The following is a 57,671-nucleotide window of genomic DNA, read 5'->3' on the forward strand; positions in this document are numbered from 1 at the left end:
ATCGAAATATAAAGACCCCCTGCTCGGTTTAACCGCTCAAGGGCGGCGCTCGTTTTGGCCATTTGCATGAGACTGAGCATGCCTTCTTGCATACGTGCTCCCCCTGAAGCAGCAAAAATAAGCAACGGAACGTTTGTTTCAGTGGCCAATTCAATTGCCCTCGTTAGCTTTTCCCCGACCGCTGAGCCCATGCTCGCCATCCGAAAATTGGGGTCCATTACTGCAATGACAACTGGATATCCATTTACCTTTCCTTCACCAGTGACCACCGCTTCATTCAAACCGGTTTTTTTACGGTCGCTCTCGAGCTTCTCCTCATAACCTGGAAACTGGAGTGGGTTGCCTCCTTTGACAGAGGCGAATGTTTCTTTAAACGTGCCATCGTCAATGATGGAGCCAATTCGCTCTCTCGCACTCATGCGATGGTGATGCCCGCAAGTCCGGCAAACACTCAAGTTCTTTTTTAAGTCTTTTGTATACATAATCGTGCGGCACGAAGGGCATTTGGTCATAATGCCTTCTGGCACTTCCTGCTTAGCCCGTTCAGAGGGAATCGTCGCGTACCTTTTTTTCTTTGAGAACATATCTTTTAACATGATATTCGCTCCTAACTTGATGCTAAAGCCGGCTCCTTGCTTAAAATCGGCTATTTTGTAAATGAAGACGCATCGCCTTTAGCGCCTGGTCACTATCACGCTTCTTTAATGCCTCCACAATTTGCTCGTGTTCTTTTATCGATACAGGAGGACGGCCGCTCCGTTCAAGGGATTCCTTGATCGCTTCTTTATTAAAAGCAACAAGGGATTTCCAAATGTGGAACAGCAGGACGTTTTGGCATGATTTTACAATCGTTTTATGAAAACGATAGTCTTCTTCTACAGGAAAGTCTCCTTGGTTCCACTCTTTTTTGGAACGTAAAATCAACGTGTCGAGCTTCCTGATTTGCTCGTCTGTTATTCGCTCACAAGCGAGTTTTAACGCTTCCAACTCTATAATTCGCCTTGTCTCAGTCAAATCCTTCCTTGCCTGCTCGTCTTTTAGGACAAAAGACAACAAGAGGTCGACCAATTTATAGCTTGACGTCGCCTTCATAAACGTGCCTTCGCCTCTTCTCGTCTCAATAAGATCGAGGAGCTCAAGGCCGCGTAAAGCCTCGCGAATAGAGGAGCGACCGACATCAAGCCGGTCGCTGAGTTCCCGTTCAGAAGGAAGCTTATCGCCACTTTTTAAGCCATCGTTTTGAATCATTTCACTTACGGCCCGAATGATCTCTATATACCTTTTTGGCTGGTCAGCTGCCATTTTTCACTCGCCCAATCAATCAATAATCGCTAATTTCCGTGTTTTTTCCGCTACTTCTTCCGGGTCTACTTTTACGCGGGCAACTCCCGTCTCCATCGCTTTTTTAGCCACTGCCGCCGCTACTGCTGGGGCAACGCGAGAGTCAAATGGCGCTGGGATTACATAATCAACAGACAACTCTTCTTCAGAAACTAAATTGGCAATTGCATAAACAGCTGCCACTTTCATCTCTTCGTTAATATGGGTAGCACGGGCATCTAGCGCTCCGCGGAAAATCCCTGGAAAAGCTAAAACATTATTCACTTGGTTCGGGAAATCAGAACGGCCTGTACCGATAACAGAAGCGCCCGCTGACTTTGCATCTTCTGGCATAATTTCTGGAATAGGGTTAGCCATGGCAAAGATAATCGGGTTGTCATTCATGCTTTCAACCATTTCTTTTGTGACTGCCCCTTCAACAGATACACCAATAAATACGTCGGCCCCTTTAATGACATCTTCAAGCTTGCCTTCTTCTTTATTCATGTTTGTCCGTTTTGCGACCGTTTCTTTGACTGCATTCATCCCGTACGGGCGGCCTTCATAGATAGCGCCTTTTGTATCGCACATAATAATGTTGCGCACGCCCATACGGAGCATTAATTTAATGATGGCGATCCCAGCAGCTCCTGCACCATTGGCGACTACTTTGATTTCAGACAGTTTTTTGCCGCTGATTTTAAGAGCGTTGATCAAGCCTGCAAGAGTAACAATCGCTGTCCCATGCTGGTCATCATGGAAAATCGGAATATTTGTCTCCTTTTTTAACCGCTCCTCAATCACAAAGCAGTCTGGCGCCGCAATATCTTCTAAGTTGACACCGCCAAACGTCGGCTCAAGCAACTTCACCGTATTGACAATTTCATCGACATCGTTCGAACGGAGGCAAATCGGAAAAGCATCTACACCCGCAAACGACTTAAATAAGACAGCTTTCCCTTCCATAACAGGGAGGGAAGCTTCTGGTCCAATGTTGCCGAGACCGAGCACGGCTGTGCCATTGCTGACAACGGCAACCATATTCCCTTTCATCGTGTACTCATACACCGTTTCAACATCTTCAAAAATTTCTTTGCACGGTTCGGCTACACCTGGGGAATAGGCTAAGCTTAAGTCTCGGGCATCCTTAACTGGGACTTTCGCTTTTGATTCTAGTTTTCCTTGGTTTATCCGGTGCATGTGAAGCGCTTCTTCTCTCGTCGTTGGCACGTATCTCTCTCCTTTTCGTTTTGCTCACTGGTCTGACCACTCAATTCTACGCTCCCTATTATAAACAACTCCTGTCCATACGCCAATAGGTAGCGAGAGGTTTCCCGTAAAAATCTTGATTTGAATAGGCTCTCTTTACTCTTCTTCGCTTTTTAGCACAATATTCTCTTCTCCAAACATTTGTTTCAATAACTGAAGCGTCTTCCTTGTTGGGGCGACACTGTATTCATCTGCAAGGCGGGTTCGAGCCTGTTCTTTTTCTCTGTAAAGAATCACTTGTGTCGAACCGACATCTTGGCTTAGCACATATTTTAAGTCGCTCAGACGTGTCGGCTGATCTTTGTCTGCCGTTAGACGAATATAGAGCGTTTGTTTTTTCTTGTTTTTGTTTAGTTGCAAAACGTCAGCTGCTTTATGGATAATAAACTGTATTTTTCCTTGCCGTTCTTCTAATACGCCTTCTAAAAACACAAGGGCGTGGGGGGCGAACAGCCCTTCGTATACTTTCCACGCTTGGGGGAAGGCTACGCAACTACATTCGCCCGATTCGTCGCTCAGTGTCAAAAAGGCCATCGCTTCGCCTTTTTTCGTCACTATTTTTTTAACATCGATGACCATTCCGGCGATTCGAACTGCTTTTCTGGAAGGGATACATTCAACTAAAGGGATACGACCGAACCGTTCTAGCCGCTCCAGTTCATTTTCAATTGGGTGGCCAGATAAATAAAAGCCAAGTACTTCACGCTCCCCTTCTAAATCTTCCATTTTCGTAGACGGCGTCACATCCAAGTAAGCTGGAACGGCAGGCTTGATTGTAAACAGCCCCCCTGAAGATGCTTTGAACGAGCGGACTTGCTCAGCAAAAGCTTCTGCTTTATCCAAATTGCCGAGCAGCGTCGCTCGCGATTGGCCAAACTCGTCCAATGCCCCAGCTTTAATAAGAGCCTCCAGTACCCGCCGGTTGACAGCCGGTGAGGCAACACGGGCGTAAAACATAAACAAGTTGCTGTCGCTGTTTTTTCCCCGCTTGCTTATGATTTCATTGACCGCTTGGACGTTAACGCCAGCGATGGGCAAAAGCCCAAAGCGAATTTGGCCATTTTCAAGTTCAAATAGCAGACCGCTTTTGCACACAGACGGAGGCAGCACACGAATGCCTTCTTTTTTCGCCTCGTTTATATACGAATACAGTTTTTCGTGATTTTGCCAAACAGAGGAAAAGAGCGCAGCAAAAAAGGCAGCTGGAAAATGGACGCGCAAATAAGCAAGCCAGTAGCTAATAAAACTGTACGCTGTTGCGTGGCTTTTAGGAAAGCCGTAATTGGCAAAACGCTCAATTAATGAAAAAATAGACTCTGCCTCTTCTAGCAAAAATCCGTTTTCAACAGCCCGGCGAATAAATTGCTGTTTTTCTTTAACGATGACATCATGTTGCTTTTTGCTAATGGCCCTCCGGAACAAATCGGCTTCAGCTAAACTATAATTAGCCGTCGCCTGCACCACTTGCATAATTTGCTCTTGGTAAACGAGGACGCCAAATGTCGGCTCGACAATTGGCCGCAGTGATTCATGGGGGATAATAGCTTGAGTGTGCCCGTGTTTGCCACGAATGTATTCTGGAATAAATGCCATCGGTCCTGGCCGATAAAGAGCACTTGTAGCAACAATGTCTTCAAACCGACTCGGCTGCAACTGTTTCAGCACTTGCCTCATGCCTGCCGACTCAAGTTGGAAAATCCCCGTTGATTTCCCTTGTTGAAGCAGCTGGAAAGTGGCCTTATCATTGAGTGGAATGTGCTGCAAGTTTAGCGCGACACCCTTTTCTTGTTCAATCACTTTGAGCATCCGTTCAAGCAACGTCAAATTGCGCAGCCCGAGAAAGTCAAATTTCACAAGTCCTAGACGCTCCAAACTGTCCATGTCCGCTTGCGTCACCGCATGACCGTCGATTCCTAATTGCAACGCTGTTTTATCGTTGAGTGGCTTGTCGCTAATAATTACCCCAGCAGCATGGGTCGATGCGTGCCTCGGCAACCCTTCAATTTGCTTAGCAAAAAAAAGCAACTCGTCCAATTCAGGCGATTCAAGGCCTTGAAAGACGCCTTTTTTCTGTGCTTCGCTAAGGCTGAGAGAAGCAGGGGTTAAAGACTTCGCAACGCGATCCACAAAAGTATGGCGGATCGACAGTGCCTTTCCGACGTCGCGAATCGCAGCGCGTGCTGCAAATGTACCAAACGTTAACACTTGGGCAACTCGATCATGGCCAAAACGCTCTCTAACATACGCAATCACTTCATCACGGCGATAGTCTGGAAAATCGACATCGATATCGGGCAAACTTGCACGCTCAGGATTTAAAAAGCGTTCAAACAGTAAGTCATGGGCTAGCGGGTCAACGTCCGTGATGAACAACGTATAAGCGACGATGGAACTAGCCGACGAGCCCCTGCCTGGGCCTGTTAAAATGCCTGATTGTTTGGCATAGCCGACAAAGTCAGCGACAATTAAAAAATACGAGGAATAACCCCGTTCTGCAATAATGGCTAGCTCATGTTCCAATCGTCTTTCCGCCTCTATTGCCCCTGTCTTGTAGCGCGCTTTCAAGCCTTGCCTGCATAACGTTTCTAAGCGCTTATCTGCTTGCTCTACCGTAAGCCCATCGTAAGCAGGTATCCGCGGCTTTTCTTCAGGTAGATACGATTCGGCTTTTTCAGCAAGCGCCCTTGCCTGGATAAGCGCTTTTTCAGGGAAGCGTTCCTTCAGCGAGTTTGCGGTCGGCAGATGCCACCGTTGCCAGCCCTCTTCTAATTCAAGGTGAGTCGTCGTCGTCCCTGCCCCTATCGCACGCACAAGTTGGTAAACAGGTGCATCCTCTTTGCGCAAAAACCGGATCGGCGGAGCAGCCACACACGGGATTTGGTGGGCGTTCGCAAACTGTACAAACTCGTGGTCGCTTTCACCTCCTGCAAGCTCGATAAACGCTTCAAGCCCGCGAGCTAGTTGCTCCCAAAAGCGAAGCCAATTGCCTTTTGCAACAACAAAGGCTTCGCTCGGGATAAAAACAAAACAAGCCGTGCTGTTTGCTTTCCATGTTTCTAGCTCAATCGCCGCCTCTTTTGTTTGAAAGCCAAGCGATGTACTATGGGCCACAAGTTGGCGATAGCCTTCTTCATTTTTGGCAACCATCCGTACCGGTATTGTCTTCTCCTCGAGTCGGACAGTCACTTCGAGGCCAAGCAGCGGTTTGATTCCAGCTTTCTTACAGCTTTGAAAAAAAGGCACAGCCCCATATAGTACATGCCTATCTGTGAGGGAAAGCGCTGTGTAGCCAGCTTCCTTAGCAGCTTGGACAAGCTCATCCACCCGGTTTGTTGACTGGAGTAAGCTGTATTGGCTGTAAACATTCGTAATGAGGGCATCCACGAAACCACTTCCTCTTATTTTTCGCTTCAATACTTAGTAAAAATGACTTTAATGGAAAAGGGCGCCCTATGCAACTTTCTAGACTTGTCCACAATTGACCTGCATAATTCCCCGCCCTCGGCCTTATATATGAAAGTAAAGCTTTCTTGGACGAGGTGAGCAGACCTATGCTTTTGACAAAGGAAATGCTAGCGCATTTAGTCATGAACTTTTTTATTGCCTTCGGCGTGATGATTGGCGGAGCGCTAATCGGCGGCATTGGCGCTTTTTTAATCGGCAAACCGGTGTTAATTGAAATTTACAGCCTTTCCAACAGTTTAAAAATATGGGCAATTGTCGCAGCAATTGGCGGCTCTTTTGAGGCCATCACCAAGATTGAAACGGGCTTGTTCAGCGGCGTCCATGAAGACATTTACCGAACGCTAGCGATGCTGCTTGTTGCTTTTTGCGGCGCCCAATCGGGAACGATTCTTCTTCGGTGGATTGTTGGAGACCCTGTCTAATGTTTATTCCAAATTACAGAAAACACCGAGGCTGGCTTCGCTTTTTTTCAGGTATTCTTATTGGCACATTGATTGGTTGGGGCTTTTTTCTCGCTGAGTACGGTGAACGGTATGATCACTTGTATAATGAGATGGGCAAACAGAGCATTATTATCAATGAATTACGGGCAAAAAATGACCAGCTCATTAACGACATCACTTTGCATAACGAGGAAAACTTAAAGAACCTTATTGTCCAAAGCGTGACTGTCAATTTGACGAATAGCGACAAGTACCACCTTAGCCAATTGAATGTGTATGAATTAAAACAGCAAATTTTAAAGGAACTGCGCCATTTGCAAGGAACCAACATCGAAACAATCGCAAGCATTAAAGAAGTGATCCTAAGCGCAGTCGAAAATAAAACATACACGCTGAACAACAACGAATACCGAGTGAAAACGATTAGTTTCTTTGCCATGACGGAAATGGAACTCAATGTTGAAATTATTGAAGAAAAAAGCATCCGATAAACCGCCTATACGGCAAAAACAGGCGCGTGCCTGTTTTTTGCCCCTTGACTCTCTCACGAGCAAGCTTCAACAAGTTCAGCTGTAATTTCCTCTGTTTCTTCCCACGAGTAGGCAGTCGCTCCTGCTGCAACTGGATGGCCTCCGCCAGCATGCCGTTTAGCGATCTCGTTTATCGCTACTGATTTTGACCGCAGGCGGCAGCGGATCTTTGTCTCTGATTCTTCAACAAAGAATGCCCAAGCTTCTAGTCCTTCCACATCAGCAAAACAATTGACAAGCAAGGAAGACTCATTAGCTGTAACGCCAAATCCGTTTAATTGTTCCGCCGTTAGCTTGATCACGCCAACCTTTTCTTTGATTACCTCAAAATTTTGCAGTACATATCCTTCAAGACGAACCAAGTTCAATGAACGCTTGTACAAGTTCCGATAAAATTCGTTGCTGTCAAACCCTGTTTCAAGTAGCGTTGCTGTTCTCCGGAGCGTATCGGCGGTCGTGTTGCGAAAGCGGAAGCGGCCTGTGTCGCCGACGATGCCGCCATAGAGCAAGAAAGCAGCCTCTTCTGTAAGCTTGAATGCCCGCGCTACTTCTGTAAAGGCAATGACCAACTCGCTTGTGGAACTGACCGTCGTGTCAACATAAACGAGATCGCCATATGGCTCTTCATTTGGATGATGGTCAAACTTGATAACGACTTCCCCTAATTTATAGCGTTGGTCGCTAATGCGCTCTGTATTGGCGGTATCACAGACAATGACAAGTGCTCCTTTGTATACATCATCTTCAATCGTATCCATTTTCCCGAAAAAAGCCAGCGATGGTTCCTCTTCACCGACAGCATAGACCTTTTTCTCAGGAAACGCCTGTTTTATTAAGGCCTTTAGCCCAAGCTGTGAGCCGAGGGCATCAGGATCAGGCCGCACATGACGGTGTAAAACAATCGTCTCGTATTTTTGAATGTGTTCACTGATGATCGAAAACATGGTTCCTCCTTATTTGTGCGGCTGGTCAAACCTTCCCTTTCGCGATACAATAAAAGAAATCGCTTTACTTATTCATGTAAGTCGTACAGGAGGTTTATATGGGCCGTATTTTGATCATTATTGCGATTGCCGCATTTATGTTTTATGTTATCACCCGTGTCCGTGCCTTTCGTTTGCAAGATTCCCTTGAAAAAAGGATTCTCGAATCACGGGCCCGCTTGGCTCTAGGCGCCACGATGTCTGCCCTTGGCATTAACTTAGCCTTTTTTTCTTTTTACACCGCGGTCCAACTCATTGTCGGAGCCGTCTTTCTCATATTCGGCCTTGCTAACGCCATTTACGGGTTTCGCGCTCATAAACACTATGCAGCACAACTCGATTAGGCAACATCACTCAGACTGATAGAAACGCTTGTGTCTGAAGCTTGCCATACTGGCAAGCTTCGCTATTCAATCAACTGGGCAGTAAGCATAGCTTTGCCAACAAGTTCGCCTTCGTGGTAAAGGGCGACATCAAACTTGCCATGCTTTCGGCCAATTTCCAATATAGATGGCATGATGGAAATTTGGCTATCGATTTGCACAGGCTTCAAAAAATACAACGTGACGTTTTCTAGCACTAAATCCCCACGCTTGTGCTTCCGCATCGTTCGCCTTGCCGCCTCAACCATCAACGTCATGACAACACCGTAAGACACGGTTCCAACATGGTCGGTCATTTGCGGGGTAATGTCACAAGTGAAAAGCAACTCATTTCCACTTCGTTTTTCTTCCATCCGGCTCGTCACAATTTCTTCGATCGTCTCTCCCACATGAGGTTGCCTTTGTGTTGTTTGCAAGGCCTTCAATACATCTTGACGGCTAACGACGCCAATCAATTTTCGCTGTTGGTCGACAACGGGTAGCAACTCAATGCCTTGCCAGACCATCAAATGGGCGACTGCGGCTATGGAAGTACGCTCATTGACCGTAATCGGGTCGCCAGTCATCACTTTTTCAATCAGCCAATGTTTAGGCTTATCAAATACATCTTTTGCGGTAATCATTCCTTGCACCCTCATTGCCTCATCGACAACTGGGTAGCGGCTATGCCCTGTCCGCTCGTTTAACTCCTGCCATTTTCCAATCGTATTCGTCACTGTCAAATAGTACGTATCCTGCAAGGGGATTAAAATGTCATCTACTAAGACGATTTCTTTTTTAATCAATTGGTCGTAGATGGCACGGTTAATCATCGCTGCAACTGTAAAGGTGTCATAGGATGTAGAAATGATAGGGAGGTTAAGTTCGTCTGCCAGACGAACGGCATCGGCGCTCGTGCTAAACCCGCCAGTTATGAGGACTGCAGCCCCTGTTTCTAAGGCAATCTTATGCACTTGGTAGCGGTTGCCGACAATGAGCAAGTTCCCCGCTGTCACATAGCGCATCATCGCCTCCGTTTTCATTGCGCCAATCACAAAACGGTTCAGTGTTTTATGAAGGCCTGTCCGACCGCCAAGTACTTGTCCATCAACGATATTAACGACCTCTGCGAAAGTGAGCTTCTCAATATTTTCTTTTTTCTTTTTCTCGATCCGGATTGTGCCAACCCGTTCAATCGTCGAAACAAGCCCTTGCGTTTCCGCTTCCTTAATGGCGCGATATGCGGTTCCTTCACTAACATTTAAAGCTTTGGCAATGGACCGAACCGATATTTTTTCCCCTATTTGCAATTGTGTTATGTATTCAAGTATTTGTTCATGCTTTGTCGTCACCTTGGCACCACGCTTTCACCGTATCAATCTCTGTCTAGTATACGACTTGACGCAGCGCCATAGCAACTTCTTAACCAAATTCTCGCCGCTTTTCCGGTTCGGCGTTCTCCTGTTGCCTGTCTTTCTCCGCTTTTTGCCGGTATCCACCTAGCAAAGCTACCCCATTTCCAGCAATGACCAGCGCGGCGAACGCAAGCCAAGAATAGGCAAAAATTTGCCCGATTCCCTCTTCATGTATGGGCAAATAGTCAAATGCATAGACGACTAAAACGGTTGCTGCAAGCAAACAAATGAACAAACGCTGCTTCATAGGCTCCCCCCTTCTCCCTATGCCTATGCATGTTCGCTCTTAAAAAGAACAAACGCCCACATCGGTGATGTGGGCGTCAGACTGTCAATTATAAAAAATCATGCTCTTACAGTTCTATCGTTTCGCCAACTTCCAAGACACGCCCTTTGCCGTTTTGAAGGCTGCTAACAAAAGCATGAGGATCCTGTTTAATCGGCGGAAAGGTGTTGTAATGGATTGGAACGGTTAAGCTGGCGCCAATCCATTCCGTTGCTGTTTTTGCATCTTCTGGCCCCATTGTAAAGTTGTCGCCAATTGGAATGAAGGCCAAGTCGATAGGATGGCGCTCGCCAATGAGCTTCATGTCGCTGAACAAAGCTGTGTCGCCGGCATGGTAGATGGTCTTGTCTTCAGCAGTGAAGAGAATGCCACCTGGCATGCCTGTATAGACAATTTTTTGGCTGTCTTCCTCTGTGAACGAAGAGCCATGGAAGGCTTGTGTAAACTTGACGCGACCAAAGTCAAACTGGTAGGCTCCGCCAATGGACATCGGATGAACATTTTCAACTCCCTGAAAGCCCATGTATGTTGCCAATTCTGCTACAGCGACCACCAGTGCCCCTGTACGCTTGGCAATCGCGACAGTATCGCCGACATGATCATTATGGCCATGCGTTAACAAAATGACATCGGCTTTCACGTGGTCTGCATTTAAATCAGTCAATTCATTTCCCGTAATAAACGGATCGATTAAGATCGTTTTCCCGCCCGTTTCAATCTGGACAACGGAATGGCCATGGTAACTTACTTTCACTCGCAAGCGCTCCTTTCGAATGTTTGTCTCTTTTTGGTTTATAGCCGAATTTCTTTCGACTAAAACTATTTTACCGTATACTTGAAGAAAGGAGGAGGATTCATTTGAAATTGGAACGGCTGCAAACATTGCAAAGGCAACTCGGAGAAAAACAAGCTTGGTTTGCGTTTATAACCAGCAAAGAAAATGTTTTTTATTTAACTGGGTACCGCACGGACCCCCATGAACGCCTCATTGCCTTTTTTGTTTTTCAAAACAGCCATTTTCTTGTTGTTCCTAAAATGGAAGAAAGCATGGTCAGAAAAGCTGGATACGATGGAGACATTCTTTCATACAGTGATAATGAAAATGTTTGGGAAAACGTTTATGCCCGTATCCCCAAGCACGACCATCGTAGCTTGCCACTTATATGTGTTGAAGAACGCCTTGTCTCTTTTGAACGGATTCGCGCTTTGCAAGCCCTTGATAAACAGGTTTCGTTTGCTGACTGTGAAGGACTTTTAATGGAACAGCGCTTACAGAAAACGAATGCAGAGCTGCAAACATTGCGTGATGCCGCTGCCTTTGCTGATAGAGGGGTAGAGCTAGGCGTAGCCTCGTTGAAAACAGGCGTAACCGAAATGGAAGTCGTCGCAGCGATTGAATATGGCTTGAAAAAACAAGGCATCATGGAAATGTCATTCCAGACAACCGTCCTCTTTGGCGACCATGCGAGCGCACCACATGGAAAGCCTGGCAACCGCAAATTGCAAGAAGGCGAGTTTGTCCTTTTTGATCTTGGCGTCGTTTTAAATGGCTACTGCTCTGACATTACAAGAACAGTTGCCTACGGAAACGTTTCTGAACAGGAAGCTGCTATTTACCGTACCGTCCTTAAAGCGCAAGAAGCTGCGCTCGCTGCTGCGAAGCCAGGGGCGATCATTGGTACTGTTGACCAAGCCGCGCGCAATGTGATCACAGAAGCTGGCTATGGCGCGTTTTTTCCACACCGCCTTGGGCACGGGTTAGGCATTGATGTACATGAGTCTCCCTCCATGCACCAAGACAACCATGACCGTTTAAAAGAACGGATGACCTTTACAGTGGAACCTGGTATCTACATACCAGATCGTTGCGGTGTACGAATTGAAGACGATGTTGTCATTACAGCCGCTGGGTGCGACGTAATGACAAGCTACCCGAAAACGCTGGACCCTGTGCCTGTTCGCTTGTAACTGTTCTGTCCAAGAACGCAAAGTGGCCTAGCGAGGAGAAGGCCACTTTGCTTTACCATTTTTTATTTGCTTACTTTGTCCACAACCATGTAAAACGCTCGCTGTCCCTATTCATCCAACGAATTTCTAAGCGTTCCATCGTGGGGAATTTAGCAGAAAGCCGATCAGCGTATTCCGCTTCTGTCGTTTCCTCATTGATTTGGAGCAAATCGACAATTTCTTCTACATGGGTCTGGGCTTCCTCCCCTTTTATCACGTAATTGCCTTTTTCATACTCATAATGGTTTGGGTTATCGTATTCCCATTGATGTTCGACTCCTTCTGCAATGACCGTCACCCGGAGTGAAAAAGATTCCATAAGCTCCGTCCCCGATACAGCAGACACAGGCAATGGGCAAATCGCCACCAAAACTAGAGCAAACAACATCGTATACATAAGTGTGTGTTTCATTTGGACGAGCCCACCTTTTTATTACTAAGGTAGGCAAAAACATGTGTGATTATGCATTTACCGATAACGGTGAATGACGTCGACTCCACCAGTTACTTCAACCACCGTTCCTGTTACCATATCAGCATCATCTTCACATAAAAACAACACCGTTCTGGCAATATCTTCCCCTGTCCCAGAGCGTCCAATCGGCGTATCACTGTCGTTTCGCTCCCGTGCCTCTTGAATCGTCGATTCTTTCATTTCACCCATAATGTTGCCAGGGCACACCATATTGGCAGTAATGCCATGCCCTGCCTCTTCGATGGAAATCGTTTTCATAAGCGAAACAAGTCCGACTTTAGCGGCCGCATAAGCGGATCGGTAAATCCATCCAGGCGCACTATTGGCGCCTTGAAAACCGTAAAAAACAATGCGTCCAAAAGATTGTTTCCGCATGACGGGGATGACTTGCTGGAGCAAGTAAAACGCTGAATTCAAGTTGCCATCGATCATATATGCCCATTCGGCTTCGCTATAATCCATCAGCTTCTTTTTTTCAAACACGTAAGGACCGGCATTATGGATACACAAATCGATTCTGCCAGCGAAAGAAAGGGCTTGTGCTGCCGCCGTTTGCAAGTCCTCTTTCTTCGTTACATCCGCTTGGACAAGCTGCAATTTTTTATGGGCCCACTTTTGTCGGAGTGTTTCAGCCTTTTCATTGTCACTAAAATAAGTAACCGTTGCACTGTATCCCGCTTCCAGCAATCCTTCCACTACTTGTAAGCCCAACCCTTTCGTCCCGGCCGTAATCAATGCATGCCTCATTGCTGTTCACCTCTTGACTAGACGCTTTTATCCCAAAGATACATGAGTCCTATTGGAAACGCAAAACAAAACCCAGGCTGATTATTTAGCGCTGGGTTTTGTTTTGCGTTCTTGTCATCCTATCGAGATAAGGACGTCATTTGCTGCGACGCTTTTCGTCCTCTGCTGTCCCTTGGTAATAGGAATCCATAATTTGTTCATTGACAAGCTGCTCGCCTGACTGAATGTGTTCACCATTGGTTTCTTGCTTTTTTTCCACTGTCCCACTCCTCCTTTTTATTGCTCCTTAGTTTGCCTCTTGTATTTACTTTCTAACCCCTATTTACAAAAATAAAAACGAAAAAGAGGAAGCACAAATGCTCCCTCTTACATCTTTTACTCGGCTACGGGGCTTACTTAGATGACTTTAGCCTGCAAATACTAGCCTTTTATAGACTGAGACAAAAGATCGTTTGCTTTTCCAAGCGCGAGCTTAACTTGTTCAAAACCGGTGCCCCCTGCACTGTTCCGGCGGCCAACAACCGTTTCAGGCTGGAGAACTTCATAGATATCATCGGCAAACAAGCTGCTCGCCTCTTTGTAAACCTCGATAGGCAAATCGAGCAAATAAACACCCTTTTCAATTGCTGTGAGCACGAGTTTGCCCACTACTTCATGGGCGTCTCTAAAAGGCATTCCTTTTGTGGCCAAATAGTCTGCCAACTCAGTCGCATTCGAAAAGTCACTTGTGACGGCTTTTGCCATCGCATTCGTGTTTACAGTCATTGTTTCAATCATTCCTGCAAAAATCCGCAAGCTGCCTTTGACTGTTTTTACAGTGTCAAACATGCCTTCTTTGTCTTCTTGCATATCTTTGTTATAAGCTAGCGGCAAACCTTTCAACGTTGTCAGCAAGCTGAACAGACTGCCGTACACGCGTCCGGTTTTGCCACGGATCAGTTCAGCCATATCTGGGTTTTTCTTTTGTGGCATAATGCTTGATCCAGTCGCAAAGGCATCGTCCATTTCAATAAATTGAAATTCCTGTGCAGACCACAGAATCAATTCTTCACATAACCGTGACAAATGCATCATTAGCGTTGCCGAAGCAGCAAGAAATTCAACAATAAAATCGCGGTCGCTGACGGCATCAAGGCTATTTTCGTAAATGCCCTCAAAATGAAGGAGTTCCGCAGTGTAAGCACGGTCGATCGGAAATGTCGTCCCCGCCAAAGCGCCAGCCCCTAATGGAGAAATGTTCACCCGTTTTAAACTGTCTTGCAATCGGCCGTAATCACGTTCCAGCATCCAAAAGTAGGCTAGCAAATGGTGTGCAAACGAAACCGGCTGTGCCCGCTGTAAATGGGTATAGCCAGGAATCAGCGTTTCGACATGCCCTTCCGCCTGCTTGACCAGTGCTGCCTGCAATGTGCGGATTGCTTCCATGATTTCTTCGGTTTGCGTCCGCAAATAGAGGTGCATATCGGTCGCAACTTGGTCGTTCCGACTTCTTCCTGTATGCAGTTTACCGCCAACAGGGCCAATCTCATCAATGAGCAGCTTTTCTAAGTTTAAATGGATATCCTCTTGAGCAGCAGAAAAGACAAGCTCCCCTGCTGCTGCTTTTTTTTGCAGCGTCTTTAGCCCATTTTTGATCTGGGCCGCTTCTTCCTCAGAAAGAATGTGCTGTTTGGCTAGCATAGTGACATGGGCAATGCTTCCTGTAATGTCTTCGTCAACAAGCTGTTGGTCAAAACCGATCGATGCGCCAAATTCATCGACCCATTGTTCTGCTGTTTTTGTAAACCTTCCACCCCACAGCTTGCTCACAGCGTGACCTCCTTTTTCTCCTTTGTCACCATGCTGTGCACTTTTGTAGGCAATCCCCACAGGGAAATAAACCCGACTGCTGCTGAATGGTCAAATTCATCATCTGGCGTGTACGTAGCCAGTTTTTCATTGTACAAAGAGTAAGCAGATTTGCGCCCTTCGATGATCGCATGGCCTTTAAAGAGTTTGACGCGGACAACCCCGGTTACATGCGTTTGAGATTCTTTTAAGAAAGCAAGAAGTGCTGGTTGCAAACTTGAAAACCAAAGCCCCTCATAAATGAGTTCAGTCAGTTTCTTTTCGATAACCGGTTTAAAATGGGCCAATTCTTTCGGTAGCGTCAAATCTTCCAACTCTTTGTGGGCTTTGATCAGCGTCATCGCTCCTGGGCATTCATAGACCTCACGAGATTTGATGCCAACAAGGCGGTTTTCAACATGGTCAATCCGCCCAACGCCATGTTTGCCAGCGATCTCATTTAGCGTCAAAATCAACTGATCAAGAGGGTAAGCCTTCCCATCAATCGCAACTGGCACCCCTTGTTCAAAGGTCAATTCAATAATGTCTGGTGTATCAGGCGTTTTTTCAAGCGGCGCTGTCAGCGCATACGCCCCTTCCGGCGGAGTGGCCCAAGGATCTTCAAGAATGCCACACTCATTGCTCCGTCCCCACAAGTTCTGATCAACCGAATACGGGTTGTCAAGATCAATCGGAATCGGGATATTGTGGGCTTTTGCATACTCGATTTCTTCGTCACGTGACCATGCCCATTCCCGTACAGGGGCCAATACTTTCAAGTTTGGGTTTAGCGCTTGAATGGAGACTTCAAAACGCACTTGATCGTTGCCTTTTCCTGTGCAGCCATGGGCTACCGCTGTTGCCCCCGTCTGTTCAGCAATCTCTACGAGCTTTTTGGAAATGAGCGGTCGTGATAACGCCGAAACAAGGGGGTATTTTTGCTCATAAAGGGCATGTGCTTGCAACGCTGGCAACACAAATGATTCAGCATACTCTTTTTTCGCGTCAATTGTGTAAGATTGAATCGCACCAACTTGAAGGGCTTTTTGTTTTATAAACTCCAAATCTTTTCCTTCGCCAACATCGAGGCCGACAGCGATGACATCATACCCTTTATCGGTAAGCCATTTGACGGCAACAGACGTATCCAATCCCCCAGAGTAAGCCAACACTACTTTTTCGTTTGCCATGTGAATCCCTCCGCTATGAATAATCATTCTCTTTTTGTTATTTTTATACATAAATGTTCAAAAAACAGTCGGGAACCTCTTCCCGATTTGCAAGAAAATCAGCCTCTATTAATGAATATACATAACTTTAACAGGCTTCCTTTCTTTTGACAAGGGGTTTCGCCAAATATTCTATATTAAATAACCAGGCCTGATTGAGTCATTGCCTGGTTTTTGTATAGTATATGCGCTCCCTTGAATTTAGCCACCGTTTTTGGTAAAAAGCACGTGCAGCAGCGAGCGCTGCCTGTGTTTGCTTATAAAAACTATAAGCGCCGACCGCAGATGTCGCCAAGCATTTGCCAGCAACCTGTTTATTGCTTACTGAACGAATCAGCCCCCATTTCATCGATCGCAAAGCCAAAGACACGAGCAATTCATCATTAAATAAACCTTCCCTTGATTGGTAAAATGGCTGGCCTTTTTCATGTTCGACAAGCTCTTTTTGCAGGAGTTCCCATTCAGCGAGGCGCGCATAGCGCGGCAAAAAGGACAAGTGGAGTAGACGAATCGCATACAGTGCCTCAAGTGCTGTGTCTCCTTTATAGCCATAGGCGTGGCCGATTAGAGCAATCGCGCGTCCACACACATACAGCTGCGCTGGCAAAGTAAATGCCATTCTTTTGCCTTTCACTAAATAGGCTCCTTTGCCTGCAGACAGAAGCCGTATTTTGGCTTCCTCGCGGTTTAGCTTTTGTTCATGGATGATGATTTCTTGTTCACTTGCATCAACAGGAAGTGGCGTGAACGCTTCCTTTGCACGTTGTTTAAACCATTCATCTTTTGTGATAAATGGATGCAATTGGAGAACAAACGGTTCTATCTGAGCTAATGTGCGCATGCCTGCCTTTTGCAAAGGGACAGGCGTTGTGATTGGGCTTTGCGCTTGTTCGTATAACTGTTTTTCATACTTGCGTACTCGGTCGGTCATAAAGGCAATCCCCGTCTTCACTCAGCTTCCTCCTCCTGATTAAAAGCCTTTCCGACAGCCATCTTTCGTTTAAACAAATCGAGATAGGCAAAGTCTTGTTCTCCGCCTTCCGCTTGCTGCAATGCCCGTAATTCTGTATTCATCCGCTTGATATAGTAATAAAAAAGCGCCTCCTTTGTTTTTGCTTGGACGGTGCTTGACAACCCTGACTCCGTTTCGCCATATTGGGCCAATATCGCGTGTTTAACCGCCAGTAATTTCCGGTCGTTTACGTCCAACCCCTGTTCATTAGCCGCTTGGCTGATCATTTCTGAACTTAAAGCCAAATGGCCGATTAACTCGCCAGAGTGGGTGTATTCAGGTGCAAACGGATCTTCCAATGCTTTTACTTTGCCAATGTCGCCAAGCAAACAAGTGGCAAGGGCCACGTCTTTGTCCAAGTCCGCGTACAAAGGCAGAAGTTGCAAACAAGCAGCGGCCAACTCCACCGTCTGCTCAAGCAAGCCCGCATAATAAGCATGATGTAATTTTTTAGCAGCAGGGATTGTTGTAAAGCGCTCGCGAATGGATCGATCGCCATAAAGCCTTTTTATGACAAGTTGAAGGACAGGGGACTGGATTTCTTCCATGATCATGCGCAGCTCGTGCCACAAATCCTCCCTGGAAATCCCTTTTTTCGACACCAATTCGGTGCGGTTGATCCCGTCTTCTTCAGTAGCTAAGCGAATCTTTTGGATCGTTACTTGTTGTTTAGATCGAAAGGTTTCCAGTTTCCCTTCGATTTTTACAATTGCTTTTGGTACAAATTTATCTTGTTGGTCATCTGTTATATCCCATAGCCTCGCAGACAGAATCGTATGTTGTTTAAGCAATGTGAAATTGGCGTAGAGCGAGCCGTTAGCTGCCTGCTTAATTTCACGGTCCCGAATCAAATAAAAGCCATTGACTGTCATTGCAAGACACCTCCGCTTCTATCTTATCTACTTCTTTCCGGAAAGGCAAAGCTTCTTCTATGTTAAGCATGATAAAAAAATAGCCCGCCCCCTTCGGTTAAACCAAGGGGGCAAGGCAAGCTGTATCTATGATGTTAACCGAACCGTGTCACGCGCAATCATGACTTCTTCATTGGTTGGGATGACAATGATTTTGACTGGAGAGCCCGCTTTTTCAATAAACGCTTCTTTGCCGCGGACATTATTTTTTTCCAAATCGACATTAACACCCATAAAGCTGAGCCCTTTTAGAACACGTTCCCGGATAGTGACGCTGTTTTCGCCAATACCAGCAGTAAAGACAATCGCATCGAGTCCGCCCATCCGTGCCGCATATGAACCGACATACTTATGAATGCGAGACGCAAACACATCAAGAGCCACTTGTGCTCGTTCGTCTCCGTCTTTTGCAGCTGCTTCAATATCACGCAAATCACTTGAAAAGCCCGTTATACCTAACAAGCCACTTCTTTTATTAAGCGTAGCCACGACCTCTTCGACAGATTGACCAGTCTTTTCCATAATGTAAGGAATGAGTGCAGGATCAATGTTTCCTGAACGTGTTCCCATTGTCACACCTGCCAATGGCGTGAAGCCCATCGATGTATCAATCGACTTGCCGCCTTTAACCGCAGCAATGCTTGCACCGTTACCTAAATGACAAGAAAGAATACGCAATTCTTCGATTGGCGTCTCCATTAATTCGGCTGCACGATGTGTTACATATTTATGGGAAGTGCCGTGGAATCCGTATTTACGAATGCCGTATTTCTCATAGTATTCATATGGCAAACTATATAAAAATGCGCTCTCTGGCATCGTTTGGTGGAAAGCCGTATCGAACACTGCTACAGCAGGTACATTTGGAAGGACTTCTTTAAAGGCTTTAATACCTGTAATGTTGGCTGGGTTATGGAGGGGAGCCAATTCTGATACTTCCTCAATGCCTTGAAGGACTTCATCTGTAATAACAACAGAATCATTAAATTTTTCGCCGCCATGAACAACACGGTGACCGATGCCTTCAATTTCTTCTAAGGACGCAATAATGCCGCGGCCAGTCAGGTCCTTGAGCAAAAGCTTTACTGCCGCTGCATGGTCAGGAATATCTTCAGTCAATTCATGCTGTTGGCCGTTTGCTTCGATTGTAAAAATACCGTTTTTTAAGCCAATCCGCTCAACCAGCCCTTTCGCAATGACTGTCTCTTCAGGCATTGCCAACAGTTGAAATTTGAGAGATGAACTTCCTGCATTAATTGCAATAATTTTAGCCATGGTTCTTTCGACTCCTTTTTTCTGTCTAACACGCATCGTTCCTATACCATTTAAGCATTCACCAGCCTTGATTTCAAGCACGGTTCGACAAAAAAGCGCATACATTTGAATTAATTAAAAAGAGCGGCAATTTCAATAAAAAAAAGAGCGCTGCTCATTTAGCGCCCTAACTGTTCAGAGAACCATTTATTGATTTGTTTCATCATATCGTGCATCGCTTCAGCGTTTGAAAAAGACGGCAGCTCAGCGAGCAATGCTTGTTGAGGCGTTTTGACATTGTCCGCCTTTTTTTGTAACAACAAAATACTTTTGCCGTGTTGATTGCTTGAAAACATCGAACTTGGAAGCTGGAGAAGCCCTAACACAATCGCTTCCTTTTTCAAGTAAGCATTCAATCCTTCTGCTTGATCGCTTGAGAACAAAAAATTAGGAATGAGCAAGACTGCACACCCGCCAGGATGGAGGGAGCGAATGGCTTGTTCGATCATTAAATGATGGATATAACTATGCCCTTCTTCTGCTTTCAACTCAAACCCTTTTGCGACATCATCTTTTGGATAATAACCGACAGGCAAATCGCTCGCCACGATGTCTGCGTGAGGCAATGTAACTTGCACGCTGTCTTGGTGGTATAAAGCGACTTCACGTTGTTGCAAATTGGCACTTGCGAATGCGACTTTCAGCAATGTTTCATCCGCTTCAAATCCAATTGCCTCCGGCTCATTTTTTACATGGTTGCAAACCGAAAACAACAAATTTCCTGAACCGACAGCGATGTCAAGCAGCTTAAAGCGCTCTTTTTTAGGGTCTATTAATTTTTGGACAAGATAGCCGATAAACAAACTTACCGCGTCAGGCGTCAACATATGGTTTGCCTGCACGGTCCCTTTCATTCCTTTTATGATAGCAAGCTGAAATGCTTTGCGCATATCTTCCCGTTCCCATTTTTCGTTTTTCACTTCGTTTAGCTTTTTTTCGAGCTTTGCCTCGGTTTCGTCACTAACTTCTTGCAAAATCTGTTGTTCAAATAAATTGTCGCCTGCTGCAGCCAAAGCATCTAAATACGTTCCCTCGATCTGGTTAAGTAAAATGTCAGCGCTTTGATCCAAATAATCAAACAGACGTACCACTTGAGTCGATTCCATTTTCACACCTTCTTTTTTCCGTCCAACATGTCTGTCCTGTATTGTACAAAAGCACAAAGAAAAAGTCCACTGTCACAGCAGTGGACGCAGACTGATTATTTCGTTTCGCTCATTAGGCCTTTTTAGCGGCTTCCAACGCAGCTTCATAATTTGGGTGCTCAGTAACCTCGTTCACGTACTCTACATAAACAATCTCGTCATTCGCATCAACGACAAAAACAGAGCGGGCCAACAAGCGTAATTCTTTAATCACTACACCGTATGCTTCGCCAAAGGACAAGTCGCGGTGGTCGGAAAGCGTTTGGACATTATCAATGCCAGCAGAAGCGCACCAACGTTTTTGGGCAAACGGCAAATCGACACTAATCGTAAGAACCGCCGTATTATCCAATTTTGCTGCCTCTTCATTAAAACGCCTCGTCTGCTGGTCGCATACACCTGTGTCAAGGGATGGCACAACGCTGATCAAGCGGACTTTCCCTTTTGAATCTGCGAGCGTTACTTCAGATAAATCGTTGGCCAGAACCGTAAAATTCGGCGCTTTTTCCCCTACTTGAACTTGTGTTCCAGCTAATGTGACTGGTTTTTGTTTGAATGTAATTTGCATGCTTTCCTTCCCCCCATCGAATTGGTTCTTTATAAATTGTACAGGCTATTCCACTGTTAGGCAACTGCGATGTTTAATCGTGGCGCATGGATTGGAACAAAAAGGGATGCCTTTCCCATTGACTGTCTCTGCCATTCGCTCTACACTATAAACGTATATAATTATTTCGTGTGTCAAACAATTAAAGGATGTGACTCCATGGCTAAGCAGCGGCTTTGGTCGCCTACGTTTTTGCATTTATGCTTTAGCGCATTTACTTTATTTTCGATTTTTAACTTATTCATTCCTACATTGCCGTTATTTGCGATGGATGTGCTTCACGCGTCAGAACAACAAGTCGGCATTATCGTTGGAGTGTTCATCGCTGCCTCGGTCATTGCCCGCCTTTTTGCTGGGCTGTTGCTTGATCGTTTCGGAGAGAAGAACATGTTGCTCGTTTCCTTTCTCGTCGTGGTGATCACCGCCATTTTGCACATTTGGTCATTTTCATTCGGATGGCTTCTTTTTTTGCGTTTTTTACAAGGTTTGGGCTTTGGAGTAGCGACAACAGCAGCAGGTGCGCTAGCGATCATGATTGCTCCTAAAACGCGGCAAGGAGAAGCAGTCGGGTACTATAGCATGTTTATGAGCCTGGCTATGGTCATCGGCCCTGTCGTTGGACTGCAAGTAGTCCAACACTTCTCCTACACAGCGCTTTTTGTAACGACCGTGTTTTTATCCGTTACAGGGCTATTGCTTGCAATGTTTATCGTGTATAAGCCAGTAAAAAAAGCGCCTGAACCCCTTTCTGTAGATCGGTTTATTGCCCTTAAAGCGGTGCCTGTCAGCTTTTGCTCATCACTGGCGTCCTTTGCTTATGGCGGTATATTAAGTTTTATTACGTTGTACGCTGTCAGCCTCGGCATGGAATCAGCGGCAAGTGCTTTTTTTCTTGTTTATGCCCTTGTCCTCCTAGGTTCCCGTATGATTACGGGCAGGATTTTTGACCGCTTTGGTGAAAATGTGGTTGTTTATCCAACACTTATTTTGTTTGCAATTGGCCTTTTTACCCTTTCGCAAGCAGGCAGCTTATCGATTTTTTTATTTGCCGCTGTCCTAATGGGCGCCGGTTTCGGCTCTGTGCTGCCAAGCTTCCAAACGCTTGCCGTTCAATCTGTTCCCCCAAAACAAGCAGTGCAAGCGACAAGCACGTTTTATATCTTTTATGACCTCGGCATCGGCCTCGGCTCTTACGTGCTTGGCCTCATCGTCGCAGGCTCTACTTATTCGTTTATGTATATCACCTCTGCCTTGATTGTCATCCTAGCCATCGTGGCATATCGCGTGTTGCATCATCGCAAATTAAAACATTTAGGTGTAAAATGCATGGCCGATGCTGAGTTGGAAGCGTCGTAATGAAATGCCAAAAAAATCCAGTTGAGAAAAGAATCTCAACTGGATTAGGCTTGTTGGACCAATTATGCAAGGGGATCGTCATAATGATAGCTAGTTTTGTCACCATGCTGGTTCTGCTTTAGCATGTGTTGAACTTTTTCAAACGCTTGCGGCGCCAAATCGAGCAGTCGTTCATAAAGGTGAGTCGAACTATCTAAATGGACCATATTGACACCTTTGCTATTTACGACTAAAAACGCAATTGGCGTAATCGACACACCACCGCCGCTTCCACCGCCAAACGGATGGCCAATTTCATCGTGTGCTTGCTCGATGTGAAATTCGCTTCCCCCTGCAGCAAACCCAAAACCTACCTTTGAAATCGGCATAATGACACTGCCATCGGGTGTTTCGACAGGGTCACCGACAATGGTATTGACGTCAGCCATAGCCTTGATGTTTTCCATCGCTGTCTTCATCAAGCCCTGAATTGGATGTTCTGACATGACTTCACTCCTTTCACTCAATCACCAGCTACAGCACCTTGTACAGGCGGCATCTTTTGTGAAGAGTTCTTCTTGTAATTGAAAACAAGCGCAAGACCTGTACGTATAGCGTGTCCCACGCGAAAGGAGACTATGCATGAAAACGAAAGGGCGAACGTTTCAGATTGGAAATGAGGAACAACGTCCAATTGTTGCGCTGCACGCCACTTCACTTTGTGGGAAGCCCATCCGCAAAAAAACGACTTTAGCCCCCATACAATACCCGCCACTTTGGCAGCGCTGGCGGCTTCTCCTGTGCCAATTTCGGTGGACCATTTGAACTCTTCAACAGTCAAGCCTTTAAAAAAACGAGCGGCGATCCGCTTATAGCTGGGAAAGTGTGCAATCCACTCTTTGCTTTTCTTAATAAAGCGCTTGATTGTTTCGCTCGACCATTTCTTTTTTTGTTTGTTTTCTTTTACAGGGCTTTTATTTTTTTCCCTGATCGACACCGTGCCTTCGTTTTCGTTCCATTCAATTAAAGGCGCTTCCAATTTATAAAGAGTAAATCCTAACATGCGGACATCCAATTGCAGCAAATCTTCCTTTTGCCGATGTTTGTAAGTACACCTGATGCGGATTGTTGCCATCAACAGGCATATGCCTAGTAGCAGCAGACCAGCTGTGGACGCTATTAACCACCATACCCAGCTTTGCACGCCTTTGCCCTCCTTTCCCTTTACTATACGCAATTGCCGAAAAAATAAACAAAGTGTCGTTATCTAATGGAAAAAGCCTGTCGTCAATTTTTGACGACAGGCTCCGTTTTCACCATTTTTCTTGCTAATCACAATGGATGACATATGTCTCGGCAAACAAATCATGGATGCCTTGTTTTTTAGGCGTGCATGCAACAACAATATAAGCAAGCAACGGGAAACGAAGTGGTAAGGGTGCTTGCTGGATAAAGCGGCCTACGCCTTCTCGAAAGAACAATGTTCGCCATGTAAGCGGCGAGCCGTCTGCAGCAACCACTTTTAAACCAAACACCATTTTTCCAAGCGTTTGCGAAAAAGCTTTCGTCATTCCTGCAAAATAAGCGAAAAACAACAGTGCGTAAAGAATGGCTGGCGTAAAAACCGTTGTAACCGCAAAACCAAAGAAATGGTCGCTTGTTTGAAAAAACGGCAGCCACGATTGAACTAGCGCAGCGTTTATAGCTGAAACGATCAATAAATCAAATAAAAACGCCCATAATCGCATCCAAAACCCAGCATAGCGAATCGCGTTTGCCCCTTTTTCTTGATTGGCCGCCTCGATTGTTGAAGAGGCAATCACCGGTGGCTGTCTTCGTAAATAGCGTTTGAATCCGGCAGAGGGTAATCGCCTTTCCATTTGTTCAGCTCCCTTATTCATAGTCATACAAATACATCGCTCTAGGTTGGTTGTAATCTGTCAGTTCCATAAGACCTTGTTTTTGCTCCGCTTTGCCAAATATTTTTTCAGCAGCAAGGCCAAACATACTTGTTAATCCTTGTTTCGGTTCAATTGCAATGACTTGATAGTTACTGCCCAAATCACGCTGCATTGCGGCAATAACATCATTGATCGACCCAAGTTCATCGATTAAGCCTGCTTCGAGCGCTTGCTTGCCTGTATAAATTCTGCCGTCCCCTAATTCACGAACACGCTCTTCATCCATTCCCCGCCCATTGGCAATGACTTTGACAAATTCATCGTAGTATTCATCGACAATCGATTGCAAAATCTCATCTTCTTCTTCAGTAGGCGGCCGAGTGCCACTCATTATGTCTTTGTATGGACCGCTTTTGTAAACCGTTTCCTCGACCCCGATTTTATCAAGCAATTCGCTGATGTTTAATGAACTCATAATGACGCCAATGGACCCCGTTAAGGTTTGCGGATAAGCAAAAATTTGCTCAGCAGGAGCGGCCAAGTAATACCCACCGGAAGCCGCCATCGAACCCATTGAAATGTAAACGGGCTTTCCATAATTTTCTTGTGCTTCAATCACTGCATCATGAATTTCCGCACTTTCCAATACGCCGCCACCAGGGGAGTCAACCGCAATAATAATGCCTTCCACATTTGGGGAACTCATCGTTTGGTAAAATAAATCCATAAAATTTGAATGATTGTAACCTTCAGCAGAAAACAGGGAATCGCCTGTTGTATTGATGATTGCCCCGTTTACTTCTAAAAGAGCAATTGAACCAGAAGAGTCTCCTTCCTGTACCACTACGCTTTCGTCATAAGCTCCTGCTAGCCAATTGGCTTGGGAATATGTATTCATCGCTAATGATAGCGATGTAATGACTGAAAACAGCAAAATAAAAGCCCCAATTCCTAATGCAATCCACCTTCTTGCTTTCATCCTCTCGCTCCTTTACGATTTTTCTTTATCAGCCAACTGCTGATCGTAAAACTAAATGCTCTAGGACATACCCGCTTTCCCCCACAAATGTTGGCAGCTCACCCTTGCCCATTTTTATACATCTTTATGTACCGTTGTTTCTCCGTTTGCCAAGCAGCCTAGAGTCATTTAATTGCTTCCACTTCAATCGTATACAAAATGCCGTTGCCACAAAAGCCCCTTTCTGCCTCTTTCTAGTATATCATCTTCCCATATCGTTGAAAAACACAGAAACGGAGCAGGGATGTCCCTGCTCCTAGCCATTTTGTATGAACTTATCTTTGAAATCCGCCTAATTGTTGTTCAGCTTGAGCAACCAAACGTTTCGTGATTTCGCCACCTACAGAACCGTTTGCACGAGAAGTCGTGTCAGCCCCAAGGTTTACGCCAAATTCAGAAGCGATTTCGTATTTCATTTGATCAAGTGCTTGTTGTACGCCAGGTACTACCAAGTTATTTGAGTTTGAGTTAGCCATATGTCTCACCTCCTCCGGTACTTCTAGATTGCTCGAAAGAGGGAAGAACATACATGCTTGATAACTGGTAAATATATGAACCTCCCCTACCTACACACTTCGCATAGAAGGGGTTTTTACATTTAAAATAACTGATCCAATGTGGGCGATGTTTGCGTTCCTGTTATTTCAAGGGATTCAATTCCCGCAATCGCTTCTTTGCATTTTTCCTCCACTTGCACGTATTGTTCAAAATGAGCAGAACGATCGCGTTTTGGCTTCGTTTTAGAATCGGTCGGCAAAAAGATCGTACAGCAGTCTTCGTAAGGGAGAATCGATGTTTCATATGTGCCAATCCGTTTTGCATAAGCGATTGTCGTCTCTTTATCCATTGCTAAAAGTGGCCGCAATACAGGTAAATTGGTCATTTCATTGATCGTATTCATGCTGGCAAGTGTTTGCGAGGCGACTTGGCCTAAACTTTCACCATTTGAAATCGCTAAGATGCCTCGTTCTCTGGCAAGCCTATCGGCAATTCGCAACATCATCCGTCTCATGATCGTCATTTCATAACTTGACGGCACTTCTTTATGGATATGCGTTTGAATATCAGTGAAAGGTACAAAATGAATGGTGATCGTACGACCAAATTTCGCCAACTCCCTTGTCAAATCAATCACTTTTTGTTTGGCCCGTTCATTTGTATAGGGAGGACTGTGAAAATGAAGCATTTCTACTTCTGCTCCTCTGCCCATTAGCATATGGGCGGCAACCGGAGAATCGATTCCACCTGATAGCAAATGAAGAACTTTTCCACTGCTTCCTACCGGCAGCCCTTTTGCTCCTGCATACACACCAGCCGTTATATACGTTCCTGACTCACGCACATCGACTACAAGGTTGACATCAGGATGATGAACATCAACAGCTAACTCGCCAGTGAATGCCTTTAGCACGTACGAGCCTATTTTGTGGTTAAGGGACTGGGAATCAATTGGAAAAAGTTTGTATGCCCGCCTAGCAGAGACTTTAAACGTTTTGGCATCTGGATGTTGAGTAAGCATAAAGAGTGCCCCTTTTTGCATGGCTTCCAACTCATTATCCACTCTTAAGGCAAGGCTGTATGATTGAATGCCGAATACATTGGCTAGTGCAGCAGCAACTGGCTCATGGTCGGTGTCGTTTAGTTCTACGACAATACGCCCAAACGTCCGCTTCGCCTGTACCTTCGAAAAAGGTTTTAACACATGGCGAATATTGGCGAGCAGCAGTTTTTCAAAATGGCCTCTGTTTTTTCCTTTTAAGGCCAACTCGCCATAACGAACAAGAATATGGTCCATTTTCATTTCCCTACAACCTCCTGAAGCTCTGGAATGATCTGTTTTAAGGCTTCGCCACACGCTTCCACTTCTTCAATTGTTGTCGAAAACGAGAAGCTAATGCGAATGGCGCTCTCAGCCACTGTTCTCGGCTTCATTGCACCTAAAAGGATACGGCTTGGCTTGCCCGTTTTCGTCGAGCAGGCTGACTGTGTCGAAACGTAAATTTGACGTTGACCGAGTGCCTGCACAAGCACTTCTGCCTTAATGCCTGGAATGGATACATTAAGTATATGAGGTGCATAGCCCGATGTAGGCGTGTTAACGACTAGCCCCTCTATTTGTTCCAGCTTGGCGCGCAACATTTCATTTAATGCAAGCAGCCGTTGTTGCTGTTCCTGTTCCTGGCTTTCCATTAACACAAGCGCCTTGGCAAACGCAGCGATACCTGCTGTATTTTCTGTGCCAGGACGCAAGCGTTGTTCTTGTCCGCCTCCGTAAAGTAGGCTTTCCAGAGTAGCAGGGTTGTTGACAAATAATAGACCTGTCCCTTTCAAGCCATGGATTTTATGGGCGGACAAAGACAGCATATCAATGTTTGCATCTTTGAGTGAAAACGGCACTTTTGCCAAACTTTGCACGGCATCGACATGAAATTTGATTTGTGGGTAGCGTTGAAGCAAAGCGCCAATTTCAGCGATCGGTTGTATAGTCCCTAGTTCGCCTTGAACATGGCCAAGCGTAACCAAAACGGTATTTGGACGAATGGCAGATTTAATCGCTTTGCTAGTAACACGTCCATTCTCATCCGCTTGCACATACGTCACTTCAAACCCTTGCGCTTCGAGAGCGCGAGCATTCTCATAAATAGATGCATGTTCAACAGTGGTTGTAATTAGGTGGCCGTTCGCATGCTTTTTCGCTGTTCCTTGAATAGCCACCGCATTTGCTTCTGTCCCCCCTGAGGTAAAAATCAGCTGATTCGGCATGCAGTTAAGATAAGCAGCAAAACGTTTGCGGGCATGATCAAGTACTTGCTCTGCTTCCATGCCAAGTGTATGCAACGACGAAGCATTGCCAAAATAATCTCCAGCCATCTTCGTATATAAAGCAAGCACGTCGGGATGGGGCCGAGTGGTTGCGCTATTGTCCAAATAAATCATCAGGTGTAACTCCTTTCCTCTCTTCCAGGCTTTTAACTTAGCAAGCCTCGTTCGCTATTGCAAGCATATCTTTCAAGAATCTGCATCGCAACTCACATGCCAAAAACGCAGTTTCACAAATGAAACTGCGTTCAAACTGTAGACAAACGTTCGCATACATCGTCGTTTGTTGGGGTCATAGTCGTTTTGTGCGTACAGAAACCATGCTCATAAACCCGATGTTCGATTCGCATCTTCCCTCATCTGGCAAACGATAAAAACAAGGGTGTTCCGCCATTTAAAACGAGTGCCTTCATTCCCCGTCCGTCTTGCAAGGAAAAGGCACTATGCACTTATATGCCTTTCCACTTTTTCCAACAAGTTTGGTTCATATGGCTCAACAGCATGTTGGACACGCTCAAGCGCTTCCTCGTAGTGAAAGCTGCGAAACGCATCTTCTGCTTGGTCAAGTGCTTGCCGTACCTCTTCACCGCGGTTTCGATAACGATTGCTAAACTGGATAGCCAGCTCGGCGAGCCTAGCTTTTTCAACCATTTCTTCTATTGCGTCTGAACCTTTTTCAACTTGCTCAATCGCCTCATGCACCAATTGCTCAACTCGTTCCATTTCAAGGGGGATTTCATTTAGCGCATCGGAAGCTTGCTTTACTTTCGTTTCCGCAAAGTCAAGTGCTTCTAGCTGTTTTACTGGCACCCCTGGCAAGTTGCTTTTTTTCAACGTTCGTTTCGTTTCGTACATAACACTACGAAGTCGAGAAACGGTCTCTTGCGCTTTTAACTCGTCTTTTCGGAGACGACGGAGCCGTTCAATGCTTTTATCAACATTGGCTTTAAACGTGTCCATCTCTTCTGACCACTTATCAGCCATTTCGTAAATGGAAGAGTACGTTTGTTTTTGGTTTTCCGTTACATCGACAATCACATGCAAGTGGTTCCGCAAGTTGGCGAGGTCTTTTTGCAACGCATTTTGCAAATGCGTTTCTTCTTCAGCGATTAAATAGCTTTTTTGCACATGAGTCGTTTCACGCAACAACGTTTGCAATTGTTCTGTTGCTGCCTGCACTTGTTCCTTTAGTGTTGGAATTTTCTCCATTAGCTTATTTTTGAAAGCCACTTCTGCCTCAAGCGTTTCGTACATTTGCTCCTTCTCGTCGTTGATCGTTTGCAACAAGTCGCTTGCTTCTTTGACGTGAAGGTTGAGAAGCTGTTCGTACGCCTTTTCAATGTCTTTTTTAAATTGTGTGAGGCGCACATCAAAGGCAAATGTTTTTAAATGGAAGCCGCTTTCCTCCATTTGGGCGATGCCCATCTCCAAGTTGCGTACATCAGCTGGAACTGTTGATTTCACTTGGATGAGCAACTGTGGAATTTCATCCATTTTTTCCCTTAAGTCGTGCAAACGATCCTTCATTGTTAAAAGCTGCTTTCGCGCCTGTAGATAGCTTCCATTTTCAGTCGCTTCATCGTAGGACGCAAGCGTCTGCTTTATATCGGCCATTGCTTCATCAAGGACTCTAACGGCCTCGCCAAAGGATCCCCTTTTTGTTAACAGCTCATTTGACAGCTCTTGATATTTGCTACGGACTTCGCTAATTTCTTGGCGGTTTTTCGCTTCAGCGGAAACCAAGTGATCGATTTCTTCCACCATCGTATCCAACTGCTGTTCGACTGTCGCAATTCGATTTTCTACCCAGCCAACCGCATCTTTTGCTTTTTTAAATCGGTATTTTGCGGCCCATTCTTCGATTTCAATTAATTGGTTCTCAATGCTAGGCAAAATCGATTCGACAATCTCATCCCAGTCTTTGCGCCACATTTCAAATTTCTGTTCCGTTTCTCCTGACATGCGGAGCTTCTTTACTTTGGCAATTTCATCTGGAATGTCACGATTCAATAAGTTGATTTTCCGGGCATCGAGCTCGTCCACTGCTTTATGTATATGCCGTCTGAGAAAAATCCCAGCTGCCGTCCCTCCTGTAAAAAGGACGAGCAATATGATGATGACTGTTACAAAAATATCCACATGGAACTCCCCTCTACTGCGCTTTTCTTTTGCCTCTTTTTTAATCGGTTTATCCAAGCTAATCGTAAACGTTGTCGTTGTGTTATAAAAACATTGCTTTATCCCTATTCTGATACGTAATATAATACCATGAATGCGACAATTTGTGTGCAGATTCCCGACACTGCCGTTCGACAAATATCTTCAAACGCGATCTTATTTATAAAGGAGCTGTTTCCATGATTATCCGCGACGGGCATATCCACACGCCCTTTTGTCCCCATGGCTCAGCGGATACGCTGGCATCTTACTGTGAACAAGCGATTTCGATTGGGCTAAAGACGATTACATTTGCAGAACACGCCCCACTTCCCGTTGGTTTTAGCGACCCTACACCGAACCAAGACAGCGCCATGGCAGCTTCTGACCTAAATGCCTATTTGCAGGCAACGGAAGCAATAAAAAAAGAGTACGCCCACGCATTGGACGTCCTCATTGGTTTAGAGGTTGATTATATATCCGGCTACGAAACAGAAACAAAAGCGCTGTTAAACGAGGTTGGACCTTTCCTTGACGACAGCATTCTATCTGTCCACTTTTTGAAAGTGGGCAACCGTTACCGTTGCATCGATTACAGCCCAGAAGAATTTGCGGCAATCGCAGCGGATCTTGGCAGCACCAATGCCCTGTATGCCCGTTATTACGACACGGTTTTAGCCTCTATTAATGCCGACCTCGGCCCCTATAAACCAAAGCGGATCGGCCACGTGACGCTGTGCAAAAAATTCCAAAAGCTCTATCAGGCCGAGCAATCGTTTGGGCAAGAAATTGGCGCCATCCTTGCCGCCATCCTTGAAAACAGGCTTCAGCTTGATTATAACTATGCGGGTCTAACCAAACCTTATTGCGGCGAGTCCTATCCACCAAAAGAAATTGCGCTGCAAGCAAAAACGATGGGCATCCCCCTTGTTTATGGTTCAGACGCCCATTCTGCAGCAGGTCTCCGCCTGTTCTAAGCCTTTACGATGTCAGGCGAACCACCATTGTTTTCCTCTGCTCCAATGAGCCAAGCAGAGAGCGAATCCACTCATCAGCATGCCGTCCATACCGCTCGATAAACTGCTCATCCGCCGGAGTAAGCAAAAAGAGTTCCCGCAAGTATTGTGGGGAAGAAAAAGGCAATGTCATCATATTGCGGAGCTGGACAACGATTAAATCGGCAGCTAACGGCTCCCCTTGCCTGCGTAAGCACCGGGCGACTGCTTGTTCCAGCAAATGTTGCTCTTTCCGCAAATAAGTGCTCATCACTTCCCGTACAAGGGTCGAGTCTAGCGTCATTTCTCGGTGTGCCATGCGCGCTAGCCAATGACACGATTGTTGGTAAAGGAGCACTTTTTTAAACAGCCCTACTAAAGAATCGATGGGATCGCCGTTTGGTTCCCGTGCGGCTGTTTCCATCGTTTTTACATACCCTTCAAAAAAATCGATTAATAACGATTCAAACAAAGCCTGCTTTCCGCCAAAATAATACGAGATCAGCGCGGGATTCACACCAGCTTTTCTGGCAATGTCGCGAACGGATGTACCGTGGAAGCCTTTTGCGTAGAACAAGGAAATAGCCGCATCTTTAATCGTCGTTTTCGTCTGTTCGCTCATTCGTATCCCTCCAAGTTGGTTGTGAACTACCCACCACTTATCACCCTTGCAGGTCGCTTGAAGTGGGGGCTTCTTGGGTAATCGCCCCTTTTGGTAGCTGACGAAATGGACCAAGCTAACCCTCTTGTTCCAAGAGTTGTCTTTCATTAGGCAGTGGCTAATAAGCGAATACCTTCTTTTTTAATATTAATTGCTGAATTGTAATCTCGATCAAGACTTAGTCCGCAAACACATTGATACGTACGTTCGGATAATGCCATTTCTTGTATGGAACCACATTGCGAACACATCTTTGTGGATGGAAACCATTTATCGATTTTGATCAGTTGTTTCCCTTGTTCGTTTCGTTTGTACTGTAAGAAAGAAGTGAACATTCCCCATCCATTATCAGCGACACTTTTACCAAACTTCAGTGCTTGTGACATCCCTTTCATATCTAAATTTTCAATCACAACCGCATCAAAATTAGCTGCTAATTCCTTTGATTGATGGTGAAGAAAGTACTTCCGTTGATTAGCGATTTTTTCATGAATGTTGGCTACTCGAATCCGTTGTTTGTGCCAATTCGAAGAACCTTTTTTCTTAGGGGATAGTTTGCGTTGTTCTTTTGCTAATCGATCCAGCATTTGTCGACTTAGGGTAATTGGCTTTCTTCCCTTCGCTATCGACAAATAACCCGTTCATCGCAAAATCTAATCCAACCACTTTTTTCATTTCCTTACTCTCAATCTCCTTCTCATACTCTGTAAGAATCGAAATATCATATTTCCCGGATGAAGTCATCGAAATCGTGCACGATTTGAGTTTGTGTTCTGAAGGGATTTCTCGATGTTGTCTGATTTTGACCCTTTTTACTTTAGGTCATTTGATATGACCATCTAACAACTGAATATTCCCATTGACAACATTCGTTGTGTAGCTTTGCTTATGTCGTTTGCTTTTGAATGTTGGGAACTTGGCCTTCCCCTTGAAGAAGGCTTTGTAAGCTTTATCTAAATTTAGTTGTGCGTTCGCTAACGCCAATGAGTCTACTTCTTTCAACCACTCATACTCTTTTTTGTACTTGGCAGGAGTAGGGGGCTTCCCCTTTTTTAAAGCATCTTTATCTTCTTTCCGTAACGCATACGTCTCTTTTCGTTCCGCTAACATCTTGTTATAAACAAAGCGAACACATCCGAAGGTTTTACGTATAAGCAAAGACTGATCATCTGTTGGATACAATCTGAACGTATACGCTTTATTTCGTTTGGCCATATCATATCACCTCACTTCATCGAATGTACGTTCTTATCATACCATAGAAAAGGCTTTTCGACTATTGCCCAGCCGATAGTCATCTCCCCTTACCGTTGGGCTACGCCCTACACGCTTAAAGAGGGAGACTTCTTTCGGAAATATGTTAAAGCAAGCAGCCGCAAATCGTGTTATCTTATATACAGTATTCGTTTTTTTATTATCCGCTTCCTGTCTGATTAAGCGGCTTTTACGCAAAAACTTTTTGACAAATCCCGCATGCTTTTGTTGAATCGCTGCGGTTTTTGACAAATGGAAGGAGCATGACTCGATGTTTAGCAAACTTGATTATCCTACTGACCAAGAAGCAGCCTATCGCCTTTTGGAACAGCAAGCCGTTGCCTTACTTGAAGATGAGCCGGATGCGCTAGCCAATTACGCCAATTTATGTGCATTGTTGGGCCAGTTTTTAGATGACATTAACTGGGTCGGCTTTTATTTTCTTAAAGAAAACGAACTTGTGCTCGGCCCTTTCCAAGGACTGCCCGCCTGTACACGGATTGCGATTGGCAAAGGCGTCTGCGGGACGGCTGTGGCCGAAAACAAAACGATGCGCATTGATGATGTCCATGCATTCCCTGGGCATATCGCCTGCGACGCCGCTTCAAACGCCGAACTCGTTATTCCAATCCGCCACAAAGATAAAGTGATAGCAGTCCTTGATATTGACAGCCCGAGTAAAGGCCGTTTCCACGAAAAAGAAGCGGAGGCGCTCGAACGCTTATTGAAGCGAGTGGAACCTTTTTTAATCAAACATTGACAAGTAGGCGCTTTTCCGCTATGATAGATCGGTGTGAGTGACAGCCAAGACAAACGAACTTTTGACCAATCCATTCCTCAAGCGGCTGCAATGACTGAGGTGCATCGCGTAACTTCTAGCTGTCGAAGCGAAGGTGCATGAAAATGGAATGGCTGGAGTTTAGAGATTGTCATTTAGGTTGTTATTTTGCAACACCAAAATAACAAGGAGGAGACACAATGTCTCGTTATACAGGTCCATCTTGGAAACTATCCCGCCGCCTTGGCGTTTCTCTAAGCGGAACAGGGAAAGAGCTTGCGAAGCGTCCTTACGCTCCAGGCCAACACGGTCCAAACCAACGTAAAAAGCTTTCAGAATATGCGCTTCAACTTCATGAAAAGCAAAAACTTCGCCACATGTATGGCGTAAACGAGCGCCAATTCTTGCGCACGTTCAACGATGCTGGCAAAATGAACGGCATCCACGGCGAAAACTTCATGATTTTGCTTGAGTCACGTCTTGACAACCTTGTCTACCGTATGGGTCTTGCCCGTACACGCCGTGCTGCGCGCCAACTAGTAAACCATGGCCACGTGCTTGTTGACGGTTCACGCGTCGACATCCCATCTTATCGCGTAAAGCCAGGGCAAACAATTGGCCTTCGTGAGCGTTCACGGAATTTGACTGTTGTCAAAGAAGCACTTGATGTGAATGATTTCACGCCAGGATACGTATCATTTGACGAAGAAAAGCTTGAAGGTACGTACACACGTTACCCAGAGCGTTCTGAGCTTCCAGCAGAAATTACTGAAGCGCTGATCGTTGAGTGGTATTCTCGTTAAGAATAAAAAACCAGCCGTTTCAGGCTGGTTTTTTTATTTATTTTAAGCTTAGCTTGGCAAACTTGCGCTTTCCGACTTGAACGATCATGCCGTCTTCAACCGATACGACCGTTTGAATATCGGTGATTTTCTGTTCGTTAATTTTTACGCCGCCACCTTGAATCATCCGGCGAGCTTCGCCTTTAGAAGACTGCATGTTCAACGAAACAAGCAAATCAATTAACGGCACTTCTTGATCGCCTTCCCAGGAATAGACAGGAATGTCTTCTGGCAGCGCCCGTTTTTGGAAAACTGTTTTAAAATATTGCTCTGCTTCATCAGCCGCTTCCTTGCCGTGGTACATTTCTACAAATTTACGGCCAAGTCGCATTTTTGCATCGCGTGGATGGACACTGCCCTCTGCAAGCCCTTTTTCTAAAGCTTCCACTTCAGCCATCGGCACATCAGTCGCCAATTTGTAATATTTTACCATCAATTCATCAGGTATCGACATCGCCTTTCCGAAAATCTCGTTCGGTGCTTCGTCAATGCCAATGTAGTTATTAAGGGATTTTGACATTTTACGGACGCCATCAAGCCCTTCGATCAACGGCAACGTCAGCATCACTTGCTTTTCTTTTCCGTACGCTTCTTGGAGTTGGCGTCCCATTAACAAATTAAACGTTTGGTCCGTTCCCCCTACTTCAATGTCGGTTTCCATTGCAACTGAATCGTAGCCTTGCATAAGCGGGTAAAAGAATTCATGCACCGAAATCGGCTGCCCCGTTTTATAGCGTTTGCTAAAATCTTCCCGTTCAAGCATACGGGCCACTGTCATCTGACCAGCAAGCTTTAAAACATCATCAAATTTCAGCTCGCTTAGCCATTGAGAATTGTAAAGAATTTCTGTTTTTTCAATGTCCAAAATTTTTCCGTATTGTTCTACGTATGTTTGTGCATTCTGCTTGACTTGTTCATCAGTCAACACTTTCCTCGTCTCTGACTTTCCAGTCGGATCACCGATTTTTCCAGTAAAGTCACCGATCAGCAGTTGAATATGGTGGCCATACTCTTGAAATTGGCGCAGTTTTTGCAGTACAACTGTATGGCCGATATGGACATCAGGTGCTGACGGGTCCATGCCAAGCTTAATGTTTAACGGCTTTCCTGTTCGAACGCTTTTCTCAATTTTTTCCCGAAATGCCTCTTTCGGGACGACTTCTACAACTCCTCGCATGAGCGCTTCCACTTGCTCATCAACGAGCTTTTGCTGCTCAGGGGTTAACGGTTGTTTTTCATCCATCTATGGTTCCTCCTTCAATTCAACGCAAAAAAAGCCCCTCCCCATAAGGGACGAACTTGTCGCGGTACCACCCTTGTTGAAGGCATACGTGCCTCCCACTCATTCGATAACGGCTTCTCCGTTCTTTGCCGAAACAAAGAATAGCTCCAGGCTGTAATTCTGGCTAACGTACGTGTACCGGTTCGCACCAACCACCGGCTCTCTTCGATCAGCGCACGCCCATACTTCGGCCTTTCTTCGCTTTTTTTACGTTTTCAATTCACTTTCTAGTTTTACCACACGGTGTGTACACTGTCAACATAGCGAACACACGTATGCGCATCACGCAATTTATGATATACTAAGACGACTAAGGGGGGAGTCGATGAAGCACTTTCTTTCGAAGTGGAAGAACAACTGGAATGCCTTTATAGCAAAGCTGGATGACATTCAGTTCTTCCGGAAAGTCGGCATTACATACCAAGTATTATGGAATTTATTCCTTATTGTACTCATTATTGGCTTTTTAGGGTTTATGTTTGCTGGCGGAACGGCCGCAGGTTACTTTGCTTCCCTCGTAGCCGATGAAAAAACGTATTCAGAAGAAGACATGCGCACATTCGTAGGCTCGCTTTCAAAAACAAGCGACATTTACCTTGCTGGCGGTGTTTACTTAGGAAAAATCCGCAGTGAAGTGGACCGCGAAATTGTCTCCCTTGATGACGTGGCCGATGAAGTAAAATGGGCCATCATTGCTACAGAAGACGAGCATTTTTACGAGCATAATGGGATCGTCCCAAAAGCGTTGCTGCGGGCAACAATGCAAGAGCTGACAAGTTCGTCTGTACAAACGGGTGGCAGCACATTGACACAACAACTAATAAAGCAACAAATTTTATCCGATGAAGTATCGTTCGACCGCAAAGCAACAGAAATTATGCTCGCGCTTAGGCTCGAACAGTTTATGACAAAAGATGAAATATTGGAAGCCTACTTAAACGTCGTTCCGTTTGGCCGGAATGCCTCGGGCCGAAATGTTGCTGGCATTGAAGCGGCGGCGCAAGGGGTCTTTGGTGTTTCGGCAAGCGATTTAAACTTGCCACAAGCAGCTTATTTAGCTGGCTTGCCACAAAGCCCGTATGGCTACACGCCTTTCACAAACGACCAACAGCTTAAAGATAAAGACGGTTTGCAGCCTGGGTTTAACCGTTACCAAACGGTTTTAAGTCGCATGTACGAAAAAGAGTACATCACAAAAGAGCAATATGAGGATGCAAAAAGTTACGACCTTACTGCTGATTTTACAACAAGCGCGCCTGACCCAATGGAAGAACGGCCGCGGCTTACTGAAGAAATTATGAACCGGGCAACAGCAGTGCTCGTACAACAGAAAATCGATAACCGCGATGGTTGGGAGAAACTAAGCGATGCTGCTAAACAAGTCGAGCGCAATCAGTTTAAAGCTGAGGTCGAAAACGCGATCATCAATGGTGGTTACAACATCATTACGACCATTGATAAAGATTTGTATGACGCCATGAACGAGGCAGCTCAACAATCTGACGCTTATTTTGGTGCCGACAAACAAGGGCAGCGCGAAGAAGTTGGCTCTGTTTTAATCGAAAATAAAACCGGAAAAATCCTTAGCTTTGTCGGTGGTCGTGAAGAAAACTTAGATCATCTGTATAACCACGCTACACGTGCTTATCGCCAAGCAGGCTCGACGAGCAAACCTGTTCTTGCTTATGCAGGTGCAATTGAAGCAGGTGTAACCCAACCAGGGCTTGTCATTCCCGATGAACAAGCGTTTTACAAAGCTGGTGGGAGGGAAATTAGAAACTTTGACCACGCTCACAAAGGCAATCTCACTGTGCGTGAATCACTGAAACAATCACGCAACGTGCCAGCTGTGGAGGCGTGGTGGCATGTCCCTGATGACTTAAAAGTAAAGCTCCGCGACGAAGCCGGCTTTAACCCAGACATGCACGGCGTGAATGAAGCAGTCGCCATCGGTGGCGGCAATGTCACCGTTGAACAAAATGTCAGCGCCTTTAGCGCTTTCGGCAACAATGGCGTCCGTATGGAACCCTACATGATCGAACGGATTGAAACGGATTCTGGCGAAGTCATTTACGAGCACCCTGCTAGTAAGCATACACTGTTTAGCCCACAAACAAACTATTTGGTCGCCGATATGATGCGTGATGTTATGTACAGCGGAAATGGCACCGGACGCACGGCAGCCAACAAGTTACAGTTTCAAGCTGATTGGGCTGGAAAAACAGGCACGACCAACAACGACTATGATTCATGGTTTATTGCCGTCAACCCTGAGGTGACATTAGGCGTATGGAATGGTTATAGCGGTGACAAAACGATTAGTTTACGCAAACGAGTCGGCGGGCTCGGCACAGGGGCGCGGACACAATCCATTTGGGCGAACTTTGCTAACGCTGCTTATAGCGTTGACCCGGAGCTGATGACAGCAGGAGGCAAACGCTTCGAGCAGCCTGACGGCATTGTCGAAAAACGAGTCTGCGGCTTAACAGGCGGCCCACCAACGAAAGCATGCGAAGAGCAAGGCTTAGTCACTACCGACCTATACAGAAGCGACATGATCGATCATATCGAGGGGCTAGCCCCGTTTCAAGCGAGCTTTAAACCAAATGCTCAACCATCTAATGAAAAAGAAGGAGATGACGATTAAAGAAGCGTGCCTTTAAAGGCACGCTTCTTTTATTGGTGTTAATCTTCCATTGTTGATAAGTCGCCTGTCGGCAAATCCAATTCCCAGGCTTTTAATACGCGGCGCATGATTTTTCCGCTGCGCGTTTTTGGCAATGACTTACGGAACTCCATTTCCCGCGGTGCTGCGTGGGCTGCGAGTCCTGTCTTTACAAATTGGCGAATCTCTTCTTTTAATTCGTCAGTGACTTCATAGCCTTGGCGCAGTGCGATAAATGCTTTGATAATTTCTCCGCGGACAGGGTCAGGTTTGCCAATGACGCCTGCTTCCGCAACGGCTGGGTGTTCAACTAGTTTGCTTTCGACTTCAAATGGGCCAACGCGCTCACCTGCGGTCATAATGACATCGTCAATACGACCTTGGAACCAAAAGTAGCCATCTTCATCCATATAGGCAGAATCACCAGAAACATACCAGCCGTCAAGCTCAAAATAGCTTTGGTATTTGGCTTCATTGTTCCAAATAGCACGCATCATCGCTGGCCAGCCTTTTTTAATGGCAAGATTACCCATTCGGTTCGGTGGCAGTTCATTGCCTCTATCATCAATGATGGCGGCCTTGACGCCTGGAATCGGTTTGCCCATTGATCCTGGACGGATTTCCATTGCCGGGTAGTTACAGATCATTTGCGCTCCCGTTTCCGTCATCCACCACGTGTCGTGAATGCGTTTGTCAAAGACTTTCACACCCCACCGCACCACTTCAGGGTTGAGTGGTTCGCCAACGCTCAAGACATGACGCAGTGACGAAAGGTCATACTGTTTAACAAGTTCGTCGCCTGCGCTCATCAACATCCGAAATGCGGTTGGCGCGCTGTACCAAACCGTTACTTTGTAGCGCTGAATCGTCTCATACCAATCAGTTGGCGAGAAGCGACCGCCGCGCACTACATTGGTCACACCTGCAAGCCAAGGGGCAAAAATGCCGTAAGACGTTCCTGTTACCCAGCCAGGGTCGGCCGTGCACCAATAAATGTCATCTTGCTGCAAGTCAAGGACGACTTTGGCCGTGTGGTAATGCTGGACCATCGCTTCATGGACATGAAGAACGCCTTTTGGCTTGCCCGTGGAGCCAGATGTATAATGGAGAATGAGCCCGTCTTCCCGATCAACCCATTCAATTGCAAAATCACTTGACGCTGCCTGAAGCCGCTTGTTCAACTGTAAAAAAGGACCATTGTCTTCATACGTTTCATCGGCGACTAGCACCGTTTTCAAATCCGGCAAATCGTCAAACGGTACCCGTTCTAGTAATGTCGGCGTTGTGACAAGCACTTTTGCGCCGCTGTCTTCAAGACGGTCACGCACAGCGCCTTCCATAAAAGCTTCAAACAACGGGCCAACAATCGCCCCTATTTTAATGGCACCAAGAAGCGTAAAATACAGCTCAGGTGTGCGAGGCATAAAGATAAAGACACGATCACCTTTTTGGACGTTGGCTTCTTTGAGCACATTCGCTGCTTTGTTCGAGAACGTCTTCATTTCCGCAAATGTGTAAGATTCATCGCGGCGCGCATCGCTATAATAAAGAGCTACCTGTTCGCCTTTGCCGTTCTCGGCATGGTAATCAATTGCTTCATAGGCAAGGTTGACTTTGCCTGTTTTATGCCAAGAAAACGTTTTTCTGACATCCTCCCAGTCAAAGTGTTGCACGGCTTCTTCGTAATTTTTCAGGTTATGGTTTCCTTCAATCGCAGGAAGCGCTTTCATAACAGGTTCACACCTCTCACTCTCAAATTAAGTTCATTATAGTATAAACAAGGTAACGTTTTCAAACAAAATTCACTCTTTGTTCCATTTATTTTCATTAATTCGTCGATTTTTGTTCGCAACCTTCTTGTTTTTGTTTCTACAATGTATAATGAAAACATAGATTGTCTAACCGAGGTGAAGCAATGGAGCATCCAAAAACACTGATCCGCGAACCGTATTCGATTGCAGGCAAGGAATTGGTTTTAGAAGGCCCTCTTCCAGCCAACGAACTTGCTAACTATGATTTTCATGAAGACTTAACTTCCTTCCGGCCGGCGACCGAACAAAAAAAAGCGCTTTTAGAAATTGCCGAATTGCCAGAAGGGCGTATTAACATTGTCCGTGATGGCTCAATGATCGTTGGCTATGTTACATTTGTTTATCCTGACCCTCTCGAACGATGGTCAGAAGGCAATATGGAAAATTTGCTCGAACTCGGTGCGATTGAAATTGCGCCTCCATACCGGGCGCTCGGTATCGGCAAACAGCTGTTGCGCTTATCAATGAAAGATGAAGCAATGGAAAACTATATTATTATTACAACGGAGTATTACTGGCATTGGGATTTGAAAGGCAGCGGACTCGACGTCTGGGAATACCGAAAAGTGATGGAAAAAATGATGAACGCCGGTGGGCTCATTTGGTATGCAACCGATGATCCAGAAATTAGTTCCCATCCGGCAAACTGCTTAATGGCGCGGATTGGAAAGAATGTTGACCAGAGCTCGATTGAAAAATTTGACCAGCTTCGCTTTGTAAACCGCTTTATGTACTAGAAAGGAGGTTTGTTCTGTTTGACGGCCCAACAGAACCTTTGCCAATGAAAATCAAAACGATTATGCGCACGAACGTGCTGACACTAACAGACAAACACACGATTGAAGATGCGATCGCCCTTATGGAAAGCGCCTCCATCCGTCATATTCCTATTACGAACGGTCATACAGCTGTCATTGGCATTGTGTCTGACCGGGATATTCGCGATATACGCCCTTCTACCCTTTCCGTAACCAAAGAAGCAGCCGATTTTTTGCAACCGGTTACGAAAATAATGAGTACACCTGTATTAACCGCTCATCCTGATGATGACGTCCAGGAAGTTGCACGCCTGTTTTACCAGCATCGTGTTGGCTGCCTCCCAGTTGTAGACAACGATCGATTGGCAGGGCTGATCACAGAGTCTGATATGCTTTATAGTTTAACAAAACTCCTAGGCGCAGATCAGCCAAGCTCCATCATTGAAGTGTGTGTACAAAACCGCCCTGGGCAGTTGGCAGATGTCGCTGCTGTTTTTAAAAAAGAGCGTATCAATATTGTTAGCGCTGTCGCGTATCCAAGCAAAAAAGCAGAAAAATATATGCTTTCATTTCGTGTCCAAACCATTGATCCCCGGCGCATTATTGCTGCTCTGCAACTGGCAGGATACGAAGTCTATAATCCGCCGTTTCCCGTAATGGGAGGTCCCAATGAATAATAAAGAAGCCGTACTTGTATATGGACCGAGCCAATATCCGTATAAATTTAACGAAACACACCCGTTTCATCCGCTTCGTCTCGAATTAACATACTCCCTATTGGAAGAGCTGGGGGCGGTTCAAGACCAGCCGCTCATTCAACCTAGCGCAGCTACAAAGGCGGAATTGGAGCTGATTCATGATTCCCGTTTTATTGAAGCGGTCATTGCAGGGGGCGAGGGGCGGTTACCAGATAGCGCCGCAGAAGCATATGGGCTAAAAACCGAAGATACGCCCCTTTTTCCTCATATGCACGAAGCGGCTGCCCATTTAGTTGGAGGAACACTCCGCGCTTGTGACGCTGTCTTAGCCGATGGCTACTTGCATGCCTTCCATCTAGGCGGTGGCCTTCACCATGGCTTTCGCGGCCGGGCGTCGGGCTTTTGCATTTACAATGATTCTTCGATTGCAATCGAGTACATGCGGCGAAAATACGGTGTGCGGATCCTTTATGTCGATACAGATGCTCACCACGGTGACGGCGTCCAATGGGCCTTTTACGACGACCCAGATGTATGCACGCTAAGCTTGCACGAAACGGGGCGCTATTTGTTTCCTGGAACTGGCCATGTGACGGAAAAAGGAACAGGCAAAGGCTTCGGCTTTTCCATCAATGTCCCACTTGATGCGTTTACAGAAGATGAATCTTTTTTGGACGTCTATCGGGCTGCTTTTACAGAAGTCGCCGACTTTTTCAAGCCTGACATTATCGTCACACAGAACGGGGCCGACGCCCATTATCTCGATCCTTTATCGCATTTGCATGTATCCATGAACGTTTACCGAGAAATTCCGCGGTTCGCCCATCAGCTAGCTCATGACTATTGTGGCGGCAAATGGGTTGCTGTCGGAGGGGGCGGCTATGACAAATGGCGGGTTGTCCCAAGAGCATGGGCATTGATTTGGTTGGAGATGAGTGGGCAAACCGCATTGGCAAACGATCATGTGCCCCAAGCTTGGATAGACAAGTGGAAGGACAAGGCGGAAGAAACACTGCCGACCACATGGACAGACACTGCTATCCCACAAATACCGAGAAGAAAGGAAATTACCGCCAAAAACGCTTTGACATTGGAAAAGGCATTGTACCATATTCGCACAGAAAAACAAACAGCGCGTAAACATGTTGAAAAGCATGAATAAGCCGGATCTGTTTATTGATCCGGCTTCAGCCTGTAGACAAACGCTCACATGGATCGTCGATTGACAAGCGTTTTCTATCAGTCTCGTAAGGTTATTTCGTTGAGCCACGACTTTCAATGCGATGTGGCAATGTCACTGTGTAGTCTTCCACGTCTTCTTTATTCATTAGTTTGGTCAGCAACCGCATGGAGACAGCGCCAATGTCATAAAGGGGCTGAACAACGGTCGTTAAGGTTGGACGTACCATTGTAGCCAAACGTGTATTGTCAAAACCGATTACTTCAATGTCACCAGGCACATCATAACCACGATCTTGGACGCCATGGATGACGCCTAGAGCCATTTCATCATTTGAAGCAAATAGCGCTGTCGGTTTTTCGTCAAGGGCAAGAAATGCATCCATTGCTTCCATTCCTGAATCATATGTGTAATCGCCAATGACAATCAGGTTTTCATCAAATTCAATATTGTTTTTCTGAAGCGCTTGGCGATATCCAGCAAACTTTTGGTAGCCATTGATTGGGTCTTCTAGCGAACCACTCAACATACCGATTCGTTTATGTCCTTTTTCAATTAAAAACTGAATGGCATCTTCAGCCGCTTGCGTGTAATCAATATTGACTGACGGAAATGATTTTTCGTCATCTAATGTGGCAGCAAGAACAATCGGTACAGGTGCGCGCTTAAATTGCTCCGCATGCTCCTCTGTAATCTCGCCGCCCATAAACACAATACCGTCGACTTGCTTTTCCAATAGCGTATTAATCAAGTGGATTTCTTTGTCTTTGTTTTGGTCAGAGTTACAAAGAATGATATTGTACTTATACATAGTGGCAATGTCTTCGATTCCGCGCGCCAGCTCGGAGAAGAAAATGCTTGAAATATCAGGGATAATGACACCGACTGTCGTGGTACGTTTGCTGGCTAGCCCCCTCGCTACTGCATTTGGACGGTAATTTAAGCGTTCAATTGCTTCCAGTACTTTTTTCCTTGTCGTCGGTTTTACATTTGGGTTTCCGTTGACTACCCGGGAAACAGTAGCCATTGAGACACCAGCTTCTCTAGCTACATCATAAATGGTCGTATTCATCTTATTTTGCTGCCCGCGCAGCTTATACGCAGCAGCTTCCTCCTCACTATAACAATGTTTATGATTGTGTATCATATACGATAGCAATAACTGTTTTTCATTCGAATGTTTCTTCTATCATACGATACACTAAGATTTCCTGCAATGATTAAAGACTATCTTTCATACTTTTTCACCATTTGAAAAACAGTTTTCTTTTTTCATTATAACAGTATTACTAAAGTGCCCTTTTTTAAATGCTTTTAAACACAAAAGCAGCTCAAAATTTCTTTGAGCTGCTTTTTGTTATGCTTGTTTCACAGGAGCTTTGTAAAGCCCTGACTCAATTAAGCCATCTAAGAATTGATTGAATTGGTCAAAATTCATTTGCTGGGCTGAATCAGACAAAGCGACAGCGGGGTCTGGATGGACTTCCGCCATCACCGCATCTGCCCCAATCGCCAGAGCTGCTTTCGCTGCTGGCAGAAGCAAATCACGGCGGCCAGTAGAGTGTGTAACATCAACCATTACTGGCAAGTGTGTTTCTTGTTTTAAAATCGGCACTGCGGAAATATCGAGTGTGTTGCGTGTCGCTTTCTCGTAAGTGCGAATGCCACGTTCGCAAAGCATCAACTGGCTATTCCCTTTTGAGACGATGTATTCAGCAGCGTGGATAAATTCTTCAATCGTTGCGGATAAACCACGCTTTAACAATACAGGCGTTTTAACAGAACCGGCAGCTTTCAGCAGCTCGAAGTTTTGCATATTACGAGCGCCAATTTGAATGACATCGACATATTCTGTTGCCACTTCTACGTCAGCTGGAGTGACAATTTCACTAATAACCGCCATATCAAGCTCATCAGCAACACGTTTTAATATTTTTAACCCTTCTAAACCTAGACCTTGGAAATCATAAGGAGACGTACGCGGCTTAAAAGCGCCGCCCCGGAGAAGGCGCTGCCCCCTCTTTTTCATTTCTTTCGCAACAGCTAGCACTTGTTCATAACTTTCAACGGCGCACGGGCCAAAAACAAAACGTTGCTGGCCATCGCCGATTGTTTCCCCTTTGACATCGACAGTGGTGTTTTCAGGTTGCTTTTTCCGGGATACTAACAGCGCTTTGCTGTTGTCTTCTTCTTGCAACTCCAAGCTCGCTTTAAAAATTTGTTTAAATAAATGCTGAAGTGTCGCTGTTTCAAATGGCCCTTCATTGTGTTTGGCAATATGGTCTAGCATGCTCCGTTCTCGAACTGGATCAAAGCGGTTAATGCCTTGTTCTCTTTTGATATCGCCAATTTCCTTTACAAGCCTTGCACGCTCATTAATCTTTTCAAGGATGGCAAGGTTGACTTTGTCTAACTCATCTCTAAGGGAATCCAATTGTTCATTGCTCATGTCGTCTCTCCGCACCTTTCTCTCTGTCAGAAATTTAACTTTTGTCTATTATAGCTGACTGGCGTTAAAAAGTCACGGACTTTTTCTTTATTACTTAGACGCTTTTACGTAATAAAGTGAATTTGGAAGGAAATGCGCGATGAAAACTCGGTCTCATCGCGCTTTCCATTAGCTTTCTGTATTCGCATTGGCGCGAACTTCTTTTTCTGCTTCTTCAATTTCATTTTTAACCGTGTCAGAAATGGTTTTCGATGCTTCTTCTGCATCTTGTTTTAAATCTTCAGCAAGGCTCGCGGCTTCATTTACTTGGTCTTCTGCTTCTTTTTTAACAGAAGCGCTCAAATCTTTTACTTTTTCAACCACTTGCATGGATTGATCTGTTACACTTTTAGCGATATTGTTCGACTTTTCTCTAGCTATGTCAACCCACTCGTTGCCTTTTTCATAAGCGGCGCTCGCTTGTTCGCTTATGTCGCTGCGCAACTCTTTCCCTGATTTAGGTGCGAGAAACAGCGCCGTTGTCGCGCCAACAATTCCACCGATTAATGTACCAATCAAAAAATCTTTTGAATTCATATCTCCCATTCTAACTCCTCCTTGTTTGTCAACGATCAAGCTGTTGCTTTCGTTGTTTAAATTTTGTATAGAAATCCAAAACAGCCTGTCCCCATTGTACTGCTTGGGAGACTGTTTCAGCATTCCGGCTTGTTTGGTCACTTATTTTAACAGAAACTTGGTGAACAGACTGGTTGAGCGTTTTCATCGATTCGCCCAACTCTTTAGCGGCGCCAAAAACGGTATTGAGCGACTCCGATTTCTGTTGTAAGTCATCTGCTAACGCATTGGTTTTTTTCAAAAGCAATTCAGATTCTGTCGTTATACCTCGCAGTTGTTTTTCCAGCGCTTCCACCGTTGCCGATGTGTTTTCAAGCGTTTTGGTAGCTGATTTAAGTGTTTTGATTAAATAAATAACCAGTATCGCAAAAGCCAGGGCAACAATCAAGGCGCTTATGTATAAGATGGCTTCCACTCATCATCCCCTCCTTCCTACATACTTTACCCAAGTTTAATAAGATCAAACCTAAATTGCAATGTGCTAAAGATACATTTTCGACAAATACCTGCGTTTTTCCTTCAAAATAAAAAAAGCAGCTGATAAACAGCTGCCTAATGTAACCAAACGTTCATATCTGCTACTCGCCCTGGCTTTTCTATTAGTCTGAATGGCCAATTACGAACTTGATTCGACCAATGCTTCATAGGCTTTTTGGTATTTCTGGATGTCACCTGCGCCCATAAACAACAGAACAGACTCTCCGTGGCCTTTGAGCGTTTCAATTTCTCCTTCCGTTAACAGTTTTGCGCCATCAACAAGCGCTTGTAGCTGTTCGATCGAAAGAGAACCTTTTTCTTCCCTCGCCGAGCCAAAAATATCGCATAAATAAACGTGGTCGGCTTGGCTGAGCGCTTCCGCAAATTCATTTAAAAACGTTTTTGTCCGCGTAAATGTATGAGGCTGGAATATCGCTGTTACTTCTCGGTCACGGTATTTCTTTTTCGTCGCCTCAATTGTAGCTGCAATTTCTGTTGGATGGTGGGCATAGTCATCAATTAGTATTTGCTTGCCTGAACGCTTTTCGCTAAAACGCCGTTTGACGCCAGCAAAGGTCTTTAAGTGCTCAACAATGTCTTCATAGCCAATGCCTTCATAGTGGCATAAAGCAATGACAGACAATGCGTTTTTGACATTGTGGTCGCCAAAGCCAGGGATCACAAACGACCCAAACAGATCGCCTCTAACCCAGGCATCAAACGCTGTCCCTTCTGGCGTGTTTTTAATCGATTTCGCTTGAAAATCATTATGGTCGCCAAGGCCGTAATAAACTATTGGCACATTTGCCTGCAATGTTTGCAAATGTTCATCATCACCGCAAGCAATAATCGCTTTATTGACTTGCTTCGCCATCGTTTGGAAAGCAGAAACGACATCTTCCACGCTCTTGAAATAATCGGGATGGTCAAAATCAATATTGGTCATTACGCAATAATCAGGCGAGTAATTTAAGAAATGGCGGCGGTACTCACATGCTTCAAATACAAAATACGTTGAATTAGCCGCACCTTTCCCTGTCCCATCGCCAATCAAATAAGAGGTAGGCTCAACAGACCCTAACACATGAGCCAGCAACCCTGTTGTGGACGTTTTTCCATGTGAGCCTGAAACTGCAATGCTTGTAAACTGTTTAATAAAGGAGCCAAGAAATTCCGGATAGACATCCACTTGCAAACCGAGCTCCCGCGCCCGTTTAATTTCCTCGTGTGTTTCACCATAAGCAGCTGAAACAATGACATGTTGCCCGTTTTTAATATTGTCTCGCGAAAAAGGCAATAACGTAATGCCCTTTTGTTCTAACGGCTTCTGAGTAAAAATCGTTTCTTCAATGTCCGATCCTTGTACATTCTCATTTAAATCATGCAGGATTTGCGCTAATGCGCTCATGCCTGAACCTTTGATTCCGGTAAAGTGATAGTTTGTCAATCGTGAAGCCTCCAATCAAAAAAAGCAAATCGTATTCGACGCCTTGCGAACATGGCCCTCGTTCCATTAATTATATAGTAGTATATGTCATTTTTAAGAAAAGGTCCTGCAATTTGCATACGCCTTCCTGTAGCACGATTTGTTCCTTCCATATCATATAGAAATTTTCTTCATTTCTCAAGTTCTTGCTGTTTCCGTCGTCGAACCAAACAGTTCTCTCACGTCTTCTTCACTTGCTAACACATGGCGCGGTTTGCTTCCCATAGCACCTGATACAATCTTTCTAGCTTCCATCATTTCCATTAAACGGGCAGCCCGATTATAACCTACCCGAAACCGCCGCTGTATGCTAGAAGCAGAAACGGTACCTTGTTCGACTGCATAGAAACATGCCTCTTCAAGTAGCTCATCCTCTTCTTCTTCCTGTAAAAGCGTCCGCTCAATTGTCTCTGTATCAAATAAGTATTCAGGCTTGCCGTATTGTTTTGCATAAGCGACAACATCCTCAATTTCCTCGTCTGATACAAAAGTCCCTTGGACACGGATAGGCTTCGGTGATCCATTTTCATGGAAGAGCATATCGCCTTTTCCAAGCAACCGTTCCGCGCCGCCCATATCAAGAATCGTGCGTGAATCCGTTTGTGAAGCAACAGCAAAGGCAATCCGCGTCGGTATATTTGCTTTAATCAATCCTGTGATGACATCAACAGAAGGGCGCTGCGTTGCAAGGAGCAAATGAATTCCGCAAGCCCGTGCTTTTTGAGCAATCCGGCAAATCGCATCTTCAACATCTTGTGGGGACACCATCATTAAGTCGGCGAGTTCGTCAATAACGACTAAAAGATACGGCAATGCTGGCTTGCCATTTTCAGAGAACCGCTGATTATATTTACTAATATCGCGAACGCCACGCTGGCTAAACAATTCGTAGCGCCGTTCCATTTCCTGGACAACCCATTTTAAAGCGGCTGTCGCTTGCTTTGGATCAGTAATAACAGGAGCAACCAAATGAGGTACTTCTTGATAAGTAGCAAGCTCGACCATTTTGGGATCGACGAGCAACAGCTTTACTTCATCTGGGGATGCTTTATAGAGCAGACTAACTAAAATTGAGTTAATGCACACACTTTTCCCTGAGCCTGTGGCGCCAGCAACAAGGCCATGAGGCATTTTCTTTAAATCTGTAACGATCGGCTGTCCAGAAATATCAAGCCCTAAGCCAACAGTTAAAGGCGAATCTGGCTGCCTAAATACATCACGGCGCAAAATTTCCCTTAGCATCACTGGGGCTGACGTTCGATTTGGCACTTCAATGCCGATTGCGTTTTTACCAGGAATCGGCGCTTCCATACGGATGTCTTTAGCAGCTAGCGCCAGCTTAATATCATCTGTTAGATTTGTTACCTTATTCACTTTTACTCCGCGGGCGGGCTGAACTTCAAAACGCGTTACCGCCGGCCCTTTTGTCCGGTTGACGACTTTTGCATCAACATGGAAACTCGATAGTGTTTCTTCAAGCAATTGCGCTTGCTCGTCAAGCCAAAGAGAATCATCTTGATCGATTTTTTCAGGAACCTTTAGCAAATGAAGCGGTGGCGCTTCGTAGCCATTTTTTGTGTGCTGCCCTTTTTTAATAGGCGCTTTTTTACGGTCCTTTGGCAACATCAGCACATTATAAGGAATGCCAGCCTTCGTATTGTCATTACTCGTTCGGTTACTTAGCCTTTCTTGTTTTTTCGTTTCACTGCTAAGGGGAACGATTTTTTCACTAGACTGCACCCGCGCTTCTCCGTTCTCTTCAGTTGTTGCTGTGAGATCATTGTTAACGGCCTGAATCGGCTTTGTCTCTTGTCTTTCATTCTCCACGGTACCGACTTCAGCAGTTGATTGGACTTCCGTTCTATCATACGGTTCGTTCGTTTTCACTTGGTCTGTTTCGCCAGGCAACGCATCGGTTTTAACCATTGCTTCTGCATGATGATCAACGTCTAGTTCCTTACGTCCATACCGTTCGTTCGTTTCCACTTGGCCTGTTTCCCCAGGCAACGCGTCGGTTCCAGCCATTACTTCTGCATCATCTGAAATCTCCTGTTCCTCACGTCCATACCGTTCGTTTGCTTCCACTTGGTCTGTTTCGCCCGAAAAAGCATCGGTTCCAACCATTACTTCTGCATCATCTGAAATCTCCTGTTCCTCACGTCCATACCGTTCGTTTGCTTCCACTTGGTCTGTTTCGCCAGGCATAACTTTGGTCTCAACGATTGCTTCTCCATCATCAATATCTGCTGCCTCGTGTTCATATGTACGCTCTTTTTCGTCACCACTTGCCTCTTCTTGGGGACGGATTTCTTTGCTTTTTTGTTGCTGTGCTTGATCGTCGGCAAGTGGAAGCGACTGTAGGGCATGTTCACGTAGCCTCTTCAACACATCCTCTTCCAGCGAGCGTGATTCCTTGCGCAAAAAAGCAGGCTTGCTATCAATTTGCGGAGATTTAGGCCGGTGTAACAGCCGCTCAGCATATTCAGCTTGCTTGTCCTTCGTTGAAAAAATGAGCCAATCGTAGTCGCTGTTTTCATGTGTTTTTTCCGGTTTCTGAATTCCATGGACAGGAGAAGGGATTTCTGTCGACTTAAATGTCCCTTGAAACAGTTCTTTGCCGGCGGCAGATCTTTTCTTTTGTACCACTTTTGGCAGCTCCTCCTGCTTCTCCTCTTGCCCTTCCTTTTTTATAGAAGGCTGTGTCGCTGCAACACGCCCTGCTTTTTTCTTGGAAATGGGCCATTCCCCATTTGAATTGGCGTAGCGGTAAGTCATGCGCGCTTCTTCTAACTCAGAAGGCTCGTTGTTCTCATGTTCAGGTCTCTGTATGGACTTCTGTATGGTTTCCACGTTTCGCCCATAATCGTTGTGTTCCTCATCATCTTCTTCACTCAATCCTTTAACCCAGTCAAGCCATTTTTTCCATATGTTCATTCTTTCACCACCTTATATCGCGATTATTCCTTTAGCCTCGTTCTACATAAAAAGCTGGCCTCATTCAGCCAGCCATTTCGTTTTTAGGCTACCGCAAAAAGGGTGTGCCGACCACTTCATCGTCACTCAAAACAAGAATGCCTTTTTCTGCCGGGGCATTTTCGAGCCCTAGTTCTTTTGCTGAGCAAATCATACCGGAAGAGGCAACACCACGCAGCGTTGCTTCCTTAATGACAAGCCCGCTTGGCATAACGGCACCAACGAGAGCGACAACTACTTTCTGGCCTTCTGCCACATTCGGGGCACCGCAAACAATTTGCAATGTTTCAGTGCCGATATTTACACGGCATACAGAAAGCTTGTCTGCATTAGGGTGCTTCTCTTTTTCTTCTACATAACCGACAACAAAAGAAGGTTTCTGCTCCCATTCCATTTCAAGAGCGACACCATTTTTGTCCCACGCTTCTTTTAGGAGCGCTTTTATGCCTTCATCGAGCTCAACCGGACCAACTCCGCTAATGGCTCCATAAGAAGAGGCATGGAATACGTTTATGCCAGCAATTTCTTGATTGCTTTTATTCAAAATGACGACGACATCGCCGTTCTTCTCAACAACCTGTGCATCGCGGCTTATATCTTGAACAGTAACCATAAGGACATCGCCAATGCCTTTTTCATTATAAAATACGTTCATGTTTTATTCTCCTTACTCGTTTTCAGCGTGTACAAGCGAACGCCTAGACCAACCTAGTATAGCATAGGTTTTCGTTTCGCCCCATCAGCCTTTAGGCTTTTTTTGCGCCATAATAAAGACTGGTTCAAGTTCCCCATTTTCAACAATAAAAGGCAACGCAGTCACAGGAATACGCCCTCCGCCAAAGAATTGTAATGCCATTTGGCCTAGTACATCATACCCAGTGTCATTTTTGATATCAGCAAAAATGAGCGCATCTTGATGGGGAATTGCGACTACAAGCTGCCCAACTGCCTTTTGTTCCATGCGCTGCACAAGCGACTGGTCCAAAATCCGACTTGCGTCATACCCATCATTGGCCGAAAGAAAATAAAAACGGTTCCCTGCAACTTCATCCTCTTTGAACGGCTGTGGCAAGGAACGGACATTAAATGTAGCCATTTCTGCCAATGCCTTTAAATCCCAGCCGCTCTCATTGAGAAGTTCATCCGTAATAAGGGTGTATGTCTCTCCTAAATCAACGGCATAATAAATTCTTGTTTCTGCCGTATGTTTTTGGTAAACAAGGGTTTTTCCGCCCTTTGTTTTATCTGGGAATGAAGCTGCGCGAATCACTGGAAAAATGTTTTTTTCGTTTCCGTTAAGGTGAACGGCTTTCGCCATTGACTCTAGGCCAACCGCGACAGTACGGAGCGCCTCATCGACAGCCGCATATTCCTCTCGCTCCCATTTGGCAAGCAAAGGCTTCAAAGCAAGCGTTGCCCCTTTTTTAGTCGCCTTGTCTTCGATACGCAATGTTGATTCTTTATGGTCATAGCGGATTGTCCAACCGTCCCGCTGCAACTTTTTCTCAATTTGTTTCCGGAAAGTTTGCAAGTCCACGCTTCTTCCTCCTTTTTTCCACCTCTAGTTTAACATGTTTGGCGATAAACGGAAAAGCGAATAAACAAAAGCTGAAGGGCGCCCTCCAGCTTGTTATCAATCAATCGCTGCTTCAGCTTTTGTTAAGAAAGCGACGATTTCTTCTTCAGTTTTACGGTCTTTGGAAACGAAACGATCGACTTCTTTGCCGTTTGCATATACTAAAAAGCTTGGAATGCCGAAAATGTCATGTGCTGCACAAACATCAATAAATTTATCGCGGTCAACATAATAAAATGTAAACGTCGGAAAATCGACTTCGATTCGCGGCAGAATCGGCTCAATAACCCGGCAATCAGGGCACCAGTCTGCAGAAAATAGAAAAACGGCTGTTTCGTTCGCTTTTATTTCGTTAAATTGCTGTTCAGATTGAATGTGTTCCATCGCTATACGCTCCTTTAATTGAAAGAGATGTGCATATCATTCCATTTAATCCAGCCTTTGCGGCGCATCCATTCTGACACGAGGAGAGCGCAAACCGCTGGAATAATAACATAGCATAGAATGACTTGAATGAAAAGCGATCCAGAATAGCCCATCTCCGTAAACGTCATGATTGGCCCGACAAGGCCGCTTGTCCCCATGCCAGAACCGGCGGCATTGTTAATAAGCCCAAACCAAATCGTACCAATCGGGGCGCTAACGGCTCCAGCAATGGTTGGGGGGATAAGAATAAGAGGGTTTTTTAGAATATTTGGCATTTGCAACATCGATGTGCCGATGCCGAGGGCAAGCAACCCGCCAAACCGGTTTTCACGGAAGCTGGCCACCGCAAAACCGACCATTTGTCCTGCACAGCCAATCGCAGCCGCACAAGCAACCGCACCCTCCAGTCCAAGCATGAGTCCGATCGCTGCGCTTGAGATAGGCGCGGTTAATGCCCACCCCATCAGGATTGCAACCACTATGCTCATTATCAGGGGCTGCTGGTCTGTCGCCCAGGTAATCGCCTCGCTAATGGATTCCAACGCAAATGAAATAGCAGGCCCTAAAAGCCATGCGACGACAAAGCCGCTCATGATCGTCACAATCGGCGTAACAAGAATATCCACTTTGGTTGAACCATAGACAAGCTTGCCTGTTTCGGCAGCAATAACAGCCACCAAAAAACTACCTGCCGGCCCACCGTACACCGCCCCGGCTGTCCCACAAACAATGGTCGCCAAAACGACAAACGAAGGAGCTCCTAAGGCAAGTGCAACTGCCGCTCCTATCGCTGCCCCATATAAATCCATCGCTAGTTCGCCAATTTCCAAAAAAGCGGCAATGCCAAACTGTTCGCCTGCCGTTTTGATGATAAGCCCAATAATAAGAGTAGCAAACAACCCAAATGTCATTTGCCCCATTGCTTTAATGAAATATAGATGCCAAGAAGGGTTGATTCCCTTTTTTCGTAAAAATTCGCGCAAGATGCCCTCTCCTTTTATAAATGACTGTCGCTCTTTAGCATATCCCATGACTATTCATGTGACAAGACACTTTTTTCAAAAAAATCGAGAGAGATAGAAACAAAATCAACCTTTATGTTGCTCTCTTTGCTTATTCTTATGTTATACTAGCTAAAGAAAACGTATGTTCTAACTTCGATTGGAACTGGATATGTAAAAACGGACTGATCGAAACGACTTGTCAGCCGAGGCGCGGAACCGAGCGAAGATGAGGATAAAACGTGTATTCATGAGCAACCGTTTTCTCGCACATGAAACACTTGTTTCAAAGCACATGAACGAGGTGAGCAACGAAGGCTGCGAGGTTTTGTCTACAGTCTGGGAAAATAAGGAGGCATTTTGTATGGAACTCGTTGTTTATTTGGCTGGCGAAATCCACTCTGACTGGCGTGAAGAGATAAAGCGCTTGGCAAATGAAAGACAATTGCCTATCGTCTTTAAAGGCCCGATGGAAAATCACAGCAAAAGCGATGCGATCGGCGAAGACATTCTTGGCAAACAGCCAAACGCTGTATTGCGGGACGAAGCAGCCTCAAGCATTAATAATTTTCGTACGCGGATTTGGCTTCAGCGCGCAGACGCGGTTATTGCTCTTTTCGGCGAAGATTACAGGCAATGGAATACAGCCATGGATGCCGCCACTGCCATTGAAGCTGGAAAACCGTTGATTTTGATTCGCCCGGAAAAACTTCACCACGCTTTAAAAGAGCTGTCTAACAAAGCACAAGTGGTCGTCGAAACGCCGGCGCAAGCCATTGCCGCCCTATCTTACGTATTTGAAGAAGACTAAAAGCGTCAAGCTAAAAAGAAAAACGCCCGCTAAAAAAGGGACGTTTGACTATTGCCAGCCCCTGAATCGGCGGGGCTGGCTTCCTTAATGAAGTTTGTCTGTCGCGAGCATATACTGTCCATAACAAGCACGAACCACTTCAGAAAACATCGTTTTCCGGGTAAGCAAACCATTTGTTAAATAACCGACGGCGCCTTGGCCAACATCAACATGAGGGACGGTCTGTTTTAGCGCCTCGCTTAGTTCGAGCCCCTCGTAAAGAAGGGCGGCTATGTCATTCGGCAAAGGCAAGCGCAAGCCTGCCGCTGTATATAATTGTCCAGAGCGGGTAGCAAGCGCGCCCCAGTTGCACAAGTAAAGCGTCCCTTGTAATTCCGAGACACCCCCCTCCAAACCTAAACCAAAGTCAGCATCTGTAGCGTCAAGCGCTCCACGAGCACGGTTTACAGCGCCCTCTTTCGTCTCATCATCCGAAAATGGCTGTGCCGCAACTTGAGACAAAGCAGAAATAGAGACGACCTCAACATGCTCCTGGATCAAAACGTCTTGGACAGCGTGGACTTTAGCGCGGTTTTTTGAGCCGACTGCTGCTATTTTTTTCCTCATTACGCTATTCAAACTCAATCAGACTTTCATATGTTGTTTTGTCAGTGGCAAGGACAAGCTTCGTCAACAATTCTTTTGCTGCGGCATAGTCGTCAACATGAAGAATGGAGCCCGATGTGTGGATATAGCGGGCGCAAACGCCGATGACCGCTGTAGGCACACCGTTGCCAGAAGTGTGAATTCGGCCCCCATCTGTTCCCCCTGCCGCCACAAAGTACTGGTAAGGAATGTTATGGCTTTCTGCTGTATCAAGAACAAAATCACGCATTCCTTTATGTGTAATCATCGTCCTATCAAAGATGCGCAGCAATGCACCTTTGCCGAGATGGCCAAAAGCGTCCTTCCCTCCAGTTGCATCATTTGCAGGGCTTGCATCAAGGACATAGCTGACATCAGGCTTAATCATATTGCTCGCCGTTTGCGCTCCCCGAGTACCGACTTCCTCTTGCACGGTTGCGCCTGAATAAACAGTGTTCGGCAAAGCTTTCCCTTTTATAGCTTCGAGCAATTCGATCGACAAACCTACTCCGTAACGGTTATCCCACGCTTTCGCCAAAATTTTCTTTTCGTTTGCCATTGGTGTAAACGGGCATTCTGGCACAATTGGCTGCCCAGGCTTTATACCTAACGCAGAGCAATCTTCTTTATCGTCAGCGCCGACATCGATATACATTTCCGTGATCGGCATGGGCTTCTTGCGTTGCGATTCCTTCAACAAATGCGGCGGGGTAGATCCAACTACACCGATAATCGGCCCTTGATCTGTTACAATTTTTACTCGTTGCGCTAGCAGGACTTGCGACCACCAACCGCCAAGTGTTTGGAATTTGATTAAGCCATTATCGGTAATTGATGTCACCATAAAGCCGACTTCATCCATATGCCCACACACCATTACCTTAGGTCCCGACGCATCGCCTCGCAACACGCCAAAAACGCTGCCTAATTTGTCTTGGACAATTTCATTTGTATGTTTTTGCAATTCGCTTTTTAGAAAGCGGCGTACTTCATGTTCAAACCCAGACGGCCCTGGAAGTTCCGTCAATGTTTGAAAAAGCGCTTTTGTTTTCTCGTTCATAAAAACCTCCTCCATCTTCTAAAAAGGGCATAAAATACAAGACCCCGACAGCGGGATCTCTTATGTATTGCTGGGATTATGGGTGGCAAAAAAAAACAGCACATTCATTGTAGCTGATTTTGGTGGGTTGTGCCAGTTTCCGCCATTCCCGATAGTCAATTTCACGCTCGTTCGTTATACTGGGTATAAAAGGTCATTGTACAACGAAAGGGTGTTAAAATGAAACGATTGTCACTGGGCTTAGGAATCGGCGTATTAATTGGTGTATTGGCAAGCAAAGCATGGAAACAAGAACAGCTTACTCCTGAAACCGTACTGAAACGAATAAAAGCAACTGTCCAACAAGAATATATGATCAGCGGCTCGTGGATCCATATGCAGCCTGAATCGATTACTCGCTTTGGCCTGCCATATGAAGCATACCGTGGGGGCATAACACGTTCGACAGTTGACGGGCCTGTCCAGTATGAATTTTTGGCTGATGTCAAAACAGGTGTTTTGCTTGATTTACAACAGATCTAAAAAAAGAAGCCCAAAAACCATTGGGCTTCTTTTTTTACTGTCGGAATGTCGCTTCGAGCCGATAAATGGGCATGCCTTTTGCAGAAAACTTCTCTTCGTATTCCGTCATCACATTCTCTTCCATCCCGCTTTGATGAAGGTTTAAACTA

At 45.5% G+C, this 57,671-nt stretch carries 56 protein-coding genes, 1 pseudogene and 1 other annotated feature (2 of these 58 running past the window's edge); of the genes and pseudogenes, 14 read left to right on the forward strand and 43 right to left on the reverse strand.

Features of this window, described 5'->3' with window-relative positions; all coding sequences use genetic code 11:
* The 4 genes from accD to N6H06_RS17590 form a co-directional block, all read right to left on the reverse strand.
* Positions 1–596, reverse strand: partial view of an acetyl-CoA carboxylase, carboxyltransferase subunit beta gene (gene accD / locus N6H06_RS17575; RefSeq protein WP_062749741.1) — the 5' portion only. It extends 247 nt beyond the left edge of the window; the window shows 596 of its 843 coding nt (coding positions 1–596); it begins with the start codon at positions 594–596; its stop codon lies off the left edge, out of view.
* 40 nt (positions 597–636) lie between these two features.
* Positions 637–1,302, reverse strand: coding sequence for a FadR/GntR family transcriptional regulator (locus tag N6H06_RS17580; protein ID WP_062749742.1), 666 nt, complete (start codon positions 1,300–1,302; stop codon positions 637–639).
* 15 nt (positions 1,303–1,317) lie between these two features.
* Positions 1,318–2,520, reverse strand: coding sequence for an NAD(P)-dependent malic enzyme (locus N6H06_RS17585; RefSeq protein ID WP_193754519.1), 1,203 nt, complete (start codon positions 2,518–2,520; stop codon positions 1,318–1,320).
* 165 nt (positions 2,521–2,685) lie between these two features.
* Complete coding sequence (locus tag N6H06_RS17590; protein ID WP_212954046.1) at positions 2,686–5,973, reverse strand: DNA polymerase III subunit alpha; 3,288 nt, start codon at positions 5,971–5,973, stop codon at positions 2,686–2,688.
* 167 nt (positions 5,974–6,140) lie between these two features.
* Here N6H06_RS17590 and N6H06_RS17595 point away from each other — a divergent pair, with 167 nt between their 5' ends.
* Positions 6,141–6,476 (forward strand): YtrH family sporulation protein, encoded by a 336-nt coding sequence (locus tag N6H06_RS17595; RefSeq protein WP_011247568.1) that lies wholly within the window; start codon positions 6,141–6,143, stop codon positions 6,474–6,476.
* Positions 6,476–6,988 carry a sporulation membrane protein YtrI gene (gene ytrI / locus N6H06_RS17600; protein WP_062749745.1) on the forward strand — a complete coding sequence of 171 codons (513 nt, stop codon included), beginning with the start codon at positions 6,476–6,478 and terminating at the stop codon, positions 6,986–6,988. Before N6H06_RS17595 ends, ytrI begins: the two co-directional genes overlap by 1 nt.
* Positions 6,989–7,041: 53 nt before the next feature.
* On the opposite strand, the gene N6H06_RS17605 is transcribed toward ytrI, so the two are convergent.
* Positions 7,042–7,971 (reverse strand): DHH family phosphoesterase, encoded by a 930-nt coding sequence (locus N6H06_RS17605; protein WP_062749746.1) that lies wholly within the window; start codon positions 7,969–7,971, stop codon positions 7,042–7,044.
* A gap of 98 nt (positions 7,972–8,069) precedes the next feature.
* On the opposite strand from N6H06_RS17605, the gene N6H06_RS17610 reads away from it, so the two are divergent.
* Positions 8,070–8,354 carry a YtpI family protein gene (locus N6H06_RS17610; protein WP_062749747.1) on the forward strand — a complete coding sequence of 95 codons (285 nt, stop codon included), beginning with the start codon at positions 8,070–8,072 and terminating at the stop codon, positions 8,352–8,354.
* Positions 8,355–8,416: 62 nt separating this feature from the next.
* On the opposite strand, the gene N6H06_RS17615 is transcribed toward N6H06_RS17610, so the two are convergent.
* The 3 genes from N6H06_RS17615 to N6H06_RS17625 all read right to left on the reverse strand — a co-directional run bounded on the left by N6H06_RS17615 (position 8,417) and on the right by N6H06_RS17625 (position 10,827).
* A complete protein-coding gene (locus tag N6H06_RS17615) occupies positions 8,417–9,724 on the reverse strand; it encodes a DRTGG domain-containing protein (RefSeq protein ID WP_062749748.1) in 1,308 nt (435 codons plus the stop codon).
* Between the two features lie 70 nt (positions 9,725–9,794).
* Positions 9,795–10,034, reverse strand: a complete 240-nt coding sequence (locus tag N6H06_RS17620) for a hypothetical protein (RefSeq protein ID WP_062749749.1) — start codon at positions 10,032–10,034, stop codon at positions 9,795–9,797.
* Positions 10,035–10,140: 106 nt separating this feature from the next.
* Positions 10,141–10,827 carry a metal-dependent hydrolase gene (locus N6H06_RS17625; RefSeq protein WP_212954047.1) on the reverse strand — a complete coding sequence of 229 codons (687 nt, stop codon included), beginning with the start codon at positions 10,825–10,827 and terminating at the stop codon, positions 10,141–10,143.
* A 104-nt stretch (positions 10,828–10,931) separates the two neighbouring features.
* On the opposite strand from N6H06_RS17625, the gene N6H06_RS17630 reads away from it, so the two are divergent.
* Positions 10,932–12,041 (forward strand): M24 family metallopeptidase, encoded by a 1,110-nt coding sequence (locus tag N6H06_RS17630; RefSeq protein ID WP_404830359.1) that lies wholly within the window; start codon positions 10,932–10,934, stop codon positions 12,039–12,041.
* A 70-nt stretch (positions 12,042–12,111) separates the two neighbouring features.
* Here the strand turns inward: N6H06_RS17630 and N6H06_RS17635 are convergent, their stop codons facing one another.
* From N6H06_RS17635 to tpx, 10 genes are all read right to left on the reverse strand, one after another.
* Positions 12,112–12,492 carry a hypothetical protein gene (locus N6H06_RS17635; RefSeq protein ID WP_263707601.1) on the reverse strand — a complete coding sequence of 127 codons (381 nt, stop codon included), beginning with the start codon at positions 12,490–12,492 and terminating at the stop codon, positions 12,112–12,114.
* A gap of 57 nt (positions 12,493–12,549) precedes the next feature.
* The gene (locus N6H06_RS17640) at positions 12,550–13,302 is read right to left on the reverse strand and encodes an SDR family oxidoreductase (RefSeq protein ID WP_062749752.1); all 753 of its coding nucleotides are present in this window, start codon (positions 13,300–13,302) and stop codon (positions 12,550–12,552) included.
* Between the two features lie 136 nt (positions 13,303–13,438).
* Positions 13,439–13,561 (reverse strand): hypothetical protein, encoded by a 123-nt coding sequence (locus N6H06_RS17645; protein WP_263707602.1) that lies wholly within the window; start codon positions 13,559–13,561, stop codon positions 13,439–13,441.
* Between the two features lie 161 nt (positions 13,562–13,722).
* Positions 13,723–15,111, reverse strand: coding sequence for an argininosuccinate lyase (gene argH, locus N6H06_RS17650; protein WP_263707603.1), 1,389 nt, complete (start codon positions 15,109–15,111; stop codon positions 13,723–13,725).
* Positions 15,108–16,319, reverse strand: coding sequence for an argininosuccinate synthase (locus N6H06_RS17655; protein ID WP_062749754.1), 1,212 nt, complete (start codon positions 16,317–16,319; stop codon positions 15,108–15,110). Before N6H06_RS17655 ends, argH begins: the two co-directional genes overlap by 4 nt.
* A 199-nt stretch (positions 16,320–16,518) precedes the next feature.
* Positions 16,519–17,310 (reverse strand): EcsC family protein, encoded by a 792-nt coding sequence (locus N6H06_RS17660; protein WP_263707604.1) that lies wholly within the window; start codon positions 17,308–17,310, stop codon positions 16,519–16,521.
* The gene (locus N6H06_RS17665; protein WP_062749756.1) at positions 17,307–18,242 is read right to left on the reverse strand and encodes a 3'-5' exoribonuclease YhaM family protein; all 936 of its coding nucleotides are present in this window, start codon (positions 18,240–18,242) and stop codon (positions 17,307–17,309) included. Before N6H06_RS17665 ends, N6H06_RS17660 begins: the two co-directional genes overlap by 4 nt.
* 126 nt (positions 18,243–18,368) lie before the next feature.
* On the reverse strand, positions 18,369–19,556 hold the full coding sequence (locus N6H06_RS17670; RefSeq protein WP_062749757.1) for an acetate kinase: 1,188 nt from the start codon (positions 19,554–19,556) through the stop codon (positions 18,369–18,371).
* A 158-nt stretch (positions 19,557–19,714) separates the two neighbouring features.
* Positions 19,715–20,701: a class I SAM-dependent methyltransferase gene (locus tag N6H06_RS17675; RefSeq protein ID WP_062749758.1), complete on the reverse strand. Its 987-nt coding sequence runs from the start codon at positions 20,699–20,701 to the stop codon at positions 19,715–19,717.
* Between the two features lie 112 nt (positions 20,702–20,813).
* Positions 20,814–21,308, reverse strand: a complete 495-nt coding sequence (tpx, locus tag N6H06_RS17680; RefSeq protein ID WP_062749759.1) for a thiol peroxidase — start codon at positions 21,306–21,308, stop codon at positions 20,814–20,816.
* 198 nt (positions 21,309–21,506) lie between these two features.
* Here tpx and N6H06_RS17685 point away from each other — a divergent pair, with 198 nt between their 5' ends.
* Entirely contained in the window at positions 21,507–22,703 is a 1,197-nt protein-coding gene (locus N6H06_RS17685; protein WP_263707605.1) for an MFS transporter, read from the forward strand.
* 62 nt (positions 22,704–22,765) lie between these two features.
* Here N6H06_RS17685 and ytfJ read toward each other — a convergent pair whose 3' ends face one another.
* From ytfJ to ezrA, 8 genes are all read right to left on the reverse strand, one after another.
* Positions 22,766–23,188: a GerW family sporulation protein gene (gene ytfJ / locus N6H06_RS17690; RefSeq protein WP_062749761.1), complete on the reverse strand. Its 423-nt coding sequence runs from the start codon at positions 23,186–23,188 to the stop codon at positions 22,766–22,768.
* Positions 23,189–23,205: 17 nt separating this feature from the next.
* Positions 23,206–23,886, reverse strand: coding sequence for a DUF2953 domain-containing protein (locus N6H06_RS17695; RefSeq protein WP_212954050.1), 681 nt, complete (start codon positions 23,884–23,886; stop codon positions 23,206–23,208).
* Positions 23,887–24,010: 124 nt separating this feature from the next.
* Positions 24,011–24,562: an RDD family protein gene (locus N6H06_RS17700; RefSeq protein ID WP_062749763.1), complete on the reverse strand. Its 552-nt coding sequence runs from the start codon at positions 24,560–24,562 to the stop codon at positions 24,011–24,013.
* 13 nt (positions 24,563–24,575) lie between these two features.
* The gene (sppA, locus tag N6H06_RS17705) at positions 24,576–25,562 is read right to left on the reverse strand and encodes a signal peptide peptidase SppA (protein WP_062749764.1); all 987 of its coding nucleotides are present in this window, start codon (positions 25,560–25,562) and stop codon (positions 24,576–24,578) included.
* 314 nt (positions 25,563–25,876) lie between these two features.
* Positions 25,877–26,077: an alpha/beta-type small acid-soluble spore protein gene (locus N6H06_RS17710; RefSeq protein WP_011247591.1), complete on the reverse strand. Its 201-nt coding sequence runs from the start codon at positions 26,075–26,077 to the stop codon at positions 25,877–25,879.
* Between the two features lie 122 nt (positions 26,078–26,199).
* Positions 26,200–27,402 carry a tRNA uracil 4-sulfurtransferase ThiI gene (thiI, locus tag N6H06_RS17715; protein ID WP_062749765.1) on the reverse strand — a complete coding sequence of 401 codons (1,203 nt, stop codon included), beginning with the start codon at positions 27,400–27,402 and terminating at the stop codon, positions 26,200–26,202.
* Positions 27,399–28,538 carry a cysteine desulfurase family protein gene (locus N6H06_RS17720; RefSeq protein ID WP_263707606.1) on the reverse strand — a complete coding sequence of 380 codons (1,140 nt, stop codon included), beginning with the start codon at positions 28,536–28,538 and terminating at the stop codon, positions 27,399–27,401. The genes thiI and N6H06_RS17720 overlap by 4 nt, the downstream gene beginning before the upstream one ends.
* 324 nt (positions 28,539–28,862) lie before the next feature.
* The gene (gene ezrA, locus N6H06_RS17725; RefSeq protein ID WP_212954053.1) at positions 28,863–30,560 is read right to left on the reverse strand and encodes a septation ring formation regulator EzrA; all 1,698 of its coding nucleotides are present in this window, start codon (positions 30,558–30,560) and stop codon (positions 28,863–28,865) included.
* A 218-nt stretch (positions 30,561–30,778) separates the two neighbouring features.
* On the opposite strand from ezrA, the gene hisJ reads away from it, so the two are divergent.
* A complete protein-coding gene (gene hisJ, locus N6H06_RS17730; protein ID WP_263707607.1) occupies positions 30,779–31,555 on the forward strand; it encodes a histidinol-phosphatase HisJ in 777 nt (258 codons plus the stop codon).
* Positions 31,556–31,559: 4 nt separating this feature from the next.
* On the opposite strand, the gene refZ is transcribed toward hisJ, so the two are convergent.
* Together refZ and N6H06_RS17740 are read right to left on the reverse strand one after the other, a co-directional pair.
* A complete protein-coding gene (refZ, locus tag N6H06_RS17735; protein ID WP_062749768.1) occupies positions 31,560–32,195 on the reverse strand; it encodes a forespore capture DNA-binding protein RefZ in 636 nt (211 codons plus the stop codon).
* 146 nt (positions 32,196–32,341) lie between these two features.
* A pseudogene (locus N6H06_RS17740) lies at positions 32,342–33,449 on the reverse strand (RNA-guided endonuclease TnpB family protein).
* Between the two features lie 310 nt (positions 33,450–33,759).
* Here N6H06_RS17740 and N6H06_RS17745 point away from each other — a divergent pair.
* Positions 33,760–34,248, forward strand: coding sequence for a GAF domain-containing protein (locus N6H06_RS17745; protein WP_212954055.1), 489 nt, complete (start codon positions 33,760–33,762; stop codon positions 34,246–34,248).
* A 218-nt stretch (positions 34,249–34,466) separates the two neighbouring features.
* Complete coding sequence (rpsD, locus tag N6H06_RS17750; RefSeq protein ID WP_011247599.1) at positions 34,467–35,069, forward strand: 30S ribosomal protein S4; 603 nt, start codon at positions 34,467–34,469, stop codon at positions 35,067–35,069.
* 37 nt (positions 35,070–35,106) lie between these two features.
* Here the strand turns inward: rpsD and tyrS are convergent, their stop codons facing one another.
* Entirely contained in the window at positions 35,107–36,351 is a 1,245-nt protein-coding gene (gene tyrS, locus N6H06_RS17755; protein ID WP_062749771.1) for a tyrosine--tRNA ligase, read from the reverse strand.
* A 43-nt stretch (positions 36,352–36,394) separates the two neighbouring features.
* Positions 36,395–36,598: a binding site (T-box leader), on the reverse strand.
* A gap of 117 nt (positions 36,599–36,715) precedes the next feature.
* Here tyrS and N6H06_RS17760 point away from each other — a divergent pair.
* Positions 36,716–39,037 carry a transglycosylase domain-containing protein gene (locus N6H06_RS17760; RefSeq protein ID WP_212954056.1) on the forward strand — a complete coding sequence of 774 codons (2,322 nt, stop codon included), beginning with the start codon at positions 36,716–36,718 and terminating at the stop codon, positions 39,035–39,037.
* 38 nt (positions 39,038–39,075) lie between these two features.
* On the opposite strand, the gene acsA is transcribed toward N6H06_RS17760, so the two are convergent.
* A complete protein-coding gene (gene acsA, locus N6H06_RS17765) occupies positions 39,076–40,785 on the reverse strand; it encodes an acetate--CoA ligase (protein WP_062749773.1) in 1,710 nt (569 codons plus the stop codon).
* A 185-nt stretch (positions 40,786–40,970) separates the two neighbouring features.
* Here acsA and N6H06_RS17770 point away from each other — a divergent pair, with 185 nt between their 5' ends.
* From N6H06_RS17770 to N6H06_RS17780, 3 genes are read left to right on the forward strand one after another with little or no spacing between them, the layout of a single operon-like run.
* Complete coding sequence (locus N6H06_RS17770) at positions 40,971–41,603, forward strand: GNAT family N-acetyltransferase (protein WP_212954057.1); 633 nt, start codon at positions 40,971–40,973, stop codon at positions 41,601–41,603.
* Positions 41,604–41,647: 44 nt separating this feature from the next.
* The gene (locus N6H06_RS17775; protein WP_062749932.1) at positions 41,648–42,301 is read left to right on the forward strand and encodes an acetoin utilization AcuB family protein; all 654 of its coding nucleotides are present in this window, start codon (positions 41,648–41,650) and stop codon (positions 42,299–42,301) included.
* Positions 42,294–43,484 (forward strand): acetoin utilization protein AcuC, encoded by a 1,191-nt coding sequence (locus N6H06_RS17780; protein WP_212954058.1) that lies wholly within the window; start codon positions 42,294–42,296, stop codon positions 43,482–43,484. The genes N6H06_RS17775 and N6H06_RS17780 overlap by 8 nt, the downstream gene beginning before the upstream one ends.
* A gap of 91 nt (positions 43,485–43,575) precedes the next feature.
* Here the strand turns inward: N6H06_RS17780 and ccpA are convergent, their stop codons facing one another.
* From ccpA to N6H06_RS17830, 10 genes are all read right to left on the reverse strand, one after another.
* A complete protein-coding gene (ccpA, locus tag N6H06_RS17785; protein WP_062749933.1) occupies positions 43,576–44,574 on the reverse strand; it encodes a catabolite control protein A in 999 nt (332 codons plus the stop codon).
* A 285-nt stretch (positions 44,575–44,859) separates the two neighbouring features.
* Complete coding sequence (locus N6H06_RS17790) at positions 44,860–45,951, reverse strand: bifunctional 3-deoxy-7-phosphoheptulonate synthase/chorismate mutase (protein ID WP_263707608.1); 1,092 nt, start codon at positions 45,949–45,951, stop codon at positions 44,860–44,862.
* 168 nt (positions 45,952–46,119) lie between these two features.
* On the reverse strand, positions 46,120–46,536 hold the full coding sequence (locus N6H06_RS17795; protein ID WP_062749776.1) for a YtxH domain-containing protein: 417 nt from the start codon (positions 46,534–46,536) through the stop codon (positions 46,120–46,122).
* 19 nt (positions 46,537–46,555) lie between these two features.
* Entirely contained in the window at positions 46,556–46,981 is a 426-nt protein-coding gene (locus tag N6H06_RS17800) for a DUF948 domain-containing protein (protein WP_062749777.1), read from the reverse strand.
* Between the two features lie 201 nt (positions 46,982–47,182).
* Positions 47,183–48,490, reverse strand: coding sequence for a UDP-N-acetylmuramate--L-alanine ligase (murC, locus tag N6H06_RS17805; protein ID WP_062749778.1), 1,308 nt, complete (start codon positions 48,488–48,490; stop codon positions 47,183–47,185).
* A 177-nt stretch (positions 48,491–48,667) separates the two neighbouring features.
* On the reverse strand, positions 48,668–51,463 hold the full coding sequence (locus N6H06_RS17810) for a DNA translocase FtsK (protein ID WP_263707609.1): 2,796 nt from the start codon (positions 51,461–51,463) through the stop codon (positions 48,668–48,670).
* 88 nt (positions 51,464–51,551) lie between these two features.
* Positions 51,552–52,157, reverse strand: coding sequence for a YtpR family tRNA-binding protein (gene ytpR, locus N6H06_RS17815; protein ID WP_212954061.1), 606 nt, complete (start codon positions 52,155–52,157; stop codon positions 51,552–51,554).
* An 84-nt stretch (positions 52,158–52,241) separates the two neighbouring features.
* A complete protein-coding gene (locus tag N6H06_RS17820) occupies positions 52,242–53,039 on the reverse strand; it encodes a DUF1444 domain-containing protein (RefSeq protein WP_212954062.1) in 798 nt (265 codons plus the stop codon).
* Between the two features lie 96 nt (positions 53,040–53,135).
* Complete coding sequence (locus N6H06_RS17825) at positions 53,136–53,462, reverse strand: thioredoxin family protein (RefSeq protein WP_011247614.1); 327 nt, start codon at positions 53,460–53,462, stop codon at positions 53,136–53,138.
* A gap of 14 nt (positions 53,463–53,476) precedes the next feature.
* Positions 53,477–54,487: a PTS transporter subunit IIC gene (locus N6H06_RS17830; protein ID WP_062749782.1), complete on the reverse strand. Its 1,011-nt coding sequence runs from the start codon at positions 54,485–54,487 to the stop codon at positions 53,477–53,479.
* Between the two features lie 382 nt (positions 54,488–54,869).
* Between N6H06_RS17830 and N6H06_RS17835 the strand changes: the two genes are divergently transcribed.
* Positions 54,870–55,316, forward strand: a complete 447-nt coding sequence (locus N6H06_RS17835; RefSeq protein ID WP_062749783.1) for a YtoQ family protein — start codon at positions 54,870–54,872, stop codon at positions 55,314–55,316.
* 84 nt (positions 55,317–55,400) lie between these two features.
* Here the strand turns inward: N6H06_RS17835 and N6H06_RS17840 are convergent, their stop codons facing one another.
* Complete coding sequence (locus N6H06_RS17840) at positions 55,401–55,922, reverse strand: DUF84 family protein (protein WP_062749784.1); 522 nt, start codon at positions 55,920–55,922, stop codon at positions 55,401–55,403.
* A gap of 4 nt (positions 55,923–55,926) precedes the next feature.
* The gene (locus N6H06_RS17845) at positions 55,927–57,000 is read right to left on the reverse strand and encodes a M42 family metallopeptidase (protein ID WP_062749785.1); all 1,074 of its coding nucleotides are present in this window, start codon (positions 56,998–57,000) and stop codon (positions 55,927–55,929) included.
* A gap of 219 nt (positions 57,001–57,219) precedes the next feature.
* Between N6H06_RS17845 and N6H06_RS17850 the strand changes: the two genes are divergently transcribed.
* The gene (locus N6H06_RS17850; protein ID WP_062749786.1) at positions 57,220–57,522 is read left to right on the forward strand and encodes a hypothetical protein; all 303 of its coding nucleotides are present in this window, start codon (positions 57,220–57,222) and stop codon (positions 57,520–57,522) included.
* Positions 57,523–57,556: 34 nt separating this feature from the next.
* Here N6H06_RS17850 and trmB read toward each other — a convergent pair whose 3' ends face one another.
* On the reverse strand, positions 57,557–57,671 hold the end of the coding sequence (gene trmB / locus N6H06_RS17855) for a tRNA (guanosine(46)-N7)-methyltransferase TrmB (protein ID WP_263707610.1). 527 nt of this gene lie beyond the right edge of the window; only the last 115 of its 642 coding nucleotides appear in the window; the start codon falls outside the window, past its right edge; the stop codon is at positions 57,557–57,559.

The sequence above is a fragment of the Shouchella tritolerans genome (assembly GCF_025770735.1).
In the GTDB taxonomy this organism is placed as follows: Bacteria; Bacillota; Bacilli; order Bacillales; family Bacillaceae_D; genus Shouchella; species Shouchella tritolerans.

Excerpts from the sequence above, each read along its gene's own strand:
- N6H06_RS17580 (WP_062749742.1), bottom strand. The coding sequence starts at position 1,302 with ATGGCAGCTGACCAGCCAAAAAGGTATATAGAGATCATTCGGGCCGTA.
- N6H06_RS17585 (WP_193754519.1), bottom strand. The coding sequence starts at position 2,520 with ATGCACCGGATAAACCAAGGAAAACTAGAATCAAAAGCGAAAGTCCCA.
- N6H06_RS17595 (WP_011247568.1), top strand. The coding sequence starts at position 6,141 with ATGCTTTTGACAAAGGAAATGCTAGCGCATTTAGTCATGAACTTTTTT.
- ytrI (WP_062749745.1), top strand. The coding sequence starts at position 6,476 with ATGTTTATTCCAAATTACAGAAAACACCGAGGCTGGCTTCGCTTTTTT.
- N6H06_RS17605 (WP_062749746.1), bottom strand. The coding sequence starts at position 7,971 with ATGTTTTCGATCATCAGTGAACACATTCAAAAATACGAGACGATTGTT.
- N6H06_RS17610 (WP_062749747.1), top strand. The coding sequence starts at position 8,070 with ATGGGCCGTATTTTGATCATTATTGCGATTGCCGCATTTATGTTTTAT.
- N6H06_RS17620 (WP_062749749.1), bottom strand. The coding sequence starts at position 10,034 with ATGAAGCAGCGTTTGTTCATTTGTTTGCTTGCAGCAACCGTTTTAGTC.
- N6H06_RS17635 (WP_263707601.1), bottom strand. The coding sequence starts at position 12,492 with ATGAAACACACACTTATGTATACGATGTTGTTTGCTCTAGTTTTGGTG.
- N6H06_RS17640 (WP_062749752.1), bottom strand. The coding sequence starts at position 13,302 with ATGAGGCATGCATTGATTACGGCCGGGACGAAAGGGTTGGGCTTACAA.
- N6H06_RS17655 (WP_062749754.1), bottom strand. The coding sequence starts at position 16,319 with ATGGCAAACGAAAAAGTAGTGTTGGCTTACTCTGGGGGATTGGATACG.
- N6H06_RS17665 (WP_062749756.1), bottom strand. The coding sequence starts at position 18,242 with ATGACAGTCAATGGCTTTTATTTGATTCGGGACCGTGAAATTAAGCAG.
- N6H06_RS17670 (WP_062749757.1), bottom strand. The coding sequence starts at position 19,556 with ATGGCTAAAATTATTGCAATTAATGCAGGAAGTTCATCTCTCAAATTT.
- N6H06_RS17675 (WP_062749758.1), bottom strand. The coding sequence starts at position 20,701 with ATGGAATCGACTCAAGTGGTACGTCTGTTTGATTATTTGGATCAAAGC.
- tpx (WP_062749759.1), bottom strand. The coding sequence starts at position 21,308 with ATGCAAATTACATTCAAACAAAAACCAGTCACATTAGCTGGAACACAA.
- N6H06_RS17685 (WP_263707605.1), top strand. The coding sequence starts at position 21,507 with ATGGCTAAGCAGCGGCTTTGGTCGCCTACGTTTTTGCATTTATGCTTT.
- ytfJ (WP_062749761.1), bottom strand. The coding sequence starts at position 23,188 with ATGTCAGAACATCCAATTCAGGGCTTGATGAAGACAGCGATGGAAAAC.
- N6H06_RS17700 (WP_062749763.1), bottom strand. The coding sequence starts at position 24,562 with ATGGAAAGGCGATTACCCTCTGCCGGATTCAAACGCTATTTACGAAGA.
- sppA (WP_062749764.1), bottom strand. The coding sequence starts at position 25,562 with ATGAAAGCAAGAAGGTGGATTGCATTAGGAATTGGGGCTTTTATTTTG.
- N6H06_RS17710 (WP_011247591.1), bottom strand. The coding sequence starts at position 26,077 with ATGGCTAACTCAAACTCAAATAACTTGGTAGTACCTGGCGTACAACAA.
- thiI (WP_062749765.1), bottom strand. The coding sequence starts at position 27,402 with ATGAAAATGGACCATATTCTTGTTCGTTATGGCGAGTTGGCCTTAAAA.
- N6H06_RS17720 (WP_263707606.1), bottom strand. The coding sequence starts at position 28,538 with ATGATTTATTTGGACAATAGCGCAACCACTCGGCCCCATCCCGACGTG.
- hisJ (WP_263707607.1), top strand. The coding sequence starts at position 30,779 with ATGATTATCCGCGACGGGCATATCCACACGCCCTTTTGTCCCCATGGC.
- refZ (WP_062749768.1), bottom strand. The coding sequence starts at position 32,195 with ATGAGCGAACAGACGAAAACGACGATTAAAGATGCGGCTATTTCCTTG.
- N6H06_RS17745 (WP_212954055.1), top strand. The coding sequence starts at position 33,760 with ATGTTTAGCAAACTTGATTATCCTACTGACCAAGAAGCAGCCTATCGC.
- rpsD (WP_011247599.1), top strand. The coding sequence starts at position 34,467 with ATGTCTCGTTATACAGGTCCATCTTGGAAACTATCCCGCCGCCTTGGC.
- tyrS (WP_062749771.1), bottom strand. The coding sequence starts at position 36,351 with ATGGATGAAAAACAACCGTTAACCCCTGAGCAGCAAAAGCTCGTTGAT.
- N6H06_RS17760 (WP_212954056.1), top strand. The coding sequence starts at position 36,716 with ATGAAGCACTTTCTTTCGAAGTGGAAGAACAACTGGAATGCCTTTATA.
- acsA (WP_062749773.1), bottom strand. The coding sequence starts at position 40,785 with ATGAAAGCGCTTCCTGCGATTGAAGGAAACCATAACCTGAAAAATTAC.
- N6H06_RS17770 (WP_212954057.1), top strand. The coding sequence starts at position 40,971 with ATGGAGCATCCAAAAACACTGATCCGCGAACCGTATTCGATTGCAGGC.
- N6H06_RS17775 (WP_062749932.1), top strand. The coding sequence starts at position 41,648 with ATGAAAATCAAAACGATTATGCGCACGAACGTGCTGACACTAACAGAC.
- N6H06_RS17780 (WP_212954058.1), top strand. The coding sequence starts at position 42,294 with ATGAATAATAAAGAAGCCGTACTTGTATATGGACCGAGCCAATATCCG.
- ccpA (WP_062749933.1), bottom strand. The coding sequence starts at position 44,574 with ATGAATACGACCATTTATGATGTAGCTAGAGAAGCTGGTGTCTCAATG.
- N6H06_RS17790 (WP_263707608.1), bottom strand. The coding sequence starts at position 45,951 with ATGAGCAATGAACAATTGGATTCCCTTAGAGATGAGTTAGACAAAGTC.
- N6H06_RS17795 (WP_062749776.1), bottom strand. The coding sequence starts at position 46,536 with ATGGGAGATATGAATTCAAAAGATTTTTTGATTGGTACATTAATCGGT.
- N6H06_RS17810 (WP_263707609.1), bottom strand. The coding sequence starts at position 51,463 with ATGAACATATGGAAAAAATGGCTTGACTGGGTTAAAGGATTGAGTGAA.
- ytpR (WP_212954061.1), bottom strand. The coding sequence starts at position 52,157 with ATGAACGTATTTTATAATGAAAAAGGCATTGGCGATGTCCTTATGGTT.
- N6H06_RS17825 (WP_011247614.1), bottom strand. The coding sequence starts at position 53,462 with ATGGAACACATTCAATCTGAACAGCAATTTAACGAAATAAAAGCGAAC.
- N6H06_RS17835 (WP_062749783.1), top strand. The coding sequence starts at position 54,870 with ATGGAACTCGTTGTTTATTTGGCTGGCGAAATCCACTCTGACTGGCGT.
- N6H06_RS17840 (WP_062749784.1), bottom strand. The coding sequence starts at position 55,922 with ATGAGGAAAAAAATAGCAGCAGTCGGCTCAAAAAACCGCGCTAAAGTC.
- N6H06_RS17845 (WP_062749785.1), bottom strand. The coding sequence starts at position 57,000 with ATGAACGAGAAAACAAAAGCGCTTTTTCAAACATTGACGGAACTTCCA.
- N6H06_RS17850 (WP_062749786.1), top strand. The coding sequence starts at position 57,220 with ATGAAACGATTGTCACTGGGCTTAGGAATCGGCGTATTAATTGGTGTA.